This is a genomic window from Kitasatospora sp. NPDC048298, from assembly GCF_043201465.1.
In the GTDB taxonomy this organism is placed as follows: Bacteria; Actinomycetota; Actinomycetes; order Streptomycetales; family Streptomycetaceae; genus Kitasatospora.
Window position 1 is genome coordinate 1 of sequence record NZ_JBICYZ010000060.1, and the last position, 57472, is coordinate 57472.

Here is a 57472-nt window from a genome sequence, read left to right on the forward strand (position 1 = left end):
ACACCACCCCCCCCCCCCCCCCGGGGGGCCCCCCCTAAACCCCCCCCCGCGCCCGCGGGCCCAACCCCCCCCCCCCCCCCCCCCCCCCCCCGGGGGGGCCCCCCCCCGGCCGCGGGGGGGGGGCCCCTCCTCGTGCGCGCGGGGGCGTTACCTGGCGACCTTCATGGCGTCCCGGATCGCCCGGGTCCGCTCGGCGGCCTGGGTGACGGTGAGGGCCTGGGCGCCCCCGCCGGCGGAGACCTTGGTGAAGGTCACCCGGGCGTAGGTCGACTTGTCCGCCCAGATGCAGACCGTGGACTGGGTCTTGAGGGCCTGCAGCGTGTAGACGCCGCAGGAGAGCCGGCCGTTGGAGGCGTGGCCGTCCTGGGCCGGGAAGTCGGCCAGCGGAGTGCTCCAGGAGAGGCCCGACCCGCCCTTCTTGGAGTCCTCGATGATCTGGTCGGGGTCGTTGATCGTCCCGTACAGGCCGGCCACCGAGATGCCGTCCGTCGGGTCGCCGCCCTTGTTGTAGGTGGCGACCACGACGTTGAGGTTGCTGCCGTACTTGTCGGCGTCCTTCGCGTCGGGCTTGGACGGGTCGACGGCCTCCTCCTTGGCGGTCTTCTGGACGTAGCCCTCCGGGAGGTTCTGCGGGGTGGAGATCTTGTAGCTGCCGCCGGAGTCGCTGCCGCCGGAGCTACCGAGGAACTTCCAGGCGGCGAAGCCGCCGCCGCCCAGCACCAGCGCGCCGACCACCAGACCGATCACCAGGCCGCTCCTGCCCTTGGGCTGCTGGGGCGGCGGCGGGTAGCCCGGCTGGCCGTACGGCGCCTGCGGCGGCACACCGTACGGCTGCTGGGGCGCGCCGTAGGGCTGCTGCGGCGGCTGGCCGTACTGCGGCTGGCCGTACGGGGGCTGGGGTGCGCCGTAGGGCTGCTGGGGCGGCTGGCCGTACTGGGGCGGCTGCCCCCCGTACTGCGGCGGCTGGCCGCCGTAAGGCTGCGGCTGTCCCTGCGGGTACTGCTGTCCCTGGCCGTACATCTGCGTTCGTGCTCCCCCGCCGCACCCGCGGCCTGTCGTGGTTCCGGTCGTTCCGGTCCCGTCCGGTCCACCGGACGGGTTTTCGGGCACGCTACCGCACGGTGCCGGGCGGGGGCCGTCCGGCGGCGGCCCGCCCGGGCGCGCCGAAAGCCGTTTCGTCACCCTCCCCCCCGTTACGTAAACTGTGCGTCGTGACCGACACGACGAACCAGCGCCCCGTGAGCACCTTTGCCGGGGACGAAGCAGCAACCCTCCCGACGACCTACACCCCCGCGGACGTAGAGGGCGAGCTGTACGAGCGCTGGGTAGACCGTGGGTACTTCGCCGCGGACGCGAACAGCGACAAGCCCGCGTACACCATCGTCATCCCCCCGCCGAACGTCACCGGCGTCCTGCACCTGGGCCACGCCTTCCAGCACACGCTGATGGACGCGCTGACCCGCCGCAAGCGCATGCAGGGCTACGAGACGCTCTGGCTGCCGGGCATGGACCACGCCGGCATCGCCACCCAGAACAAGGTCGAGCAGCAGCTCGCCGAGGCCGGCCTGTCCCGGCACGACCTGGGCCGCGAGGCCTTCGTCGAGAAGGTCTGGGACTGGAAGAAGAGCTACGGCGGCCGCATCCTCGGCCAGATGCGCCGCCTCGGCGACGGCGTGGACTGGTCGCGCGAGCGCTTCACCATGGACGAGGGCCTGTCCCAGGCCGTCCAGACCATCTTCAAGCGGCTCTTCGACGACGGCCTGATCTACCGCGCCGAGCGCATCATCAACTGGTGCCCGCGCTGCCTCACCGCGCTGTCCGACATCGAGGTCGAGCACGAGGACGTGCCGGGCGAGCTGGTCTCGATCCGCTACGGCGAGGGCGACGACTCGATCATCGTCGCCACCACCCGGGCCGAGACGATGCTGGGCGACACCGCGGTGGCCGTCCACCCCGAGGACGAGCGCTACAAGCACCTGGTCGGCCGCACCATCAAGCTGCCGCTGACCGACCGTGAGATCCCGGTCGTCGCGGACGAGCACGTCGACCCGGAGTTCGGCACCGGCGCCGTCAAGGTGACGCCGGCCCACGACCCGAACGACTTCGCCATCGGCCAGCGCCACGACCTGCCCAACCTGTCCGTCATGGACGAGCGCGGTGCGATCACCGTGCACGGCCCCTTCCTCGGCATGGACCGGCTGGAGGCCCGCTCGGCCGTCGTCGGCGCGCTGCGCGAGCAGGGCCGGATCGTCGCCGAGAAGCGTCCGTACATGCACGCGGTCGGCCACTGCTCGCGCTGCCACACCGTGGTCGAGCCGCGGCTGTCGCTGCAGTGGTGGGTCAAGGTCGAGCCGCTGGCCAAGGCCGCCGGCGACGCCGTCCGCGACGGCAAGGTGGACATCCACCCGAAGGAGCTGGAGCGCCGCTACTTCGACTGGGTCGACAACATGTACGACTGGTGCATCTCGCGCCAGCTCTGGTGGGGCCACCGGATCCCGGTCTGGTACGGCCCCGAGGGTGAGGTCGTCTGCGTCGGTCCGGACGAGCAGCCGCCGACCGGCGAGGGCTGGGTCCAGGACCCGGACGTCCTGGACACCTGGTTCTCCTCCGGCCTGTGGCCGTTCTCCACGCTCGGCTGGCCGGAGAAGACCGCCGACCTGGAGAAGTTCTACCCGACCGACGTCCTGGTGACGGGCCACGACATCATCTTCTTCTGGGTCGCCCGGATGATGATGTTCGGCCTGTACGCGATGGACGGCGAGGCGCCGTTCAAGACCGTCGCCCTGACCGGTCTGGTGCGCGACGAGTTCGGCAAGAAGATGTCGAAGTCCTCCGGCACCGCGGTCGACCCGCTGGACTGGATGGACGCCTACGGGGCCGACGCCGTCCGCTTCACCCTGGCCGGCGGTGCCAACCCGGGCGCCGACGTGCCGATCGGCGAGGACTGGGTCAAGGGCTCGCGCAACTTCTGCAACAAGATCTGGAACGCGACCCGCTTCGCGCTGATGAACGGCGCCACCGTCGAGGGCCCGCTGCCCGCGCCGGAGGAGATGACCGCGGTCGACCGCTGGATCCTGTCGCGGCTGAACGCCACCGTCGCCAAGGTGGACGCGCTGTACGACGACTTCCAGTTCGCCAAGGCCACGGACGCGCTGTACCACTTCGCCTGGGACGAGGTCTTCGACTGGTACGTCGAGCTCTCCAAGACCACCCTGGGCAAGGGCGGCCCGCAGGCGGACGCCTCGCGCCGGGTCCTCGGCGAGGTCCTGGACGTCACGCTGCGGCTGCTGCACCCCATCGTCCCGTTCGTCACCGAGGCGCTGTGGACGGCGCTCACCGGCGCCGAGTCGCTGGTCGTGGCCGAGTGGCCGAAGGACAGCGGCTACCGTGACGCGGCCGCCGAGTCGGAGATCGCCACGCTCCAGCAGGTGGTCACCGAGGTCCGCCGGTTCCGTTCGGACCAGGGCCTCCAGCCCGCGCAGCGCGTCCCGGCCCGGCTGGAGCTGGCCGGCACCGTGCTGGCCGTCCACGAGGACGCGATCCGCTCGCTGCTGCGGCTGACCGTCCCCGAGGAGGGCTTCGCGGCCACCGCCTCGCTGCCGGTCGCCGGCGCCACCGTCGCGCTGGACCTCTCCGGCACGATCGACGTCGCGGCCGAGCGCAAGCGCCTGGCCAAGGACCTCGCGGCCGCCGAGAAGGAGAAGGCCCAGACCACCGCCAAGCTCGGCAACGAGGCGTTCCTCGCCAAGGCGCCGGACGAGGTGGTCGCCAAGATCCGGGGCCGTCAGGAGTCCGCCGAGGCCGACATCGCCCGGATCACCGCCCAGCTCGCGGCGCTGCCGCAGGGCTGAGCCGCCGGTTCCGCCGAAGGGGCCGTACTCCGCGACGCGCGGGGTGCGGCCCTCGGCGTTTTCCGGGGCCGTCTTCCGGGGCCGCCTTCTGGGTCGCTTTCACTACGCCTAATAGCCCAGCAACATTGCTCCCTTCCGGCGAATTATCATCCTGCGACCGGGTGAGGTCCTATTCCGAGCGAATTGATTCCGGTCTTGCCCGCGCGCGTTCGCGGAAGTTTGCAGGTCAGCTGTGTACCGTGTGCACGGAGTTTCCGAATGGGAGTTTCTGCTGAGCGTTCCTGCTGAGCGACGGACGGGAGGGCACGGCGTGGTGGTGACCGAGGAGTTGGCCGACGAACTGCCTGCCGAGGCGGTCGAGGAGGCCAAGGCCAGGGCGGCGACCCTGCTGCTCGCGTTCCGGCACGGCAACCAGATCGCGTTCGACCACGAGCTGGACCTGCTGTTCGCCGAGCACGCCGAGCGCGAGGTGGCCACCCTGCTCGCCTGGATCGCCGCCGAGGCCGTCCGCAAGGCGTACGCCCCCGAGGTCGGCGACAAGGTGCTGCGGGCGATGGCCCGGCGCGCCCCCGAGGACACCGGCGCGGTCGAGGTGGACGAGGAGACCGCGAACGCCGCCCAGTTGATCGAGGCGGTGGCGGCCGGCGAGGTGGCCGAGGTCCGCGGCCTGGTGGCGGCGACGCCCGACACCACCTTCCTGCTGGGCGGTCTGCTGCAGGGCGTCGCGATGATGCTGCCGCTGCTGCCCGACGGTGAACTGGCCGAGATCACGGCTGAGTTGCGGCGTCGGCACGGTGGCGCCGCGCACGTGCCGGAGGCCCGGGCCGGGGTCTGACCCCGGGCCTCCGGCAGGCCGGTCGCGCCGGTTACGGCATGGCGTGCAGGTGCGAACCGATGGTGTTCGCGACCGGGTTGCCCGCCTTGGCGTCCCAGTTGGTCGACCAGGTCATCGCGCCGCCTATGCCAGGCCAGGTGGCGTCCGGCTTGTAGCTGCCGCAGTTGGTACCGGAGGCGAGGCAGTCCAGCGCGCTGTTGACCGTGCCGGCGGCGAGGTACCCGCCGCCCGCGGCGCTGGTGGAGGCCGGCACCCCGAGGCCCACCTGGTCGGGCCGCAGCCCGCCCTTGAGCTGGATGCAGGCCAGCGCGGTGAGGAAGTTCTCGGTGCCCTGCGAGTAGACGTTCCCGTCGCAGCCGTTCATCGCACCGGAGTTGTAGTACTGCATGTTGACGATGGTGAGGATGTCCTTCACGTTCAGCGCCAGCTTGAAGTACTCCATGCCGGTCGACTGCATGTCGATCGTCTGCGGGGCCATGGTGAGGACGAACCCGCTTCCCGCCTTCGCCGCCAGGGCGTGCAGGGCCTGGCCCATGTAGGTGGAGCTGATGCCGTTCTCCAGGTCGATGTCGATCCCGTCGAAGCCGTAACTCTGCATCAGCGCCCAGGCGGTGCCGGTGAAGTTCGCGGCGGAGGCGGAATCGCCCACCCAGACCGTGCCGTTCTGCCCTCCGATGGAGAGCACCACGCGCTTCCCGGCCGCCCGCTTCGCCGCGATGTCGGCCTTGAACTGGGCGTCGGTGTAGCCGCCGAGGCGGGAGGAGAGGGTGGGGTCGAGGGTGAAGCTCAGGCCGCCGCGGGTGGCGGTGGCGTCCGCGAAGGAGACCGCGATGATGTCGTAGGCGGCCGGGACGTCGCTGATCCGCTGGACGGTGGCGCCGTTGTCGAAGTTCTGCCAGTAGCCGGTGAGGATGTGCTTGGGCAGGTTCGGCGGCCTGCCGGTGGACGTGGCGGTGGGGGAGGGGCTGCCGGTGCCCGTGGCGGTGGGCGTCGGGCTGGGTGAGGCCGTGGCGGTCGGGCTCGGCGACGGCTGCGGTCCGCCGGGCCCGAGCAGCGAGACGTCGTCGGCCGCGAAGGCCGGCTGCCCGTACCAGCCGTGCAGGTAGACGGTGACGCTGGTGGTGTTCGGGCCGGTGGTGAAGCTGGTGCTCAGCTGGGTCCAGCCGGTGCCGCCGGGGGTCCAGGTGCTCGGGTCGGTGCCGCCGGTGCCGCGGGCGCCCAGGTAGACGTACGAGCCCTGGACCCAGGAGCTCAGGGTGTACGAGGAGGAGGGCTTCACCGGGACGGTCTGGGTGCACTCGCCGGTGTCGCCGCCGCCCGGGGTGGACTGCAGGGCGTACGTGCCGGAGTGGGTGGTGGCGCTCTGGACCGTGCCGCTCGAACAGGTCCAGCCGGACAGGTTCCCGGTCTCGAAGCCGCCGTTGGTGATCAGGTCGGTGTCGGCGGCGTGGGCTCCGGTGCCGCCGGCGAGCACGAGCCCGCTCAGGCCGACGGCGACGGCGCTCGCACCGGCGAGCAGCGAGTGGACGGCGCGGGTGCGCCGGTGTCGGGCAGGTGGCATGACTCCATCTCCAGTGGGGGAGGCCCGGCGGCGCCTCGTGGGGGAGGAACGCCGTCCGGGGTGTCGATGGTGCGCTTGCGGGAGCTACCGACAACTCAAGTCCCGGTCGGGAACGGAGACTTGCCTCACAAGGTGGAGTAGACCAATTCTGCTGTCAAGGGGGCGTCAGGCGGCCGGTGGTACCGCCTCGGCTCGTTCGGTCGTGGCGATCGCCGCGGTCAGCGCGGCGATCCGGGCCGAGGCCAGGCCGTCGCCGTACGGGCTGGGGGTGGCCGCCAGCCGGGCGAGCCGCTCGGGTGAGTCGGAGAGCCAGGCGCGGGCCAGGGAGCCCAGCTCCTCGCCGGGCCGCACCAGAGCGGCGAAGCCGGCCGCGATCGCCTCCGGTCGCTCGGTGGAGCGGCGCACCACCAGCAGCGGGCGGCCGAGCACGGTGCACTCCTCCTGCACGCCTCCGGAGTCGGAGACCAGCAGTGCCGCGTGGCTCGCCAGGCCCAGGAAGTCGCCGTAGCCGACCGGGCCGGTGACGGCGAGGCGCTCCAGCAGGCCGTCCAGGCCGAAGCGCTCGACGGCGGCCCGGGTGCGCGGGTGCATCGGGAACAGCACCGGGGTGCCGGCCCGGGCGATCCGGTCCAGCTCGGCGAGCACCGCGCCGAGCGCCTCGGCGGTATCGGTGTTCTCCGGGCGGTGCACGGTGGCCAGCACGTACGCGTCCGGGCGCAGCCCGTGCGCGGCGAGCAGCGCGGCGCGGGCGGTCTCGTCCGGCAGCTGACGGCGGACCACCTCGACGACGGTGTTGCCGGTGAGCTCGATCCGCTCCTCGGCCAGCGACTCGGCGCGCAGGTTGGCGACGTTCTCCCCGGTGGCGGCGCAGAGCAGGTCGGAGACGTGGTCGACCATCACCCGGTTGTGCTCCTCGGGCATCGCCCGGTCGAAGCTGCGCAGCCCGGCCTCGACGTGGACCAGCGGGATCTCCCGGGCGTTGGCGGCCAGCGCCCCGGCCAGGGTGGCGTTGGTGTCGCCCTGGACGACCACGGCGGCGGGGCGGTCCTCGGCGAAGGCGGCGTCCAGCTGGCCCAGCGACCGGGCGATCTGGCCGGCCCGGGGGCGGCCGCCGACGCCGGTGAGCAGCTCGGGCTCGGGCAGGTCGAGGTCGCGCAGGAAGCGGCCGGACATCGCCTCGTCCCAGTGCTGGCCGGTGTGCACCAGCCGGGTGGCGTCGCCGAGTTCGTGGATCAGCGGGGCGAGTTTGACCAGCTCGGGGCGGGTGCCGAGGACGACGGCGACGCTGGACGGGGGCAGGCACGTGCTCATGCGGGACTCCGGTCGGGACGTGGTGCGCGGGGGAGGCGTGGGGGTGGCTCAGGACTCGAGCGCGGTGGGGGCGCCGAGGGCGACCTTCTCGGCGTTGCGGCGGGTCTTGGCCCAGCCGTTGCGGCCGAGCAGCATCCGGACCGCGGCCCGGGTGGCGACCACGAACAGGTGGTAGGCGTAGAGCCAGACCAGCAGGCCCCAGAGCAGCGCGGTCAGTCGGCCGCGGTCGGGGTGGGCGGTCCTGCGGTAGGCGAAGCCCCAGAACACCATCGGCAGCGTGGCGAGCACGAAGACGAGCAGCATCCACGGGCCGAACCTGAGCTGGAACTCGGCGGTCTCCTCGGGGAAGAGCACCACCCCGGCGCCGGTGATCCCGAGCGAGAGCGGGAAGAGCAGCACCAGCAGCACGCAGACCACCGGCTGGAGGAAGGTGTACAGCACCTCGGCCTTGCCGGAGAGGGTGTAGTGCGGCGAGCGCAGCACCCGGCCGGCGTAGCGCAGGCACTGCATGTTGCCCTGGGCCCAGCGGGTGCGCTGGGTGAGGAAGCGGCGCAGCGAGATCAGGCCCTCCTGGGAGACCTGGGCCTCGGTGACGTGGGTGAGCCGCCAGCCGGCCAGCCGCAGGTCGAGGCCGGACTCGTAGTCCTCCAGCAGGGCGCGCTCCGGCCAGGGGCGGCCGGCCCGGCCCTCCTCGGCGGTCAGCGAGTCGAGGGCGGTGAGGCGGACGAACTGGCCGTTGCCGCCGAGGCCGACGCTGCCGGTGCGGCGGCGCAGCAGCTGCATGCCGGTGTTGGTGGCCTGGAACTCGACGTCCTGCATCCGCACCAGGGCGCGGGCCAGGGCGTTGGCCGCCCGGCCGCGGCCGGGCAGCGGGAGCTCGTCGTCGGCGTTGCGCATCCGGACGCCGATCTGGACGGCGCCGGTGTCGGGCCGGCCGAGCGCCCTGGCGTTGCAGACCTGGGCGAGGGTGCCCGGGTCGAGCTGCCCGTCGGCGTCGACCACGCCGACCACCACCCGGGAGCGGTCGGCGTCCTCGGGCAGCCAGGCGGAGATCTCCCGGTAGGCGGCGTTGAGGGCGGCGCCCTTGCCGATCCGGGCGTGCGGGCGGCGGCGCTGGACCAGGTGGACCCGCGGGTCGCGGGCCGCGGCGGCGAGCACCAGCTCGCGGGTGGCGTCCTCGCTGTCGTCGTCGATCACCCAGAGGTGGGCCTCGGGCGCGGCGGCCCGCAGGCCGTCCAGGGTCTGGGTGACCACGGCCTCCTCGTCGCGGCAGGGGATGACCAGGTGCCAGCGGAAGGCGGTGGGGTCGCCGGGTTCGGCGGGGCGGTTGTGCCGGAAGGCGTGCCGGGAGCCCGCCCAGTACACGAGGAAGCGTCCGAAGACGAGGGCCATGTAGCCGACGAGGGCCAGCGAGATCAGTCCGGCGACCCAGACGACGGTGTCCTGGCGGAGCACGATCCAGTCGTGCAGGGCGTCAGGCATGGCGCGATGCTCCTCGTGATCAAAGGTCGAAGGCTCCTATCGGCTGCGAATCGATGCTTCATTGCGGGTCAAATCGCCAAATCAATAGTAAAGGGACGAAACTAGGTGATCATGGAAAAGAACGGGCAAAGTGGTCGTTCTCACCCCGTGAGGAGGACCCGTCGGCGCTCCGTAGACTGTGGTCGTGAGCGACAAGGCCGACCCGAACCCGTACACCATCCGCCCCGCCGACGGCGGCACCGGCGACGCCCTGCGCGACGTCGAGGTGGAGCTCTCCGAGCGCTGGCCGGAGAACAAGCTGGAGCCCTCGCTCGACCGGATCGAGGCGCTGATGGACATCCTGGGCCAGCCCCAGCGGTCCTTCCCCTCCATCCACATCACCGGCACCAACGGCAAGACCTCCACCGCCCGGATGATCGAGCAGCTGCTCAACACCTTCGAACTGCGCACCGGCCGCTACACCAGCCCGCACGTGGAGTCCGTCACCGAGCGGATCAGCCTGGACGGCGCCCCGATCACCCCCGAGCGCTTCGTCGAGGTCTACCGCGACATCGAGCCCTACGTGCAGATGGTCGACGCGGCCCAGCCGGTGCCGATGTCCTTCTTCGAGGTGCTGACCGGCATGGCCTACGCGGCCTTCGCCGACGCCCCGGTGGACGTCGCCGTGGTCGAGGTCGGCATGGGCGGCTCCTGGGACGCCACCAACGTCATCGACGCCGCCGTCGCGGTGATCACCCCGATCGGACTGGACCACACCGACAAGCTCGGCGAGACCACCGGCGAGATCGCGGGCGAGAAGTCCGGGATCATCAAGTCCGGCTCCGTCGCCGTCGTCGCCCAGCAGCAGCTGGACGCGGCCCAGACCATCCTGCGCCGCGCCGTCGAGGTGGACGCCACGGTCGCCCGCGAGGGCATGGAGTTCGGCGTGATCCGCCGCGAACTCGCCGTCGGCGGCCAGCTGGTGACGCTGCGCGGACTCGGCGGCGAGGAGTACGAGGACGTCTTCATCCCGCTGCACGGCGAGTACCAGGCGCAAAACGCGGCCCTCGCACTCGCCGCGGTCGAGGCCTTCTTCGGCGTCGGCGGCGCGCGCGGCGGGCAGCTGGACGTGGAGAAGATCCGTCAGGCCTTCTCCGGCGTCTCCTCGCCGGGCCGCCTGGAGGTCGTCCGCCGCAGCCCCACGATCATCCTGGACGCCGCCCACAACCCGCACGGAGCCCGCGCCACCGTGGCCGCGCTCACCGAGTCCTTCGGCTTCACCCGGCTCGTCGGCGTGATCGGCACCTCCGGGGACAAGGACGTGGCCGGCGTGCTGGAGGCCTTCGAGCCGATCCTGGCCGAGGTCGTCATCACCCAGAACTCCACCCACCGCGCGATGGACGTCGACGCGCTCGCCGCCCTGGCCGTCGAGGTCTTCGGCGAGGACCGCGTCCAGGTCGAGCCCCGGCTCGACGACGCCATCGCCGCCGCCGTCACCCTCGCCGAGGAGGAGGGCGACCTCGGTGGCGCCGGGGTGCTGGTCACCGGTTCGGTCATCACGGTGGGCGAGGCCCGCCTGCTGCTCGGGAGGAAGTGACATGAGGACGCTCTGCTCCTCGACGCTGATCGGCGAAGCGCTCCTGATCATGTTCGCGGCGCTGGTCGCGATGCGGCTCTCCGACGTCTCCACCGGGGAGATCTGGACGGTCAGCGGCATCGCGATGGCCCTGTGCATCGCGCTCTGCGGCATGATCAACCGCCCCGGCGCGGTGCAGATCGGCTGGGCGCTGCAGATCGGACTGATCGCCGGCGGCTTCATCCTGCCGACCATGTTCGGCCTCGGCGTGGTCTTCGCCGGCCTGTGGTGGTGCTCGGTGCACTACGGCCGCAAGGTGGACGACTTCAAGGCCGCCCGGGCCGCCGCCGAGGCCGCCGCCGTACACGCCTGAGGCCCGGACCGGCCGACCGACACGCCGTGTACGCAAGGTAACCTCTGCCCTGTCGGCACCGCTTGTCGACCCGACTGTCTGCCGAACCGAATCCCCAGGAGACGCACCGTGTCCCAGCGCACTCTCGTCCTGCTCAAGCCCGACGCCGTCCGCCGTGGCCTGGCCGGCGAGATCATCAGCCGCTTCGAGCGCAAGGCCGGCTGGCGCTTCGCCGCCATCGAGCTGCGCACCTTCGACCGGGCGACGCTGGAGCAGCACTACGCGGAGCACGTCGGCCGCCCGTTCTACGAGCCGCTGCTGGAGTTCATGACCTCCGGTCCGTCGATCGCGCTGATCGTCGAGGGCGAGGAGGTCGTCAAGGGCATCCGCATGCTGGCCGGCGCCACCAACCCGCTGGAGGCCGGGGCCGGCACCATCCGCGGCGACTACGCGACGATCACCCGCGAGAACCTGATCCACGCCTCCGACTCCCCGGAGTCCGCCGAGCGCGAGATCAAGATCTTCTTCCCCGCGCACGCCTGATCCGGCGAGCCGGAACCGGGCGACACGCCCGGGGGGACGTTAGTACCGCCCCGGTCGGGACCATTGGCCCGGCCGGGGCATTCTTATCGTGAAATAGGGAACTGGCGGCGCCGACACGGCGTCCCAATCCTCGGAGAAGCGATCACGCCCCGGACAATGGACGGTATGCCCCACGTCGACGTCCGTACCGCGCGGCGTGACTACGATGGACGCGACTCAAGGGCCCGGTAAGGCAGCTCAGCTGGTCTCCGCCCAAGCGTGGGCGCGCATTCGTCCACCCCCCATGAACTCCGAGCCCGGGAAGGCACCCACACCCCATGGCGAGCAACCTGTCGTTCATCGGCCGCGACTTGGCGATCGACCTCGGAACAGCCAACACGCTGGTGTACGTCAGGGGCAAGGGCATCGTCCTGAACGAGCCGTCCGTCGTCGCGGTGAACACCAACACCGGCGGGATCCTCGCCGTCGGTGCCGAGGCCAAGAAGATGATCGGCCGGACCCCGGGCAACATCGTCGCCATCCGCCCGCTCAAGGACGGCGTGATCGCCGACTTCGAGATCACCGAGCGGATGCTGCGGTACTTCATCCTCAAGATCCACCGCCGCCGCTACCTCGCCCGCCCCCGCGTCGTGGTCTGCGTGCCCTCCGGCATCACCGGCGTCGAGCGCCGCGCCGTCATCGAGGCCTCCTCCCAGGCCGGCGCCCGCCAGGTGCACATCATCGAGGAGCCGATGGCCGCCGCCATCGGCGCCGGCCTGCCCGTCCACGAGGCCACCGGCAACATGGTCGTCGATATCGGCGGCGGCACCACCGAGGTCGCCGTGATCTCCCTCGGCGGCATCGTCACCGCCCAGTCCATCCGGGTGGCCGGCGACGAACTGGACAACGCGATCGTCCAGCACATCAAGAAGGAGTACTCGCTGCTCCTCGGCGAGCGCAGCGCCGAACAGATCAAGATGAGCATCGGCAGCGCCTTCGGCCTCGAGGGCGAGAAGGACGAGCACGCCGAGATCCGCGGCCGCGACCTGGTCAGCGGCCTGCCCAAGACCGTCGTCATCTCCGCCGCCGAGGTCCGCGAGGCCATCGACGAGCCGGTCAACGCGATCATCGACGCGGTCAAGACCACCCTCGACCAGTGCCCGCCCGAGCTGGCCGGCGACGTCATGGACCGGGGCATCGTGCTCACCGGCGGCGGCGCCCTGCTGCGCGGACTGGACGAGCGGCTGCGCCGCGAGACCGGCATGCCGATCCACATCGCGGAGAACCCGCTCGACTCCGTCGCGCTCGGCTCCGGCAAGTGCGTCGAGGAGTTCGAGGCGCTCCAGCAGGTACTCGACGCCTCGCCGCGTCGTTGACAGGTCGCCGCACCACCGGTACCACGCGTCACATCCGACACTCGACTGAACGGGCCGCCGCCCGGGCCCCACAGCCCCGGGCGGCGGCCGGGTACGAAGGGGCAGTACCAGCACCGTGAGGGACACACGAGAGAGCCGGCTGCTGCTGATCCTGCTGGTGGCCGTCGCCTTCGCGCTGATCACCGTGGACATCAAGGGCGGTGAGGACTCCCCGCTCGGCCCGGCCCGGCACGCCGCCGCCAGCGTCCTCGGACCGGTCGAGCGCGGCGCCGCCACCGTCGTCGACCCGGTCGCCGACACCGTCCGCGCCTTCCGGGACGCGGCCACCGACAGCGGCCGCACCGACCAGCTCGCCCGCGAGAACACCGAACTGCGGCAGAAGCTCGCCTCCTCCGACATGGCCACCGGACGCACCAAGCAACTGGACGACCTGCTGCGCACCGCCGGCTCCGGCGGCTACACCGTCAAGGCCGCCCAGGTCATCGCGATCGGCCCGGCCCAGGGCTTCTCCTGGACCATCACCATCGACGCCGGCAGCGACGACGGCCTCACCCGCGACATGACGGTGATCAACGGCCAGGGCCTGGTCGGCCGGATCACCACCGTCGCCCCGACCACCGCCACCGTGCTGCTCGCCTCCGACCCCGGCTTCTCGGCCGGCACCCGGCTGGAGGGCACCGGCGAGATCGGCTTCGCCTCCGGCGGCGGCGACAGCCCGATGAAGGTCTCCCTGCTCAACGGCAAGGCCCAGGTCAAGGCCGGCGACCGGCTGGTCACCTTCGGCTCGCAGAGCGGCCGCCCGTTCGTGCCCGGCGTCCCGGTCGGCAAGGTCACCGAGGTCCAGGCCAACGCCGGCCAGCTGACCAAGACCGTCCTGGTCGAGCCCTTCGTCCAGTTCACCCGGCTGGACCTGGTCGGCGTGGTGGTCGTGCCGCCGCGCACCGACCCGCGCGACGCCGTCCTGCCGCCGGCGCCCGCCCCGGGCCAGCCGGCCGCCGCGCCGGGCCAGGTCCCGGCCGCGCTCCCCGGCCAGGCCCCGGCCCTCGTGCCCGCCGCCCCGCCCGCACAGCCCACTGGGGGGAACTGAGCCATGCGCCTCGCCCGCATCCCCGTCTCCGCCGGCCTCGTCCTGTTCGGCCTGATCCTCCAGGTCAGCGTCTTCGGCCGGCTCCAGCTCCCGGGAGCCACCCCGGACATACTGCTGCTCGTCGTGGTCGGCCTCGCCATGGTCTACGGGCCCACCGGCGGCTGCCTGGTCGGCTTCTTCGGGGGCCTGCTGGCCGACCTCGCGCCGCCCTCCGACCACGCGATCGGCCGCTACGCGCTGGTGCTCTGCCTGATGGGCTACGCCGCCGGACTGCTGCGCCCGGACCACGGCCGCCAGCGCTCGGTGACCGGCTCGCTGCTCGTGGTCGGCGTCGCGGCGGTCGCCTCCACCCTGCTCTACGCGATGGTCGGCGCCCTGGTCGGCGACACCGCGGCCCGGCACGTCGGCCTCGGCGGACTGGTGATCAGCGCCCTGCTCTACGACCTGCTGCTGGCGCCCTTCGTGGTGCCGCTGGTGATGTACCTCGGCCGCCGCTTCGGGCGCGACCCGGTGAGCGCCGCGGACGACGACGAGGGCGGCTCCGGCCTGGGCACGCTGTCCCGCTACCGGACCACCCGCGACTCCTCCTCCGGTCCGTCGTACAGGAAGCGGCGCGTGCCCGGCTTCGCCCGCCGCCCGTAACCGGCCCGGCCCCGACCACCCGACCTCCCCGCATCCTGGAGCGCACGAGACGTGAGCAACATCCCCGAGACCGGACGCACCCGACGGGTGACGATCCGTCTGGTGGTGCTGCAGATCCTGGTGCTGTCGCTGCTCGCCACCCTCGGCGGGCGGCTGTGGTACCTGCAGATCCGCAACGCCAAGGAGTACACCGCGAAGGCGACCGGCAACCACATCCGCGAGGTGGTCGAGCCGGCCGTCCGCGGCGAGATCCTGGACGCGTCCGGGCGGGTGCTGGCCGGCAACGAGACCCGGCTGGTGGTCTCCGTCAGCCGCACCTCGCTGCTGCAGCAGAAGGACGGCGGCAAGGCGGTGCTGTCCCGGCTGGCCGAGGTGCTGGGGATGCCCGCCAAGGACGTGCAGGAGAAGGTCCGGCTCTGCGACGCCAAGACCTCGCAGCCCTGCTGGAACGGTTCGCCGTACCAGCCGATCCCGGTCACCAAGGAGGCGACCACCCAGCAGGCGATGCAGATAATGGAGCGCCGCGAGGACTTCCCCGGGGTCACCGCGCAGCCCACCGCCGTGCGCCGCTACACCGGCGCCGAGGGCGCCAACATGGCCCAGGTGCTCGGCTACCTCTCGCCGGTCACCGACGAGGAGGTCAGCAAGACCTCCGGCAAGAGCGGCCTGGACCGCTACCTGCCGGCCGACCAGATCGGGCGGGCCGGCCTGGAGTCGGTGTACGACCGCGACCTGCGCGGCACCGCGGGCATCACCAAGCTGGAGGTGGACAACCTCGGCCGGGTGATCGGCAACGCCGGCACCGTCGCCCCGCAGACCGGCGACAACCTGGTCACCAGCATCGACGCCCGGGTGCAGAAGGTGGTCGAGGACAACCTGGCGCAGGCCATGAACGACGCCAGGAACACCTTCGACAAGGTCACCAACCGCAACTACGAGGCCGACTCCGGCGCCGCCGTGGTGATGGACGTCCACACCGGGCGGATCGTCGCGATGGCGAGCGCCCCGACCTACGACCCGAACCTCTGGGTGGGCGGCATCAGCGGCAAGGACTACCAGTCGCTGACCAGCAAGGAGTCCAACTTCCCGCTGCTGAACCGGGCCATACAGGGCCAGTCCGCCCCCGGCTCGACCTTCAAGGTCATCTCCACCACCGCCGCCGTGCAGGCCGGCTACTCGCTGGACGGCCACTACGACTGCCCGAAGAGCATGACCATCGGCGGCCGCGAGTTCAAGAACTTCGAGAGCGAGAACTTCGGCCAGATCTCCCTGGAGAAGGCGCTCGAGGTCTCCTGTGACACCGTCTTCTACGGCCTGGCGTACGACCAGTGGATGAAGGACGGCGGCATCAAGCCCAAGAAGGACCCGGGCGACTGGTTCTTCAAGACCGCCCACCAGTTCGGCCTCGGCGCCAAGACCGGCATCGACCTGCCGGCCGAGGTGCCCGGCCGGGTGCCGGACCGGCAGTGGAAGCAGTCCTTCTACGACAACAACAAGGACGCCTGGTGCGCCCAGGGGCAGAAGGGCGGCAACAGCTACTCCGACCAGATCGCCCGGGAGAACTGCGTCGACGGCTACCAGATGCGCGCCGGTGACGCCGTCAACTTCGCGATCGGCCAGGGCGACACCCTCGTCACCCCGGTCCAGATGGCCCGGATCTACTCGGCGCTCGCCAACGGCGGCACCTTCTACCGGCCGACCATCGCCAAGGCCGTGATAAGCCCGGGTGGGGACCTCGTCCGCGAGATCGCCCCGCAGGCGGACGCCCAGTTCCCCGGCGACCAGAAGCTGCTCAGCTACATCGACCAGGCCACCGAGAGCGTCATCAAGTCCGGTACCGCCGCCTGGAAGTTCAACGGCTGGCCGCAGGACAAGATCGCGCTGCACGCCAAGACCGGCACCGCCGAGGTCGAGGGCAAGCAGACCACCTCCTGGCTGACCACGTACAGCAAGGACTACGCCGTCGTCATGACGATCAGCCAGGGCGGCACCGGCTCCGGCGGTTCCGGTGACGCCATCCGCCGGATCTACCAGGCGCTGTACGGCGTGGACGACAAGGGCACCATCGACAACGGCAAGGCGCTGCTGCCCGCGCCGCAGACCGAGCTGCCGAAGTTCAACCCGGACGGCACCGCGATCATCAAGCCGGTCGCGTACGGCGCCGGCCAGGCGGCGGGCGTGCAGGGCCAGGGCCCGGCTCAGTTCCAGGGGGCGAGCGTCGTGCCGGCCGCCGCACTGCCCGACGCGGACGCGGCGCAGCCGGCCCCCGCGACGACCTTCCTCGACCGGACGCCGCCGACCGACCGTCCGGCGTCGTACACCGCGGCCGACGCCGCGCTCGAACCCTCGCGCGGACCGGGAAGGGGACGGGCATGACCTCCTACGGCTCGTACCGGCAGCTGCGGCTGGCCCCGCAGCGCAGCGGGGTCTCCAAGGCCCTGGCCAAGGACTCCCCGCTCTGGCGGCTGGACTGGATACTGCTGGTAGCCGCGCTGGCCCTGTCGGCCGGCAGCTCGCTGCTGGTCTGGTCGGCCACCCGCGGGCGCGACTCGCTGACCCACGGGGACCCGCAGTACTTCCTGTACCGGCACCTGACCAACTTCGTGGTCGGGCTGGTGCTGTGCTCCGTGGTGATAGCGATAGGGAGCCGGCGCTTCCGCACGATCGTGCCGTTCCTGTACGTCGGCGTGATCGTGATGCTGCTGGCGACGCTCAGCCCGCTCGGCTCGACCATCAACGGCGCGCACTCGTGGATCCAGCTCGGCGGCGGCTTCTCGATCCAGCCGGCCGAGTTCGCGAAGCTCGCGATCGTGCTGGCGATGGCGGTCGTGCTGTCGGACCAGGTGGACGCGGGGGAGCGGGAGTTCCCCTCGCACCGGGCCGTGTTCCGGGGCCTGCTCTGGGCCGGCCTGCCGATGGCCATAGTGATGCTGATGCCGGACGCCGGCTCGGTGATGGTGATGGCCGCGATCGTGCTGGGCATCCTGCTCGGCTCGGGCGCCGCGAACCGCTGGGTGCTCGGCCTGCTGATGGCGGGCACCGCCGGGTGCGTGGCGATCTGGAAGTTCGGGCTGCTGAGCCAGTACCAGATCGACCGCTTCGCCGCCTTCGCCAACCCGCAGCTGGACCCGAACGGCGTCGGCTACAACACCGCCCAGGCCCGGATCGCGATCGGCTCGGGCGGGCTGACCGGCAAGGGGCTGTTCCACGGCACCCAGACCGTCGGGCAATTCGTGCCGGAGCAGCAGACCGACTTCGTGTTCACCGTGGCCGGCGAGGAGCTGGGCTTCATCGGGGCGCTGGCGATCATCGCGCTGGTCGGCGTCATCCTCTGGCGGGCCTGCCGGATCGCCCGGCAGGCGACCGACCTGTACGGGACGATCGTGGCGGCCGGGGTCATCGCCTGGCTGTCCTTCCAGGCCTTCGAGAACATCGGGATGTGCCTGGGCATCATGCCGGTCGCGGGCATCCCGCTGCCGTTCGTCTCGTACGGCGGCTCGTCGATGTTCGCGAACTGGCTGGCCATCGGGCTGCTCCAGGCGGTGCGGAGCCAGCGGCCGATAGCGGCCTGAGCGCGCTCCGCGGCGGGGCCGGTCCGGGACTTCCCGGGCCGGCCCCGCCGTCGTGTCGCGGCCGGCGTGACCTGTCGGACGCGGTCCTGGATGCGGTCCTGGACGCAGCCCTAGCGGAGGCAGTCGGCGGTGGCGAGGACGGCGCGGGTCTGGTGCGCGAGTTGCTCCTGGACGGGGACCCAGCGGACGCCGAAACGGTGGCGCAGCCGGTCCAGGCTGTCGCCGACGACGGCGCGGGCGCGGTCCCGGGCGGCCTCGGCGGCGGGCCCGCGGGCGTCGGCGAGCAGCCGCAGCAGGATCGACGCGACCCGCAGCGGCACCCGGGCCGCGACCAGTCCGGCGGTGGTCACCCGGGAGACCGTGAGCGGCTCGGCGCCCCAGCGCTCCAGCCACTCCCCGGCCACCCGCGGGGCGACCGCCAGACTGGACACGGCGGTGCGCAGCAGCGCGCCGGACGCCTCGGCGCCGTACGCCCGCGCGCCGTGCGCGGGGACGGCCGGGAGCAGGGCGGTGAGCTGCCCGGCACGGAGGGTGAGGTCGCGGGCGGCCGCCGCGAGGGCCTGCGCCCCGGCCGGGTGGGGGCGGGCGTCGCCGACCGCGTCGACGGCCCACATCGGAACCTCCAGGACGGCGCTGACCGCGCCGTACCCCGCCGCGTACGACCAGGTGGACAGCTCGGGCTCGTCCGGCAGGGCCCGGGAGCCCCCGGCGCCCGGGGCCGGCATCAGATAGGTGCCGGGGTCCGGGCTGGCCCAGCCGATCGCGTCGTAGGAGTCCACGTCGAGCGGGACGCCGGCCCGCTCCGCGGAGCGGGCGAAGCGCCCGGCCAGGCCCCGGACCGGGCGGGTGAGCTGGACGAACGCGCCGCCGAAGTCCACCCCGTGCAGCGAACACTGGAGGAAGGGGCGCAGCTCGTCGATCAGGCCGGTCAGTGCCAGGCTCTCCGGCATCGGCGGGCGGCCGGAGCCGGGGGCGGGCAGCAGTTCGGGCTGCTCCTCGAAGGAGGGGCGGAAGAAGTGCTCGTAGTGGCGCCGCATGGTGAGCGGGCCGTCCAGCCAGCCGGCGTTGAGCGCGGCGCCGTCCGGGTCGAGGCAGAGCAGCAGGTGCCAGGAGAGCCCGGGGCGGGCGGGGCGGTCCAGCAGCACTTCGGCGAGCCGGACCGTTCCGGCGGTGCCGATCGGCTCGTTGGGGTGCGGGCCGCCGACCACCAGCACCGCGCGCGGCCCGCGGTCCACGGAGAGCAGCATCAGCGGGCGCCCGGCCCGGGAACGGCCCACCTCGCGCAGCCGGCAGCGGTCCGGGTGCCGCAGTGCGAGCCGCCGCACGGCGGACTCGGCCTGGGCCGGCGTGGGGTAGCGGGCCGGCCGGGTGTCGAGGGGCCGGAGCGGGCGGATCCGCCGACCGGTGTCGGTCATGGTTCTCCTAGCGCCGGTCGTACGGCCGCCGGGGCGCGGGCGTGCGGGTGCGCCGCCGGGCACGGCGTGCGGGCGGGGGACGGGGACGGACGGGGCGGCACCGCGGGGCCGGGAACGGCGGCCGAGCGGGGCGGGACGGGGCCTGGCAGGGCGGACAGGGCTGGGCTGCGGCGGCCCGTGGTGAGGGAAGAGGCGCGCCGGCCGGAAAACCGACGAGGGCCGAGCGTACGACTCAACTTCCGTGTCCGGAAGGGGTGCAGATCTCTTTGGCGGAGCCCTGTCAGTACCGCACGGCCCGTCCGGGCGTGTCAACGGCGGACGGCACGGGCCGGCGGGCGCCCACCGCACGTGCCGGGGCGGGCCGGGGTGGGCACCGGCGGTCGGCGGCGGTCGGCGGCGGTACCGGCGGGTGCGGGCGGGTGCGGGCGGACTCCGGCCGTCCGGGTCGCGCCGGAGCACGGAGGGTCCGTGAACCGGGGCAGACGGCCCGTTCCCCGGATTGGGCTACCCTTGAGGGTCACCCCTCCCGTGCCGGCTCTCGGCATCGAATCACGTCGTAAGGGTTCCTAGTACATGACTGTCGAATCGGTCTTCCCACGCCTGGAGGCCCTCCTCCCGCACGTCCAGAAGCCGATCCAGTACGTCGGCGGCGAGCTCAACTCGACCGTCAAGGACTGGGACGCCTGCGACGTCCGTTGGGCGCTGATGTACCCCGACGCCTACGAGGTCGGCCTGCCCAACCAGGGCGTCATGATCCTCTACGAGGTGCTGAACGAGCGCGAGGGCGTGCTCGCCGAGCGCACCTACAGCGTCTGGCCCGACCTCGAGGCACTGATGCGCGAGCACGGCGTCCCGCAGTTCACCGTCGACGCCCACCGCCCGGTGAAGGCCTTCGACGTGTTCGGCCTGTCGTTCTCCACCGAGCTCGGCTACACCAACATGCTGACCGCGCTCGACCTGGCCGGCATCCCGCTGGAGGCCAAGGACCGCACCGACGAGGACCCGATCGTCCTGGCCGGTGGCCACGCGGCCTTCAACCCGGAGCCGATCGCGGACTTCATCGACTGCGCCGTGGTCGGCGACGGCGAGCAGGCCGTCCTCGACATCACGGAGATCACCCGCGCCTGGAAGGCCGAGGGCCGGCCGGGCGGCCGGGACGAGCTGCTGCTGCGCCTGGCCCGTACCGGCGGGGTGTACGTCCCGAAGTTCTACGACGTGGAGTACCTGGCCGACGGCCGGATCGGCCGCGTCGTGCCGAACGCCCCGGGCGTGCCGTGGCGGGTGTCCAAGCACACCGTGATGGACCTCGACGAGTGGCCGTACCCGAAGCAGCCGCTCGTCCCGCTCGCGGAGACGGTGCACGAGCGGATGTCCGTGGAGATCTTCCGCGGCTGCACCCGCGGCTGCCGCTTCTGCCAGGCCGGCATGATCACGCGCCCCGTGCGGGAGCGAAGCATCACCGGCATCGGCGAGATGGTGGAGCGCGGGCTGAAGGCGACCGGCTTCGAGGAGGTCGGCCTGCTGTCGCTGTCCAGCGCCGACCACACCGAGATCGGCGACATCGCCAAGGGCCTCGCGGACCGGTACACCGAGGACAAGATCGGCCTGTCGCTGCCGTCCACCCGCGTCGACGCCTTCAACATCGACCTCGCCAACGAGCTGTCCCGCAACGGGCGCCGCTCGGGCCTCACCTTCGCCCCCGAGGGCGGAAGCGAGCGCATGCGCAAGGTGATCAACAAGATGGTGTCGGAGGAGGACCTGATCCGCACCGTCGCCACCGCGTACGGCAACGGCTGGCGCCAGGTGAAGCTGTACTTCATGTGCGGCCTGCCCACCGAAACCGACGAGGACGTGCTCCAGATCGGCGAGATGGCGAAGAACGTCATCCAGAAGGGCCGCGAGGTCACCGGCCAGAACGACATCCGCTGCACCGTCTCCATCGGCGGGTTCGTGCCCAAGCCGCACACCCCGTTCCAGTGGGCCCCGCAGCTGTCCGCCGAGGACACCGACGCCCGCCTGGCCAAGCTGCGCGACTCGATCCGCGGCGACCGCAAGTACGGCAAGAACATCGGCTACCGCTACCACGACGGCAAGCCCGGCATCGTCGAGGGCCTGCTCTCCCGCGGCGACCGCCGGGTCGGCGCGATCATCCGCGAGGTCTACGAGGACGGCGGCCGCTTCGACGGCTGGCGCGAGTACTTCTCGTACGACCGCTGGATGGCCTGCGCGGACAAGGGCCTGTCCGGCACCGGTGTCGACGTCGACTGGTACACCACCCGCGAGCGCAGCTACGAGGAGGTGCTGCCCTGGGACCACCTGGACAGCGGCCTCGACAAGGACTGGCTCTGGGAGGACTGGCAGGACGCCCTGGAGGAGGTCGAGGTCGACGACTGCCGCTGGACCCCGTGCTTCGACTGCGGCGTGTGCCCCCAGATGGACACGACCATACAAATCGGCCCGACGGGCAAGAAGCTGCTCCCGCTGACGGTCGTCGGCGGCGCTGACCAGCAGAAGTAGGCGGCGGCGTGGGTGACACGGTGAGCGAGCTGTGTGACTTACTTCACAGCCTCTCGGAGGGTGAGCGGGAGCTCGTCCCGGGCGCGCTCGGCATGACGCGCGCCCCGGGCGGGCCTGCACCCACCCTCGGGGAGGCCCGGCAAGGCAGCCGGAGGACCCCTCTGCCCGCCGCCCGTAGTGCCCCGGGCATCGAGTCCTCGATCGAGTGGGTCTGAGGCCTTGAGGCCACGCGTAGAGCCCTCCCCGAACCTCTCGGGGAGGGCTCTTGTGCGCGGTTGCGCGGTCGCGATGGTGGGCGAGACGTCGACAGCCGCAATGCCCTGGCTGAAGGGTCAGTCCGCGGAACAGCCCCAGTACGCGATCTCGACCGGTTCGTCATCTCGGTACAGCACCGTGCACCGGCCTTCCGCGGCTGACGGGCTCCAACAGTTGGCGTATCGAGGCCTCCCATTGTTCGCGCGTGGGCCTGCCGTCGGGAGCCCAGCTGCGGATCTCGCTCTTTGTCAACGGGCGCATCATGGCGAAGTCGTCGCCGGCTTCGGCGTCGATCAGTGCGTAGAAGTCGAGCACCGTGCAGGTCCCTCCGGTCAGGATGTACTCCCGCCAGGCCTCGTCCCTCCACAGCTCAGTGATGGTCCGTCCCGGAAAGCCGTGATCGTCCGTCGCCAACTCCTGGGCCTGAGCCTGGCGGAACGCCGCTTCAAGATTCTCCTGGTAGGGCCCGGTCGCTGCCCATTGACTGCCGCCCACGCAACACCTTTTCTTGATCGCCGTCCTTCGACTGTGCCGCACGCTAACGGCCACCGCTGACAGGTGAGCCAGCGTCTTGGCTGGCTCGCCCACCTTCGAGAGGTGATCGACAGCCGTCAGCTGCCTCCCATGAGTGACAGGTGGGCGTCGGCTGACTTGGACAGGCTGTCCAGGAGGGCCTTGCCCTTCTCGGCCGTTCCAAGCGAGGGGCGGCCGACGATGCCGTTCTGGGTGTAGCCGGCCATGCCCAGGGTGAGGAGGTAAGGGCGCTCGGGGGCGTCGTGGTCGTCGCGCTCGACTCCGTCCTGGATGAGGTGCGGGGCGCCGTGGAGGAGCAGGGAGACCTCCGGCTCGCCGCCGTGCATGTCCTCGGCGCTGCTGCTCTCCAGGGCGGCGGCTTCGCGGGCCCGGTGCCAGTCCTCGCGGACGGGGAAGAGCGCCATCCGCGGGCCGGTGGTGTTGGCCTCCTGGGCCACGTTTGAAAGGACGTAGTTCCCGCCGTGTCCGTTCACGATCAGCAGACCGGGGACGCCGGACGCCTGGAGGGGCTTCCGGATGTCGTTGATCACGGCGTAGAGCGGGGCGGCGCCGTGCTGACCGTGCCCGGCATGTGAGCGTGCTCGTGGGAGCAGGACAGCGTGATGGGCGGTAGGAGGAACAGGTCGTAGTCGGTGGCGATCCGCTGGGCGATCAGGCCGGCGACGACGGTGTCGGTGGTCAGGGGCAGGTGATCGCCACGCTGCTCGAAGCTGCCGACCGACAGTACGGCGATCTTGGCGCCGCGCCGGCGTTCGTGTCGTCTGTCGCATCTCGCGACAGCTGAGTATTCGTACTCTGGTACGACCATCCGGCTCTTGGTTCGATTGAGTTCGAATCGGAGCAATCGAACCCACACGTACCGGATGTGACGAGTGAGCGGCAAGAGCGGCGACGCGCTGAAGGTGGACACCAACGGCTTGACGAAGGTCGGAAAGCAGTGCCATGACATCGCGGAGCAGATGCCGGCCGAACTGGCTCGGGTGCACAAGCCCTCGGACGAGGCCGCGGCCGGTCTGAGCGGCTGGCTCTCCGGCGCCGCGATCACGGCGTGCACGGCGGCGTGGGAGAAGGGGCAGCGCCAACTCGCCAAGGACGTCGGCGACAACGGCAACAACATGATCACCGCTGCGAACAGCTACGACGGCGTGGACGAGGCCGTTCGCAAGAGCCTCGCCTACGGGGGCGAGTAGATGGACCTGTACCAGCTGGAAAACGCGCAGCCCTCGCGTCTGGCCGCTCTCGCCAACGCCTACGACTCCCTCGGGAAGGCCAACCACGCCCATTTCGAGGCAGTGAAGGAGACCTCCCGCTGGGTCGGCACCAACTGGTCAGGGACCGCAGGGAAGGCCGCGAGCAGCAAGCTGAAGCAGACGAACAACTCGCTGGACGGCTCGTACGTGGCGATGCAGGCGACGAGCGCGCTGCTGCGCCATGCCGCCGAGGCGTTCGAGCTCGCGCAGTCCAAGCTGACCGAGGCGCTGGCGGAGGCTCGGAAGGCGGAGTTCACGGTCGGCGCCGACGGGTCCGTCACGTACCCCAAGCCGAGTACGGCGGAGCAGCACGACCCCGACTACGACGCCCCGAAGCGGGCAAAGGCCCTGGCCGACCGGATCGGCAAGGCGATAGCCGAGGCGGACGCGGTCGACCAGAAGGTCGCGCTACGCCTCAACGCGATCGCCCAATTGGCGACCTTCGACGGGCTCAACCCCGAGGCTGCGCGAATTCAGCTCGACGCCGTCAACTCCCTTGACGAGGGGCTGAGGAACCTCGGGTGGCCGGGCAAGGACGCCACCACCGCCGAGGTCAACGCCTGGTGGAAGGGGCTGACTCCGGACGAGCAGCAGAAGATGCTGACCCTGCACCCCGACCTGCTCGGCGGTCGTAACGGCATACCCTCTGAGGCGCGGGACAAGGCCAACCGGGCGCAGCTGGACGGGATGATCAAGTACCTGGAGCAGAAGCCGAACGGGTCGGGTTACGACGACGGCAAGCTGGAGGGCTTGAAGGCGCTTCGGGACAAACTCGCCTCCAACGACGCCCATCTCAACGACACCGATCCAAAGACCAGGCAGCCTCCGATGTTCCTCCTCGGGGTCGGCATGGAGTCTCACGGTCGGGCGATCGTCTCCTACGGCAATCCGGACACCGCGGACAACGTGTCGGCGTACGTGCCGGGTCTGAACACCATGCTCAACGGGCACTTCGTCAACAACGACGTCCAGCGTGCGCGCAACATCTACGACGCGGCCACCCAGAACGACCCCACGAAGAAGAACGCGTCCATCGTCTGGCTTGGTTACGACGCGCCCCAGATCAACGGCAACGACCTCACCAACGACCTCGCCGTCACCGGCACCGGTAATGCGAAGGAGGGCGGCAAGGCGTACAGCGCGTTCATGCAGAGCCTGCGCGCCACGCACGAAGGCGCGGTACCCGCCCATGTCACGACGGTGGCGCACAGCTACGGGTCCCTGACCGCCGGCGAGGCGTCCAAGCAGCCGGGCGGCCTGCACTCTGACGACGTGGTGGTCATCGGGAGCCCGGGGATGGACGTTCACAAGGCCTCCGACCTCGGCGTTCAGGACGGGCACGTCTTCGCCGCTGCGGCCAAGAACGACAAGGTGGCGCAACTCCCCGACCTGACCACCGACCCCGACACGGTGTGGTTCGGCACGGATCCGGCCAGCGGCGAGTTCGGGGCGAAGCGGTTCGGTGCTCCGGACGGGCCGGACAAGGGATGGGCGGGAGCCGTGACGGGTGACATCCCGGCGCACTCCGTCTACTTCGACGCCCGCGAGGAGGAGGTCACGCATCAGGACGGCTCCAAGAGCTCGGAGGTCGTGCGCCATCCGGACGGGACGATCGAGCCGAACGAGTCCCTGCAGGCCATCGCCCAGGTCGTGAGCGGCCACGGCGACCGGGTCGTGACGGTGGCGCCCCGATGAGCGGGGAGGGCGGTGTGCGCCGTGGGTGCCTGCGGGTGCTGGGGGTCGGCGTGCTGGTGGTGGCGGGCTTCGTCGCCTGGCTCGCGTACGGCTGGTGGGACGTGCGGCAGCCCGCAGAGACGCCGATGCGCGAAGCGGTGCCGAGACTCGACCGGATGCTGGAGAGCACCATGGCGGGCATCGAACCGCCGGTCCGGGTGGCCTACGGGCTGATCCACTCCAAGCAGTACGACACCGGGCTCAACGACGAGGTGGACAAGTACCACATCAGCGAGACCGGCCAGATCGTGACCCGGATCTCGCCGGCCAGAGCCGCCGAGTTGTCGAACCGGGTCGAGGCCCGCTGGAAGCAGCTCGGCTATTCGACGACGCGTCCCGCAGGTTCGGCGTCGACCGTCAAGGCCACGACCGGAGACGGCAGCGAGCTTGAGCTGGACGTCTCGGCCGACGGACGGGCGACCGTCCGGGTCGACCTGGGCCAGTACGTCCGCAACTCGCCCTTCGCCCGGCCGAGCGGGGCCCCTGACGGATCGACCACCGAAGAGGTGACGCTGACCGAGGACCCGTACTGGTCGCGCTGACCCGGCAGGAGGCGGAGCTCCGGTCAGGTTCTGTCCGGCGGATCACGTGACCTTCATGACGACTCGGCCACTCAGCGCTGCATCAGGGCTAAGCGACTTGTAAACGTGGCTACTTCGGGTAGCGCTCTCCAGCGCTGGAGAGCCTTGCCTGCTGCGGACGGCTCGGACATGGTTCGGCCGCAGATGGACACCCAGATCCAGATCGGCCCGACCGGCAAGAAGATGCTGCCGCTGACGGTCGTCGTCGGCGCCGGCCAGCAGAAGTAGGCGGCTGCCCGAGCGACGGGTGGAGCCCTCCCCGAATCCTCCGGGGAGGGCTCCACTGGCTCGTGCGGGCGGGGTGGTGCCGGTCGCGGGCTACGGCTGGAGGGCCGGCGGGGCGGGCACGCAGCGGACGACGGTCCACTGTTCCTGCCGGGTCAGCGTCTCGGCCCGGGCGCACCTGCGCTGTTCGTCGCCACGAAGTACCGCCAGGTAGCTGGGAGCGGAATCCAGCGACGGCTCGTTGCCGAAGAAGTAGTAGTGCCGGTAGTTCCGCACCTGGAACACCCCGTCGACGGTTTTGACGTCGCTGTTCGCCTGGAAGTCCTGCGGATCCGCTTTCAGGAAGAACAGGGTTTCCATGTAGTTGAGCGGAAGGCGCTCCGAGACGTACACCGGTTCGTTCGGGTTCCGCGCCCCGTCGGCCGACTTCAGCGCGTCGTCGAATCCCTCCCCGAAGGCCCGGGCGATCTGCTTCGGGTGGCGGGTCGTGTAGTCGTGGAAGAACAGCGTGGCGTAGCCGACGGCGGTGGCCATGATGACGGCGACGACGGCCCGTCCGGTCTTGCGGTCGGTCATCGAGCGGTACAGCCCGCTGACGCCGATCGCGGTGAGGGCGATGAGCGGGATGAACAGGGCGTTGGCCCGGTTGCCGTTGGCCGGCACCACGAACAGCAGGATGACCGCGCCCACCAGCCAGAACGTGAACAGGTTCGTTTCGGGGGAGCGGGTGCGGGCCGCGAAGTGGACGCCGAGCGCGGCCAGCGGAATTCCGATCACGCCCAGTGCCAGGAAGCCGTTGGGGACGGTCCACAGGTAGCCGTCGTTGAAACCGCTGGTCACGAAATGGGTGTTGAGTTCGGCCAGGTCCTGGCCGTTGGTGATCTGGTCGAGCCGTGACGACGGGAATTTCGGCACGCTGAACGGCAGGCTGGATATGAAATCCGGCGAGCGGTGCAGGACGTTGTTGACCAGGATGAACAGCAGCAGCGGCCCGCCGACGACCAGGAATCCCAGCATGCTCAGCCCGACCGGGACCGGGTGCTTCAGCACCGTGCGGTACCGGGTGCACAGGTAGAGCCCCACGATCACCGGCACCACGAAGATCGCCACCCCGTAGGCGTACAGCGCGAGCGCCAGGAGCACCAGGGAGAAGGGGATCAGTGTCCGGGGGCGCGACGAGGTGTACGCGTAACCCAGGGTGGTCACTCCGGCGAGCAGGAAGAACGGCAGGATGTTCGACTCCAGTGCCCACCGTGACGCGGTGACGTGCCATGGGGTGACGGCGAGGAGTCCCGCCCCGACCAGGGCCGCGGGGAGGTCCGCGAAACGCCGCAGGGCGACGTACAGCAGCGGGACGGCGCCGATGCCCAGGAGGACCGGAACGAGCCGTACGGAGAGGACGCTCAGGCCGAACAGGCCGACGACCGGCACACTCAGGTAGGAGAGCAGCACGTTCTGTCCGGAGCCCCAGCTGGGAAAGTAGACCGGCCAGGGATTGCCCCAGCGGTCCGTACCGTGGGTCAGGAGCGAGAACGTCTCGTATCCGGCGCTGGCCTCATCCTGATTGAGGCCGCCGGGCAGGTCCGGAAAACGCCACAATCTGAGGATTGCCGCGATCACCGTGATCGCGGTGATCGCGATGGTGCTCTTCTGGAGGGTCACGGGACGTTTGGTCACGGCGTTATTCGCACAGTCGCAAGAGGAATGAGAGTGGGCATTGCGCATTCCATGTCGGGGTGATTCCCTTCCGTGCTGGTGGATCGCCGTGCATGGCCGATAGATAAACGGATGATATTGGTAGCACTGCTGTCGTTGGGTGGGATGCTGCCGAGCCCTGCGGTCGCGCGGGCCCGCCGGCCGGCTGCCCTTTCGGGCGCGGGCGGGGCGAAGGGGCCAGGACCGGCGGGGAAGGGGGGCGGGCGGGGCGCGTACCCTTACTGGTGACAGATGTCCGGTGCAGTGACCCGGACCGGGACAGAGTGACGAAGGACTGAGCAACCCTGGCACGCCGTACGCCCGACGGTCCGCCGCCCGCGCCGACGGTGCAGCGGATTCGCCTCCGCTACACCAAGCGCGGCCGGCTCCGTTTCACCAGCCACCGCGACTTCCAGCGCGCCTTCGAGCGCGCCCTGCGCCGGTCCGCCGTTCCGATGGCCTACTCGGCCGGCTTCACCCCGCACCCGAAGGTCTCCTACGCCAACGCGGCCCCGACCGGGGTGGCGAGCGAGGCGGAGTACCTGGAGATCGGCCTGGCCGCGGTCCGCGACCCCGAGCAGCTGCGGGCGCAGCTGGACGAGTCGCTGCCGACCGGCCTGGACGTGATCGACGCGGTCGAGGTGCGGACGCCGAACTTCGTGGAGCGCCTGGAGGCCTCCGAGTGGCTGGTCCGGCTGGACGGCGTCGAGCCCGACGTGGCCGCCGAGGCGGTCGCGCGTTTCCTCGCCGCCGAGCGGGTCGAGGTGGAGCGCCGCACCAAGAACGGCCTGCGGGTCTTCGACGCGCGGGGTGCGGTGGCGGCGCTGGAAGCCGTTCCGGCGCAGGTCGAGGTCGGTACGGATGCCGGGGCCGAAACCGGCCGCGATGTTCGGACCGGCCGTCCCTGTGCGATACTGCGCCTGGTAGTACGACACGCCACACCCGCCGTACGACCCGACGACGTATTGTCCGGTCTCCGTGCGACGGCCGACCTGGCGCCGCCGGTCCCCGCAGAGGTGACCAGGCTGGCGCAGGGGCCGCTCGACGAGGAGACCGGCACGGTGACCGACCCGCTGGCGCTCGACCGCGCCACGGCCCCGGTCGGCTCGGAGCCGGCCGCAGGGCCGCACGCTACCGCGTCCGCCTAGCGGGGGGAGGCCGGGCCCAGTGCCTCACTGGGCCCGACGGTCCTCCAGGGTTCCCGCGGCTCCCCAGGGGAGCGAGCGTCGTCGCAGCACAGGCCTGCCACCCCGGGGCCTGCCGACCACGAAGGTCGGCCGGTCCGGGACCCCGTCCGGGAGCCACCCGGGGTTGGGGGAAGGCGCAGCTTGGGAAAACCTCAGAAGACTGGTCAGACCAGAAGACTTTCGACACCCCGCCGAGCGCGGGGCGCCGAGCGAGACTACGAGCCCCTGTGCGGCCTCGCGTCCGCGCGGCGGCACCGTCAAAGGGTCCGGTCCCGGCATCGTCGCGATGCCGACCGCCCAGCGGTGCCGTGCCGTGCCCGGATGCGGAGCCCGGGGGCCTGACGGGAGATCCACCCGCATGCTCGATAACACCGATCCGCAGCAGACTGCGGCCACGGAACAGAACGAAACCGCCGCGACCGGTGGCGAGGGCGCGTCCGCCGCGCCGCCGCGCCGTCGTCGCCGGGCGGTGTCCCGCCCGGCGGGCGCCCCGCAGGGTGCGGCCACCGAGGCGGCCGAGACGGTCCTGCCGGCCGACGCGCCTGCGGCCGTCACCGCTGCGGCTCCGGCCGCTGAGGCGGCCGCCGAGCCGGTCGCCGAGAAGCCGGTCCGGGCCCGCCGGACCCGCAAGCGCGCCGAGGCCCCGGCCGGTGCGCCGGAGGCCACCGCGATCGTGGTGACCGCGCCGGAGGCCGTCGAGGCCCCTGTGGCCGAGGCCACCGCGAAGGCGCCGAAGGCCGCCAAGGCCACGAAGACCGAGAAGGCCGCCAAGAGCGACAAGGCCGAGAAGGCCGAGACGGCGGAGAAGGCCGAGACGGCCGAGAAGCCCGCCCGGGCCCGCCGCACCCGCAAGCGCGCCGAGGCGCCCGCCGGTGCCCCCGCTGCCGAGGCCGAGGCCCCCGCCGTCGAGGCGCCGGTCGTCGAGACCCCCGCCGTGGAGGCTCCGGCCGCCGAGCCGGCGGCCGAGGAGGCCCCCGCCGCTCCGGCCCGCCGCACGCGCCGCCGTCGCGTGGTCGAGGCCGCGCCGGTCGTCGAGGCCCCGGTGGAGGAGCCCGCCGCCGAGGAGCCGCAGGCCGAGGAGCCCGAGGAGGAGGCCGTCGAGGCCGCCACCGAGGCCCCTGCCGCCCAGCCCGCCGCTGCCGCCCCGGCCGCCGAGGCCGAGCCGCACCACCGGGTGCGCCGCCGCGCCGTCCGCCCGGCCACCGCGGTCTTCCAGGCCCCGGTGTTCCAGGAGCCGGCGACCTTCGTCGCGCCGTCCGCGCCGGAGCAGCCCGCCGTCGCCCCGGCTCCCGCCGCCGCCCAGGCTCCGGCCGAGGCCCCGGCCGTGGCCGGGCGCGAGGAGGAGGACGAGTTCGAGTACAGCGGCGTCGGCCGTCGCCGCCGGGTCCGTACCCGGGTCGAGCCGACCCGCCGCAAGCCGGCCGCCCAGGCCCCGGCGAAGGCCCCGGCGAAGGCTCAGGCCAAGGCGCCGGTCGCGGCGCCCGTCGTCGAGGCCCCGGTCGTCGAGGCGCCCGCCGTGGAGGCCCCCGCCGCCGGTCCGGAGACCGAGGACGAGTGGGAGGACGGCCGTCCGTCGCGCCGTCGCCGCCGGGGCGGTCGCCGCCGTCGCCGCGGCGAGGCCGAGGACTTCGAGGCCGCCGAGGCCGTCGAGACCGAGCAGCCCGCCGCCGAGGAGCCGGCCGAGGCCGTCGCCGAGGAGGAGGGCGAGGAGGACGACGACCTGGCCAACGGCCTGTCCTCGTCCCGCCGTCGCCGTCGCCGTCGCCGCCGCAGCGGTGAGGCCGGCGCCGTCGAGACCGCCGAGACCACCGAGGACGGCGTCCGCACGGTGGTGAAGGTGCGCGAGCCGCGCCGCCGCTCCACCGAGCCGTCCTTCGACCCGGACGAGGTGCAGTCCATCAAGGGCTCGACCCGTCTGGAGGCCAAGAAGCAGCGCCGCCGCGAGGGCCGCGAGCTGGGCCGCCGCCGGGTGCCGATCATCACCGAGGCCGAGTTCCTGGCCCGCCGTGAGTCGGTCGAGCGCGTCATGGTGGTGCGCCAGAGCGGCCAGCGGACCCAGATCGGCGTCCTCGAGGACGGCGTGCTGGTCGAGCACTACGTCAACAAGGAGCAGGCCACCTCGTACGTCGGCAACGTCTACCTGGGCAAGGTCCAGAACGTGCTGCCGTCGATGGAGGCCGCCTTCGTCGACATCGGCAAGGGCCGCAACGCGGTGCTGTACGCCGGCGAGGTCAACTTCGGCGCGCTGGGCGGCCACGGCGGCCCGCGCCGGATCGAGTCGGTGCTGAAGTCCGGCCAGTCCGTGCTGGTGCAGGTCTCCAAGGACCCGATCGGCCACAAGGGCGCCCGCCTGACCAGCCAGATCTCGCTGCCCGGCCGCTACCTGGTGTACGTGCCCGAGGGCTCGATGACCGGCATCTCGCGCAAGCTCCCCGAGAACGAGCGCGCCCGCCTGAAGCAGATCCTCAAGAAGATCGTCCCGGACGACGCGGGCGTCATCGTGCGCACCGCGGCCGAGGGCGCCTCCGAGGAGGAGCTGACCCGCGACGTCCAGCGCCTCCAGCAGCAGTGGGAGGACATCCAGAAGAAGGCCGCGACCGGCAACGCCCCGGCGCTGCTGTACGGCGAGCCGGACATGACCGTCCGGGTCGTGCGCGACATCTTCAACGAGGACTTCAGCAAGGTCATCGTCTCCGGCGACGAGGCGTGGAAGACCATCCACGAGTACGTCTCCAACGTGGCCCCGGACCTCGCCGAGCGGCTCCAGCGGTGGACCTCCGAGGTGGACGTGTTCGCCACCTACCGGATCGACGAGCAGCTGATGAAGGCGCTGGACCGCAAGGTCTGGCTGCCCAGCGGCGGTTCGCTGGTGATCGACCGCACCGAGGCGATGGTCGTCATCGACGTCAACACCGGGAAGTTCGTCGGCCAGGGCGGCAACCTGGAGGAGACGGTCACCCGGAACAACATCGAGGCGGCCGAGGAGATCGTGCGCCAGCTGCGGCTGCGCGACCTCGGTGGCATCATCGTGATCGACTTCATCGACATGGTGCTGGAGTCCAACCGCGACCTGGTGCTGCGCCGCCTGCTGGAGTGCCTGGGCCGGGACCGGACCAAGCACCAGGTGGCCGAGGTCACCTCGCTGGGCCTGGTCCAGATGACCCGCAAGCGGGTCGGTCAGGGCCTGCTGGAGTCCTTCTCCGAGCCGTGCGTGCACTGCAACGGCCGCGGCGTGATCGTCCACATGGAGCAGCCGAGTACCCACGTCCACGCCCCCGTGGCGGCGGGCGAGGCCGGCGGCGGCAAGCGCCGTCGCCGGGGCAAGGGCGGCGCGGGCCACGAGGAGCCGCAGGCCGTCGAGGCCGCGGTGGCCGTCGTGGCCGAGCCGGTGGCGGTGGAGGCCGTCGCCGAGTCGGCCGAGCCGGTGCGCGAGGAGATCGAGGGCCAGCTGGCCCTGGAGGTCCCGGGCGTCGAGGCCGCGGCCGAGGCGGCCGCGCAGGCCGTGCCGGCCCCGGTCGTCGAGGCTCCCGTGGCCGAGGCCCCGGCCGCCGCTCCGGCGGGCCGTCCGCGTCGTCGCGCCGTGCGCAAGGCGACCGCTCCGGCGGGTTCCCCGGACTCCGCCGAGATCGTGGTGCTCCAGGCCAAGGCCGAGGCGGCGCTGGAGGCGGCCCTGGAGGCCGCCGCCCCGGCGGTCGCGGAAGCCGCTGCCGAGGCCGCCGTCGAGGCGCCGGGCGAGCCGGTCGTGGTCGAGGAGGCCGCGGTCGCCGCCGAGGCTCCGGAGGCCGCCGAGGCCGCTGCCGAGGCTCCGGCCGAGGAGGCGCCGGCGCCGAAGAAGCGGGCCGCCCGCAAGACCGCCGCGAAGAAGACCGCCGCCAAGAAGACCACCACGGCGGCCAAGAAGACCACCGCCCGCAAGACCGCGACCAAGCGGACGAGCGCGGCGGCCAAGAAGGCCGCGGCCGCCGAGGGTGATACGGCGGCCGAGTAGTGCCCACGCCCGGGGCGGGAGCGATCCCGCCCCGGGTCGTACGGGCCGGTTTGCCCCCTGGGCGGCCGGTCCGTATTCTTGACCATCGGCGTGTCTACGCCATGCTCCCGAGCACATCACCTTCCGAGGTCGCCGCGTTCGCGCGGAGGGCCGGGGAGAGGCTCCTGTGTCCGTACCCAGGTGGCTGGCGTCGGGGGTTCCGACCGAGCAAGGAAAGCAGGTACCGCATGTACGCGATCGTTCGCGCAGGCGGCCGCCAGCACAAGGTCGCCGTTGGCGACGTGCTGGAGATCGACCGTATCGAGGCCAAGCCGGGTGACTCGGTCGAGCTCTCGACCATCCTCGTCGTCGACGGTGACGCTGTCACCTCCGACCCGTGGGTCCTGGCCGGCGTGAAGGCTCACGCCGAGGTGGTCGACCAGACCAAGGGTGACAAGATCGTCATCCTGCGTTACAAGAACAAGACCGGCTACCGCCGCCGTCAGGGCCACCGCCAGCGGCACACCGCGGTGCGCATCACCAGCATCGACTCGGTCAGCAAGTAAGGGGATAGCGAAAAATGGCACACAAGAAGGGCGCAAGCTCTACTCGTAACGGCCGTGACTCGAACGCCCAGCGCCTCGGCGTCAAGCGCTTCGGTGGCCAGGTCGTCTCGGCCGGCGAGATCCTCGTCCGCCAGCGCGGCACCCACTTCCACCCGGGTGCCGGTGTCGGTCGCGGTGGCGACGACACGCTGTTCGCGCTGACCGCCGGTGCGGTGCAGTTCGGCAACCGTCGCGGCCGCAAGGTCGTCAACATCGTGGCCGTCGAGGCCTGAGTCCCCGCGGACTCCCGAGTCTGAGCGGACCCACCGGGTCCGGGCGGACTCACCGGGTCTGAGAAGACTCACAGTGAAGGGTGGGCCGGAATTCTCCGGTCCACCCTTCACGCTTTACGCAGGTAGCAAGCAGACTCTCGCGCACTGGAGGCACACCCATGACCACCTTCGTGGACCGCGTCGAACTTCACGTCGCCGCGGGTAACGGGGGCCACGGCTGCGCCTCCGTGCACCGCGAGAAGTTCAAGCCGCTCGGCGGGCCGGACGGCGGCAACGGCGGTGAGGGCGGCAGCGTCATCCTCACCGTGGACTCGCAGGTCACCACCCTGCTCGAGTACCACCACTCGCCCAAGCGCAAGGCCACCAACGGCAAGCCGGGCGCCGGCGGCCACCGCACCGGTGCGGACGGCGAGGACCTCGTCCTGCTGGTGCCGGACGGCACCGTGGTGCTGGACCGCAAGGGCAACGTGCTGGCCGACCTGGTCGGGCACGGCACCAGCTTCGTCGCCGCCCAGGGCGGCCGCGGCGGCCTCGGCAACGCCGCGCTGGCCTCGGCCCGCCGCAAGGCGCCCGGCTTCGCGCTGCTCGGCGAGCCCGGCGAGGCCCGTGACATCGTCATGGAGCTCAAGTCCGTCGCCGACGTGGCCCTGGTGGGCTACCCGAGCGCCGGCAAGTCCTCGCTGATCTCGGTGCTCTCCGCCGCCAAGCCGAAGATCGCCGACTACCCGTTCACCACCCTGATCCCCAACCTCGGCGTGGTCACCGCGGGCGACACCGTCTACACCATCGCCGACGTGCCCGGCCTGATCCCGGGCGCCAGCCAGGGCCGCGGCCTGGGCCTGGAGTTCCTGCGGCACGTGGAGCGCTGCTCGGTGCTGGTGCACGTGCTGGACTGCGCCACCCTGGAGCCCGGCCGTGACCCGCTGAGCGACCTGGAGACCATCGAGGCCGAGCTCGCCGAGTACGGCGGCCTGGAAGACCGGCCGCGTCTGGTCGCGCTCAACAAGGTCGACGTCCCGGACGGCCAGGACATCGCCGACCTGACCCGCGCCTCCCTGGAGGAGCGCGGCTACCGGGTGTTCGAGGTCTCCGCCGCCTCCCGCAAGGGCCTGCGCGAGCTGAGCTTCGCGCTGGGCGGGATCGTCGCCGAGGCGCGCGCCGCCAAGCCGGCCGAGGAGTCCACCCGGATCGTGCTGCGGCCCAAGGCCGTCGACGACGCGGGCTTCACCATCACCGAGGAGGACGGCGCCTACCGCATCCGCGGCGTCAAGCCGGAGCGCTGGGTCCGCCAGACCGACTTCTCCAACGACGAGGCCGTCGGCTACCTCGCCGACCGGCTGGCCCGCCTCGGCGTCGAGGACCGGCTCTGGAAGGTCGGGGCGCACGAGGGCGACACCGTCATCATCGGCCCGGACGAGAACGCCGTCGTCTTCGACTGGGAGCCGACCATGGCCGCCGGTGCCGAGATGCTCGGCCGCCGCGGTGAGGACCACCGAATGGAGACCCAGCGCCCGGCGGTCGACCGCCGCCGCGAGAAGCAGAAGGGCCGGGACGCGGCCGAGGCCGAGTTCCTCGCCTTCGAGGCGCTCTCCAGCGGCCGCCAGGCCGCCATCGAGGGCGACGACGACGAGGACCACTGAGCTTCGTAGCTCTTCGAGTCGAACGGCCCCCGCCACCTGTCGAGGTGGCGGGGGCCGTTTCGCGTGCTCAGCGGCGACGGAGCGTCACTTGGTCCAGGAGGCCTGGAGCTTCAGCAGGTCCGTCAGATCGGTGTAGCCGACCACGGCCGGGGTGTTCCCGAGGGTGGTGATGATGGTGCAGCCCTTGACCTCGGTGCCCTTGGCCACGCCCTGGAACTTCGCACTGGTGCACTTGGGCAGCGGGGTCGCGGCGGTCATGGCGTTGACGCCCTTCTTGCCGTTGGTGTCGAAGAGCACGAACTTCGAGTCCGGGGCGGTGAAGGAGAGGCTGGCGTCCCCGAGGTTCTTGATGGTGTAGCTGACGTACATCGGGGTGCGGCCTTCCAGGCCGACGAGGTTGATCTTGGCGGCGGTGAAGTCCTGCAGCGAACCGACCTCGACACCGGTGACGGTGATCTCCAGCTTGGTGGCGACCTTGGAGGTCTTGTCGGCGAAGTCCACGGTGGCGGGCTGGCCGATCTTCACGCTGCTCGCGGCCGCCGGGATCGCACCGGCACCGGCCCCGCCGGCCGCGGTACCGGCCGTACCGGCCCCGCCGGCCGTCGCGGCGCCGCCCGTCGCGGCGCCGCCGGTCGCCGCACCCGACGGGGCCGCGGTCGAACCGCCGGCCGCGCCCCCCGCGGCCGCGCCTCCGGCGGTGGCCCCCGGAGCCGCGCCGCTCTGGGCCGGGGCAGCGCCGGTGGCGCCGCCGGTACCGGCCGGAGTGTCCGCGTTGTCCGGTCCGCAGGCCGCGAGCGACAGGGCGGTGGCCGCCGCGAGCGCGGCGACGGTCAGCTTGGTGGTGTACGAACGCATGGTGCGCATTTCTCCTGGGCGCACGGCCGCGACCGTTGCCGGCCTTTGCCCAGTGCGGCGCCGCCCGTCGTGAACAGGAAGGGTCGATGACGACATGGGTCCAGCGGGCAAGAAGCCGTCCCCCGATCTGGCTTGTGGTCAGGGACCATACCAGGCCCCCGGATCGGCGGCCGGGCTGTGGCGAGCCCGTGACCTGCCCGGGTCCGGACGGTGAAACACCCCATGGGTGACCTGCGCCGATCGCGTAGATTTCGGGGGTGACGGCCGGGCCCGGGCCCAGCCGCACCACACCGGAAGGGCGTACAGCGAGATGAGTGAGGACTCTCTGCGGGAGGAGGTGCTGACCGCGCGGCGGATCGTCGTCAAGGTCGGCTCCTCCTCCCTGACCACGGCGACCGGCGGCCTGGACGCCGACCGCGTCGACGCCCTGGTGGACGCGCTCGCCAAGCTGCGCGGCCGCCCCGAGGCGCCGGAGGTCGTGCTCGTCTCCTCCGGCGCCATCGCCGCCGGGCTCGCCCCGCTCGGCCTGGACCGGCGGCCCAAGGACCTGGCCCGCCAGCAGGCCGCCGCCAGCGTCGGCCAGGGCCTGCTGGTCGCCCGCTACACCGCCTCCTTCGCCCGGTACGGCATCCGGGTCGGCCAGGTGCTGCTCACCGCCGAGGACGCCAGCCGGCGCGCCCACTACCGCAACGCCTACCGCACCCTGGACCAGCTGCTGGCGATGGGCGCGATGCCGATCGTCAACGAGAACGACACCGTCGCCACCGCCGAAATCAAGTTCGGCGACAACGACCGGCTCGCCGCGCTCGTCGCCCACCTGGTCCGGGCCGACCTGCTGGTGCTGCTCTCCGACGTGGACGGCCTGTACGACGGCGACCCGTCCCGCCCCGGCAGCAGCCGGATCGCCGAGGTGCGCGGCCCGCGGGACCTCGACGGCATCGAGATCGGCAGCGCCGGCAAGGCCGGGGTCGGCACCGGCGGCATGGTCACCAAGGTCGAGGCGGCCCGGATCGCCACCGGCGCGGGCATCCCGGTGGTGCTCACCGCCGCCAGCCAGGCCGCCGACGCGCTGGCCGGCCGGCCCACCGGCACCCTCTTCCTGCGCACCGGCAGCCGCACCTCCGACCGGATGCTCTGGCTGGCCCACGCGAGCAGCCCGCGCGGGTCGCTGCACCTGGACGAGGGCGCCGTCCGGGCCGTCGTCTCCGGCGGCGCCTCGCTGCTGCCGGCCGGGGTCACCAGGGTCGACGGGGAGTTCGCCGCGGGTGATCCGGTGGACCTTCTTGCCGAAAACGGCCACATCGTGGCTCGCGGACTGGTCAACTTTGATGCGAGGGAGTTGCCCCGCCTGCTCGGCCGGTCCACCCGCGACCTGGCCCAGGAGTTCGGCGCCGCGTACGAGCGCGAGGTCGTCCACCGCGACGACCTGGTCGTTCTGCGCGACTGACCGGCCCGGCGGGCCGGCACCGGCCGATCGGCGCAGCGCGGACGGCGGGCCGCTCCGTACCGGGAGCGGCCCGGCCACGGGCGAGGAGGGGCGTAGCCGTCCCGGTCGGCCGAGGCCGACGGGGCCGGTGGGGACGACAGGACATCGCCGAACAGGAGGCCGCCGGTGGAACGCAGGCGCGAGGCAGCGCTGACCGCAGGGACGGCGGGCCGGCGGCTGACCAGCATCGACGGCGGACGCGGGGACGGCCCCGCCGAGCCGGCCGGTCCGCCGTCGCAGAGGCCCGGCGGGGTGCGCAGACTGCGGCCCGAACGCGACCGTGCGGCCCAGCCGCCGACCGTGCCCGAGCAGGCCCGGCTGTGGCACGTGGTGCTGAGCGTGGCCGGGCAGGTCACCCCGCTGCCCTCGCTGCGCGCTTCGCTGGAGCAGCTGGCGCACGACCACTCGTTCTTCCTGACCGCCCGTTACGCGGCCGACCACGCCGAGATCCGCTACTGGGAGCAGGCCCGGGACCTCCACGACGCGGCGGCCATCGCGCTGCGGCTGTGGGGCGAACACAAGGTCACCGCGAAGCTGCCGCCCTGGGAGATCGTCGGGCTGGAGGTGGTCGACCGGGCGACGTACCACAAACGGGTGGCGGAGGGCTTCGGTGATCCGCCGCCGCACCTGGGCGGGGTGCACCCGTACTGAGCCGCGCCGCCCGGTCGGGGCGGGGGTCGTCGGGCTGCGGGCCGTCGGGGCGGGGGCCGTCGGGGCGGCGTCTCATCGGGCGAAATGCCGCCCGGGCGGGGCCGGTGCAGTCGCTACCCTTGGCGGCATGACCAGCGATCTCGCCACCGCCGACAGTCCCGTCCTCGCCGTAGCGCGCCGAGCCCGGGAAGCCGCCGCCGCGCTCGCCCCGCTGCCGCGCGCCGCGAAGGACGCCGCGCTGCTGGCGATCGCGGACGCGCTGGTGGCCCGCAGCGCCGAGATCGTCGCGGCCAACGCCGAGGACGTGGAGCGGGCCCGGGCGGCCGGCACGGCCGAGTCGGTGGTCGACCGGCTGACCCTGACCGACGAACGGATCGCCGCGATCGCCTCCGACGTGCGCGACGTGGCCGGCCTGCCCGACCCGGTCGGCGAGGTGGTGCGCGGCTACACCCTGCCCAACGGCCTGGACGTGCGGCAGGTCCGGGTGCCGCTCGGCGTGGTCGGCATCATCTACGAGGCCCGCCCGAACGTCACCGCGGATGCCGCCGCGCTCTGCCTCAAGTCCGGCAACGCGGTGCTGCTGCGCGGCTCCGCCTCCGCCTACCGCTCCAACACCGCGCTGGTCGCCGTGGTGCGCGACGCCGTCGTCGCGGCCGGGCTGCCCGCCGACGCGGTCCAGCTGGTGCCGGGGGAGAGCCGGGACTCGGTGCAGGAGCTGATGCGCGCCCGCGGCTACGTGGACGTGCTGATCCCGCGCGGCGGCGCCTCGCTGATCCGCACCGTGGTCGAGGGCTCGACCGTCCCGGTGATCGAGACCGGCACCGGCAACTGCCACGTCTACGTGGACGCCGAGACCGACCTGGCGATGGCCGTCGGCATCCTGCTGAACTCCAAGGCGCAGCGGGTCAGCGTCTGCAACGCGGCCGAGACGCTGCTGGTCCACCAGGACGTCGCGGAGGCCTTCCTGCCGCTCGCGCTGGCGGCGCTCGCCGAGGCCGGGGTGACCGTGCACGGCGACGAGGCGGTGCGGAAGGCCGCCGAGGGCGGCCCGGCCACCGTGGTGCCGGCCACCGACGAGGACTGGGGCGCCGAGTACCTCTCGCTGGACCTCGCCGCCGCCGTGGTGCCCTCGCTGGACGCCGCCGTCGCGCACATCCGCCGCTGGTCCTCCGGCCACACCGAGGCGATCGTCACCACCTCGCAGGCCGCCGCCCGCCGCTTCACCCGGCTGGTGGACTCCACCACGGTGGCCGTCAACGCCTCCACCCGCTTCACCGACGGCGGCGAATTCGGCTTCGGCGCCGAGATCGGCATCTCCACCCAGAAGCTGCACGCCCGCGGCCCGATGGGCCTGCCCGAGCTGACCAGCACCAAGTACATCGTCACTGGTGACGGGCACGTCCGCGGCGAGAGCACGCAGACCGTCGGCGGCGCCGCGGACGACCGCTGAACGGCGCGTGAGGGGCGTCCGTCACACGTGCGACGGACCAACTGCCGGGAGCCACAGACAAATCGCCCGACCGGTAATACGCTGAATCCGTGGCTGAGGATGTGGGGGGCTTCCCGTACCCCGACGGCGCCGACCACGGTGGTGCGGACGACGAGTTCGCCACCGTGGTCCTCGATGAGGCCTTCGTCCGGTCCGCCGCCGTGCACGAGCCGACCGCCAAGGAGCGGCAACTCGCCGCCGCCGAGGCCCGGTTCGAGCCGGACACCGCGGGTCCGGGCTGGGGCCGTGACGTCCCGGCAGGGGACGGGTTGCCGCTGGAGCTGCGCCCGTACCCGAGCGGGCTCGACGCGGACCACCTCTACCCCGACCCGTGGTCGGGGCCGGACCGGGCGGGCGACCGCAGGGTCCGGCGGCGGTGGCGACGCGGCTACGACCCGGTGCGCGCCCGCGGGCGGTACGTCGCCCAGCAGCGCTGGCACCGGCCGGTGGCCTGGGTGCTCGCCGTGATCATGGGCGTGGGCCTGGTGGCGGTCGCGGTCGCGGCGGTCTACCAGGGCGTGGGCGGCTCCGCGGGCACACCCAGACGCCCCGAGTCCGGCAGCAGCAGCGCCGGGGTCGGCCCGGGGCAGGCCCCGGCGGAACCCCCGTTGGTGGTCACGGCGCCGACCGGATAGCCCGGGCGGCGCGGTCGGCGGGTCGGCGCGGTCGGCCCGGGCGCGGGCGCACGCCCCGGGGCGGTGGTCACGGAGCGTTCCCGGGAATGTACGCCCGGACCCTCGTGGCGACGCTGGTGTCCGCCTACCCTGGTGGTGTGGGTGACCCGCGAGAGCCTCCTGAGGGTGCGCCCGAGGGCGGCTCCGGCAACGAGGACGAATTCCGGTCCGTCGTCTTCGACGAATCGTTCGTCCGGGCTGCCCGGATCCGGGAACTGTCCGCCCGGGAGCGGCTGTCGGGCTCCTTCGGCAAGGCCACCCGGCCGCGGGTGCGACTCGGCCCGCTGGGCACCGTGCCGCGCCAGGCGCTCGTGCTGCTGCTGCTCATCCTGCTGGCCTTCGGGGCCGCGGTGTACTTCGGGGTGACCTCGCCGAAAGGGACCGCGGCGCGGCCCGAGGGCAGTCAACTGACCGTCAGCCTGGTCGCGTTGGCCCCGGCCTCGGCCGTCCAGCCGGTCGCCGACGGGGCGGACCCGTTCGCGGCGCTGCCGGCCGGGTACGGGGACGGCGCGCTCGGGCTGAACACCCCGACCGGGGCCGCCACCGGGCACTTCAGCCGGGTCGAGGTGGCCAAGGCGCTCGACACCGTCCAGCGCTACCTGGTCGCCTCCTCGTTCTCCCCGGCCGTGCTGGTCCAGGGCTCCACCGCCGAGGTGCGGGACTTCGTCACGCCCGGTGAGCAGTCGGAGTTCGACGCGAGCGTGGCGCAGCCGGTGGACGACCGGCACCACGCGGTGACCGGCTGGATGGTCCGCTTCGACCCGGCGCAGGTCGCACTGGCCTCGAACACCGTGAAGGTGGCCGGTGCGATGCGGGTCGACGAGGCGGACAGCGGGACGCTGCAGATCACCACCGACCACACCTTCGTCTACGCGCTGAAGCCGGCCGGGGCCCCGGCCGGAGCGCCGGTCACCCTGGAGACCGTGCGGCGGCAGCTGACCTTCGAGTTCGACCGGGTGGACCTGGCCGCGGGCCAGCTGCGGCTGGTGGACTCGGTGGTGCAGGCCGGGCCGGAGCCCTGCGGCACCTCGACGGCGGGCTTCCTGCAGCCGGTGCTGGCCACCGCGCAGGGCACGGTGGTCGCGCCGCCGACGCCGGTCGACCCCGGCAACCACGCCCGGCCGGGCTGGCAGGTGTGCGGGGTGCTGGCGGCGGGCGGCTGAGGCGCGCCGGACCTGGCGGGGGCCGGGAACGGTACGGCGGCCGGGGCCCCGGGCGGGACACCGGCCGCCGTCGCGTTCGCGGTGGGGTCAGCTGCCGTCGCGGTCCGCGGAGCCGTTGCCCGAGGCACCGGTGCCGGACGAGCCGTTGCCCGAGGCGCCGGTGCCGGACGAGCCGTTGCCCGAGGAGCCGTTGCGGGCGCCGTTGCCGGTGAAGGTGTCGCGGAGCTTGCCGCCGACGGTCGCTGCGCCGCCGGCGACGTCCCGGAGCAGGCCCATCAGCGGGTCCTTGCTCTCCTTGACCGAGGTCGTGTAGTGCTCGGCGGCGGCCTTCCACTGGTCGGTGACCGAGGCGTCCGGGTCGTCCGAGCGGCGCGGGTAGGCGCCGGCCATGATCGAGCGGTAGTCGTCGCTCTCCGCCCACTTCTTCAGCTGGGCGACCCGGACCACCGCGAAGGGGTGGGTCTGCGGCAGCAGCTGGAGCACCTTGAGCACGCCGTCGCGCAGGTCGCCGGCCTTCTCGTACTCCTCGGCCTGCTCCAGGAAGGCGTCGACGTTCATCTCGGCCAGGTTGTGGCCGCCGGCCAGCTTCATCAGGGCCCGCATGGAGGCCTGGAGGTCCTGCCCGGCGAGCAGGCCGGCCCGGTCGCTGGACAGCTCCGCCTTGCGGAACCACTCCTTGAGCGCGGTGATGATCGCGGTGATCGCCAGGTTGCCCAGCGGCACCCAGGCGATCCGGGTGGCGATGTTGGTGAGGATCATCAGCATCGTCCGGTAGACGGCGTGGCCGGACATCGCGTGGCCGACCTCGTGGCCGATGACCGAGCGCAGCTCCTCCTCGTCCAGCAGCTCGACCAGGCCGCTGGTGATCACGATGATCGGGGTGTCGATGCCGATGCAGTACGCGTTGACCGTCGGGTCCTGGGAGACGTACAGGTCGGGGACCTGGTCCAGGTCGAGCACGTAGGCGGCGTCGCGCACCATGTCGTGGAGCTCCGGGAACTGGCGCTCGGAGGTCTTCACGGCGGTGGCCAGGAACATCAGCCGGATCGCCCGCTCGGAGACCAGGCCGGCCAGCTTCTTCAGGATGTCGTCGAAGCCGGTCAGCCTGCGCAGCGCGACCAGGGCCGAGCGGTCCGCCGGGTGCTCCCAGGCCCGGGTGGAGATCCCGGGGAAGCGCTCGCGGCGGCGGCTCGGGGTCTTCACGGTCGTGTCGGTCATGGTCTGAGTACCCTCCTGGTCGACGGCGGCCGCGGCCCGCTGGCCGGCCCCCCGCTGGTCTTCGCCTGCAACGACTGTCTGTGCAACGTGTGCGGTTGCGTACTCGTCCCCGAGGGGTCAGCGTACGCGCGGTCCGCCCGGCGGACGGCGGGGGCGGGGGCGTCACGGGGCGGGCGGGTGCCGGCCCGGCGGGCGCGTCACCGGGGCCGGTGGGCGGCGCCGGTGTGAGGCCGGTTTAACCTGAGGTTTGGACGACCGAGACCGGATCCGGCCGCGGTACCGAGCAGTTCGAGGAGCCCCCGCAGATGTCCACCGAGACGCTTGTCAGCCTGGCCGCACCCATCTCCGACGAGACCGGTCCGGGCCTGTTCCTGCGGATCATCGTGATCGCGTCCTTCGTGGGCATCGGCCTGCTGGTCTGGATCATGGCCCGCGCCTTCAAGAACAACTAGGCCGGCCGGTTGCCGGTCCTTCCCCGGCCCGTTCCCGGTTCCTTCCCCGGCCCGTTCCCGGCCCTCCCGCGGGTGCGCGCTCACGCCCGGTCAGCGGCGGTGGGCCGCCGAGCGGTTGCGGTGTAACCCCCCGTACGATGACGGGTGGGCCCTCACCGGCCCGGAACCACCCCCAGGTCCGTTCACCGAGCCGAGAAGGTCCCGCCGACCATGAGCACTGCTGCCGCACTCCCCGTTCTGAACCTGCTCGCCGAGGGCGAGGGGGGCAACCACGACAGTCTGAACCCGGCCCTGACCGGTGGCGCCGCGCTGGTCATCCTGCTGGTCCTGCTCTTCATCACCACCCGCTTCAACCGGGACCGCTGAGCCCGGTCCTGGGGCCGCTCGGGGAGCGTCCGGCCACCGGCCGGCCGCTCCCTCACGCATCTGCGGAGAACCCCCACCCGGCCGTTCCCGCACCGTAACGGGTGTCGCGTAAGGTGTGGCGGCATGGGAGAGCAGGCCGGGAATCCCGGCGGACCGGAACCGGTGAAGAAGCGCCTCGGCGTGATGGGCGGCACCTTCGACCCGATCCACCACGGCCACCTCGTCGCCGCCAGTGAGGTCGCGAGCGCGTTCCACCTGGACGAAGTGGTCTTCGTACCGACCGGACAGCCGTGGCAGAAGAGCGACCGGCACGTCACCCCGGCCGAGGACCGCTACCTGATGACGGTCATCGCCACCGCCGAGAACCCGCAGTTCTCGGTCAGCCGGATCGACATCGACCGCGACAGCCCGACGTACACCGTCGACACCCTGCGCGACCTGCACGCCCTGCACCCGGACGCCGACCTCTTCTTCATCACCGGCGCGGACGCGCTCGCCCAGATCCTGTCCTGGCGCGACTCCGACGAGCTCTTCTCGCTGGCCCACTTCATCGGCTGCACCCGCCCCGGGCACACTTTGTCGGACGCCGGGCTTCCGGTGGGCGGGGTCTCCCTGGTGGAGGTCCCGGCGCTGGCCATCTCCTCCACGGACTGCCGCAACCGGGTCGCCAAGGGCGAGCCGGTCTGGTACCTCGTCCCGGACGGCGTGGTCCGCTACATCGACAAGCGGGCGCTGTACGCGCCGCGCGGGGACTGATCCAGGAGCGGTGCATGACTGATCGCAACGACGGCCGGCGGCCGGAGGACTGGTCCACCGGGCAGTACCAGCAGCCGTACCAGGGATACCAGCAGCCGCAGGCGCAGCAGCCTCCGCAGCAGCAGCAGTTGCAACCGCAGTCGTACGAGCAGCAGCAGTACGACCAGTACGGGCAGCCGGTGTACGGGCAGGACCCGTACGGCTACCAGCAGCAGGGCTACCAGGGGTACGACGGGTACCAGCAGGGCGACCACACCGGGCAGTTCCCGCCGCAGCAGCCGCAGTCGTACGGGCAGCAGTACGAGCAGCAGCAGTACGACCAGTACGGGCAGCCGGTGTACGGGCAGGACCCGTACGGCTACCAGCAGCAGGGCTACCAGGGGTACCAGCAGCAGCCGTACCAGGCCGCCGCCCCGGCCACCGCCGAGCCGCAGGCCGAGGCCGCCGCGCCTCCCGCCGCCGTGCCCACCGCCCCCACCGCTGCCGCGGCGGCCACCGCCGCCGCCCCGCCGCGTCCGCGGGTGCCCCGGCCCGCCGCCGAGCCGGAGTCGGCGACGGCGCCGGCCAAGGCCGGGCCGCCGTCCGAGCAGGTCGCCGGGGCGCGGGCCGGGAAGGCCGGGAGCAAGGCGCCCAGGGACAGCTACCCGACGGGCGAGTTCACCTTCGTCGACGAGGAGGCGGAGGAGACCGAGGACGTCATCGACTGGCTGAAGTTCGCCGAGTCCCGCAGCGAGGTGCGCGCCGAGCGCCGCCGCAAGCTGCGCAACCGGCTGATCGGCCTCGGTGTGGTGGTGGCGCTCGTGGCCGGCGGCGTCGGCGGCTACCTCTTCCTCGCCGGCGACAAGCCGAGCGCGGCCACCGCCGCCGGCGGGCGCCAGGTCAACGTCGTCCACCTGCGCGACCTCCAGGGCAAGGTGTCCAGCGCGCTGCTGGTCAACGACGCCTCCGGGAAGAAGGGCACGGTGCTGCTGCTGCCCGACAACCTGCGGCTGCCCGGCCCGGGGGACCCGCCGGTCACCACGATCGGCCAGTCCATGGACGGCATCGGCGCCTCGGCGACCCGCGAGGGCCTGTCCACCGTGCTCGGCGCCCCGGTCGCCGGCACCTGGCGACTGGACACCCCGTACCTGGAGCTGCTGGTCTCCCAGCTCGGCGGCGTCCGGGTGGACACCAACGCCGAGACCCACGAGGGCGGCAAGCCGGACGGCAAGCTGCTGTCCGCGGCCGGGAAGAACACCATGCTCAGCGGGAAGGCGGCGGTCGCGTACGCCACCCTGCAGAACCCCGGCGAGAACCGGGACGCCCAGCTGGCCAGGTTCGGGCAGGTCATGGACGCCGTGGTGCGCACCATGCCGACCGAGTTCAAGGACGCCAAGGACGACGTGCACCGGATGAACGCGGTGCTCGACCCCTCGCTGCCCGAGGACGCCCTCGCCGGGGTGCTCGTCCAGCTCGCCCAACAGGCGAAGGACGGCCACTTCGGGACCACCGCGCTGACCGTCAAGCCGGACGGCACCCTGGACGAGGCGACGGCGGGCAAGCAGGTCAAGGACGTGCTGGGCGGCACCGTGAAGTCCGCGGCCGTCGGCGACGCCCCGGCCCGGGTCGCGCTCCAGGACGGCAGCGGCAACGACGCCGCGGCGGCCGCCGCGCAGGTCCAGATCGTCAACTCCGGCCTGACCTTCATCCCGGGCGGCGCCAAGGCCGCCCCGCAGGCCGCCAGTGAGATCCGCTACACCGACGACACCCGGCAGGGCGCGGCGAAGTCGCTGGCGACCAGCCTCGGGCTGCCGGACACGGCGGTGAAGAAGGTGACCGGCGACACCCAGAACGCGGACCTGCTGGTCGTGCTCGGCAAGGACTACCAGCCGCCGAAGAACCAGTAGGGCGGTGGCCCGGCTCCGACCCGGGTCCGGCTCAGGCTCCGACCGTCCCCGACCGGCCCTGACCGTCACCGGCCCCGGCCCGGTGACGGTCGGGGCCCGGGGCGCGTAAATCGGTTCCGGGCCCGCCCGGGCGGCGTGAGATCCTGGAAGGCGACCCCGGCCGTGCGCCGGGGCGCCCCAAGCCGCCGAGCCGGAAGAACACCGTGACCGTCACCGACCACAGCCAGCAGCTCATCACCGTCGCCGCGCAGGCGGCGGCCGACAAGCTTGCGCACAACATCATCGCCTTCGACGTCAGCGAGGTGCTGTCGATCACCGACGCCTTCCTGATCGCCTCCGCGAACAACGACCGCCAGGTCCGCTCGATCGCCGAGGAGATCGAGGACCAGCTGCGCGAGCAGCTGGACATCAAGCCGGTGCGCCGCGAGGGCGAGCGCGAGGGCCGCTGGATCCTGCTCGACTACCTGGACATCGTCGTGCACGTCCAGCACTCCGAGGAGCGCTCCTTCTACTCGCTGGACCGCCTCTGGAAGGACTGCCCCGAGCTGCCGCTTCCCGAGGACGCCGTGGCCTCCCGCAACCGCCCGGACGCGCACACCGACGAGGCCGGCAACGCCGTCGCCCCCGCCGACGACTTCGGCAAGCCCGAGGATCTGCACTGAGCCGGGGCACGCGGGGCCCGCGCATCGTCTTCTGGCGGCACGGCCAGACCTCCTGGAACCTCGAATCGCGATTCCAGGGCACCACGGACATCGAGCTGACCGGCCAGGGCGTCCTCCAGGCCCAGCGGGCGGCCCGGCTGCTCTCCGGGCTCCGTCCCGACCTGCTGATCTCCTCGGACCTCCAGCGGGCCCGGCGCACCGCCGCGGAGCTGGCCGAGGTCACCGGGCTCGACGTGCAGCACCACGAGGGCCTGCGGGAGACGTTCGCGGGCTCGTGGCAGGGCCTGACCAACGCCGAGATCCGTGAGCGCTACCCGGAGGAGTACGAGGCCTGGGCGGCCGGCGAGCCGGTGCGGCGCGGCGGTGACGGCGAGCTGGCCACCGAGGTCGCCGACCGCTCGGTGCCGGTGGTCCTGGAGGCCGTCGGCAAGCTCCCGGAGAACGGCACGCTGGTGGTGGTCAGCCACGGCGGGACGATCCGCACCATGCTCGGGCGGCTGCTCGACCTGGAGTCGGCCCAGTGGGAGCGGTTCGGCGGGCTGTCCAACTGCTGCTGGTCGGTGCTCGGCCACGGGGCGCGCGGCTGGCGCCTGCTGGAGCACAACGCGGGCACGCTCCCGCAGCCGGTGATCGGCGACGACACCTGACCGTTGCCGTACCGGCTCGGGCGGCAGCGGGTGCCGGGGGCCCTCAGGGGCCCTCGGCCGGGGTGCGGCGAGGGCGCGGAGGGCAGGCTCGGCGGGGGTCCGGAGGGGTGCTCGGCGGGGGTCCGGGAGGGCGGATTTCGCAGTTCCGGCCCTGACCAGCTAGAGTCTTCCTCGTTCGCAGGGAAGGAACGCGGCCCGGAAGGGAAGCGGGAGATCCGGTGAGTGCGGGGCTATAGCTCAGTTGGTAGAGCGCTTGCATGGCATGCAAGAGGTCTGGGGTTCAATTCCCCATAGCTCCACTCCGCATCGGCGGTCGTGGTCAGCCAGGGTCGCCCGTGTCGCGGGGCTATAGCTCAGTTGGTAGAGCGCTTGCATGGCATGCAAGAGGTCTGGGGTTCAATTCCCCATAGCTCCACAGGAGTTCGGAAGGCCGTCACCCAAGGGGTGCCGGCCTTCCGGCGTTTCGGGCGCTCGGTGTTCCCGCCTCGGCGGTCCGGCCTTCCGCTGGCGGCTGTCGATCCCTGGGGGGCGGTGACGGTGGTGGGGCGTGCACTGGTTGCCGCGCGCCCGGGGCGGGAGGCGTGCGCCCGGGGCGCGGGGGCAGGGCGTCGGGGCGCGGGAGGTGGGGCGCCCGGGGCGCGTGGTGCGGGCCTCGGGGAACGGATTTCAGGAGCACGCCCCGGACCGTGTAAAGTAGTCGATGTCGCCGAGGGAAACGGCCGGAAACAACCGGGAACCACGGTGACATCGCAGGTCAAGGGGCTATAGCTCAGTTGGTAGAGCGCTTGCATGGCATGCAAGAGGTCTGGGGTTCAATTCCCCATAGCTCCACAGCAGTCGAGAGCCGCCTCCCGGAATCGGGAGGCGGCTCTTCGCCGTTCTGCCCCCGCCACCGGTCGCAGAGCCCCGAATCCCGCTACCGTCGTGCCATGGCCGATCTGGAGCGAAGGCGGAACGAGGAACTGGCCCGGATACTCCACCAGCTCGGCTGGAGTCCGGAACGGCTCGCCCGTGAGGTGAGCCTCGCCCTGCCGCCGGGCCTCGCCATCAGCTCCACCGCCCCGTACAAGTGGCGCGACCGCGGCATGGTGCCGCGCAGCCCGCACGACCAGGCGGTCTGTGAGGTACTCAGCCGCACCCTCGGCATCGCCGTCACCTACGAGCAGCTCTGGGGACGGATGGGCGGCCACCGCGGCGCCAAGATCCTCTCGCCCCGGCTGCTCACCGACCCGTGGACCGCCGACACCGCCCAGACCGCGCTGCGCGAGGCCGCCACCGACGCCGGACCGGTCCGCCTCACCGACCTGTTCCGCAGCGCCGACCTCGACCAGGCCGCCGCCCGCCTCGACTCCCCGCCACCACCCGTCGGCGGCGGGGAGGGCGCACTGCGCGTCGAACCCGGGCTGGCCGGCGAGCTCGGACTGTCCTACCGCAGCAAGCAGAAGCTCGAACGGGCCTGCGGCGGCGGACTCGTCCTCGGCCCCGTCCGTGCCGAACTCGCCATGCTGGCCAAGCTGTTGGAACTCGGCGCGTACGACGAACGGCTCGGCCGCGAGCTCTACGGCACGGCCAGCAGACTCGCCCGGCTGGCCGGCTGGGCCGCGTACGACCTCGGCCACGACGCGGCCGCCCAGCGCGCCTTCGTCGCCGCGCTGCGCGCCGCCCACGTCAGCGGCGACCCCCGGCTCGGGGTCCCGGTGCTCGGCGCGCTGGTCGTGCTCGCCACCCAGGGCACCGGCGGGCGCGGGCTGGACGCCGTCTCCGCGCTCGCGACCGCCCTGGACACCCACGGCGCCGCGCTCGGTCCCACCGCCCGGGCCCGTCAGTACGGCCGGCTCGCCCGCGCGTACGGCCGCCGGGGCGAGGCCGAGCAGGCCGAGGCCGCCGCCGCCCGGGCCTTCGCCGAACTGGACGGCCTGCCCGGCGCCGAGGAGGCCCGGGCCGCCCTCGCCGGGATGGTGGGGGAGGGGCGGCTGGCGCTCGGCCAGCACCGGCTGGCCAAGGTACTGCTCGCCGAGGCCGTGGCCGGGCTCGGGCCGGGGCGGGCCCGCTCCAAGGCGCTGCTGATGGTGAGCCTCGCCGAGGCCCACCGCAGGCTCGGCGACCAGCGGGAGGCGGCCCGCACGGCTTCGCTGGCGCGCTCGGCCGCGGCGGGGATGCAGTCCGAGCGGCTGGCGAAGGCGCTGCGGGACTTCGACGCGGCGGGGCGGGCGGTGGCGCGGTAGGGCGGGGCCGTGTTGCCGGGGCCCGCAGGGGCCCGCGCGCCCTCCGTGCGGGCCCCTGCGGGCCTCCGTACCGGCCCTTGCAGGCGTCCGTACGGCCCGTGGGCCTGCGTGCGGCCGCCCCAGCGGTGTACCCCGCAGCCCGTCGAGCGGCTTGCGGTACCCTGAGCCCATGCGAACCGTGCGCCTGCTCCTTAGCCGGCCGCGCTGACCAGGACCGGCTGCGCCCTCGGGCGGTGCCGGAGTCGGCGTGGCGTCCCCTCCTGCGAGGGGATTTTTTGTTTTCCGCCCCCGACCCCGTCCCGGGCCGGGTTTCGGGCCGGCCGCCTGTGCGGTTCGCCAACTGACATCGATGGAGCTTGAAGGACCATGAGCGAGACGACCCCTGCGTCCGGCGCGGCCGAGACCGCGACCGAGCCGTTCCGGTACAGCGCCGCGCTGGCGGCGGAGATCGAGTCCCGCTGGCAGGACATCTGGGAGAAGGAGGGCACGTTCCACGCCCCCAACCCCACCGGTGCGCTGGCCGACCCGGCGGCCGGCGACGTCGCCGCGAAGCCGCACAGCTTCATCATGGACATGTTCCCGTACCCCTCGGGCGCGGGCCTGCACGTCGGCCACCCGCTGGGCTACATCGCCACCGACGTCTTCGCCCGCTACCAGCGGATGACCGGCCACAACGTGCTGCACACGCTGGGCTACGACGCCTTCGGCCTGCCCGCCGAGCAGTACGCGGTGCAGACCGGCACTCACCCGCGGGTCTCCACCGAGGCCAACATCGCGAACATGCGCCGGCAGCTGCGCCGGCTGGGCCTGGGCCACGACCCGCGCCGCTCGATCTCCACGATCGACCCGGAGTACTACCGCTGGACCCAGTGGATCTTCCTGCAGATCTTCAACTCCTGGTACGACGAGGACGCCCGCAAGGCCCGCCCGATCACCGAGCTGGTCGCCGACTTCGAGTCCGGCGCGCGTGAGGTCCCGGGTGGCCGCGCCTGGGCCGAGCTGTCCGGCGCCGAGCGCGACGAGGTGCTGGGCGAGTACCGGCTGGCCTACGCCAAGGAGGTGCCGGTCAACTGGTGCCCCGGCCTGGGCACCGTGCTGGCCAACGAGGAGGTCACCGCGGACGGCCGCTCCGAGCGCGGCAACTTCCCGGTGTTCAAGTCCAACCTGCGCCAGTGGATGATGCGCATCACCGCGTACTCGGACCGGCTGATCGAGGACCTGGACCTGCTGGACTGGCCCGAGGCCATCAAGCTGCAGCAGCGCAACTGGATCGGGCGCTCCGAGGGCGCCCGGGTCGACTTCTCCGTCGACGGCGGGAAGATCACCGTCTTCACCACCCGGCCCGACACCCTGTTCGGCGCCACCTACATGGTGCTGGCCCCCGAGCACGACCTGGTCGACTCCGTCGTCCCCGCCGCCTGGCCCGAGGGCGTGCCCGCCGAGTGGACCGGCGGCGCCGCGACCCCCGCCGAGGCCGTCGCCGCCTACCGCGCCACGGCCGCCGCCAAGTCGGACGTCGAGCGACAGGTCGAGGCCAAGGTCAAGACCGGTGTCTTCACCGGCGCCTACGCCGTCAACCCGGTCAGCGGCGAGTCCGTGCCGGTCTTCATCGCCGACTACGTGCTGATGGGCTACGGCACCGGCGCCATCATGGCCGTCCCCGCCCACGACCACCGCGACTTCGCGTTCGCCCGCGCCTTCGCGCTGCCGATGCGCTGCGTCGTCGAACCGACGGACGGGCGCGGCTCCGACCCGGCCGAGTGGGACGACGCGTTCGACACCTACGACTCCGTCATCGTCAACTCGGCCCGCTCCGAAGGCGATCTGTCGCTGTCCCTGGACGGGCTGAGCGTCGTCGAGGCCAAGGCCCACGTCACCGCCTGGCTGGCCGAGCGCGGTATCGGCGAGGGCACCGTCAACTACCGCCTGCGCGACTGGCTGTTCAGCCGCCAGCGGTACTGGGGCGAGCCCTTCCCGATCGTCTACGACGAGGACGGCGTCATGCACGCGCTGCCCGAGTCGATGCTGCCGGTCGAGGTCCCCGAGGTCGACGACTACTCGCCGCGCACCTACGACGCGTACGACGCCTCCTCCTCGCCGGAGACCCCGCTGTCGCGCAACGAGGCCTGGGTCAACGTCGAACTGGACCTGGGCGACGGCGTCAGGAAGTACCGCCGCGAGACCAACACCATGCCCAACTGGGCCGGTTCCTGCTGGTACGAGCTGCGCTACGTCGACCCGTCGAACTCCGCGGCGGTCGTCGACCCGGCCAACGAGCGGTACTGGCTGGGCCCGACGGAGACCAAGCCGGCCGGTGGCGCCGACCTGTACGTCGGCGGCGCCGAGCACGCCGTGCTGCACCTGCTGTACGCGCGCTTCTGGCACAAGGTGCTGCACGACCTGGGCCACGTCTCGTCCGTCGAGCCGTTCCACAAGCTGTTCAACCAGGGCATGATCACCGCCGACGTCTACCGCGACGAGCGCGGCTTCCCGGTGCCCGCCGCCGAGGTCGAGGAGCGCGACGGCCAGTACTTCTGGCAGGGCGAGCCGGTCAAGCGCGAGGCCGGGAAGATGGGCAAGTCCCTGAAGAACGCCGTCGCGCCGGACGACATCGCCGACGAGTACGGCGCCGACACCCTGCGCCTGTACGAGATGTCGATGGGCCCGCTGGACGTCTCCCGCCCCTGGGACACCCGCGCCGTCGTCGGCTCGTACCGCTTCCTGCAGCGCCTGTGGCGCAACGTCGTCTCGGAGACCACCGGCGAGCTGGTCGTCACCGAGGAGGAGGCGGACGAGGCGACGCTGCGCGCCCTGCACAAGGCGATCGACGGCATCCGCGGCGACATGTCCGGGCTGCGCTTCAACACGGCCGTCGCCAAGGCCATCGAGCTGAACAACTACCTGGTCAAGCGCGGTTCCACGCCGCGGACGGTGGCCGAGCAGCTGGTGCTGATGGTCGCGCCGCTGGCCCCGCACATCGCGGAGGAGCTGTGGCGCCGCCTGGGCCACGGCGACTCGCTGGCGCACACCGACTACCCGGTCGCCGACCCGGCGTACGTGGTCGACGAGACGGTGACCTGCGTGGTCCAGATCAAGGGCAAGGTCAAGGCGCGGCTGGAGGTCTCGCCGGGCATCTCGGACGCCGAGCTGGAGGCGCTGGCGCTGGCGGAGCCGGTGGTCGTCGCGGCGATCGGCGGGGCCGAGGTGCGGAAGGTGATCGCGCGGGCGCCGAAGCTGGTGAACATCGTCACCGGCTGAGTGCGGTCGTTGCCGCGGGGCTCTCGCGGGGGTTCCCGTGGGAGCTCCCCGCAGGGGTCGTGCGGGGGCTGCCGCGGGGGCTCCTGAGGGGGGCTCTTGCGGGAGTCCTGCGGAGTTCTCGCCGGGCTTGATCGGGCGGGTGTCCTTCGGGGTGCCCGCCCGTCCGGCGTTTCACGGGGGCGTTCCACGGGGGCGTGAGGGGTGCTCGCGGGGGCGTTCGCCGTGGTCGGGGCCCTCGGGGAGATCCCGGATCTGACCCTGATCTCCGTCCGCGGGGGCCGCTCGGGCTGCCCTCGGGCGGCTTCCGGAGGCTACCGTGGAACCCTCGGCGATGCGGCCCGCGTTGGGCCCGGTGGGGGCCGGAACGACGGCGGAAGGTGGCGCGCGATGGACGTGTTCGGCGTGATGATCGGCCTGGTCCTGCTCATCGGGGTCGCGGTGATGGCGCTGGCCGTGGTCGGCACCGTCAAGGCCGCCAAGGCCGTCGGCGCGAAGATCGAGAAGCACGAGGCCAACGCCCGTCGGGCCGTGCAGACCGCCACCCTCAAGGCGAAGAAGTACACCACGGTCGGCCCGGCCGCGCAGATCGCCTCCGTCCGGCTCGGCCTGCGGACCTCGCTCGACGGCACCCGGCAGGTGCTGGAGAGCGGCCTCGCACAGGACGGCCAGCTCGGCGAGTCGCTGGCCCTGCTGAAGCGGCTCGACGAGCACGCCGACGAGCTCGACGGCGAGCTGCGGATGCTGGAGCGCGAGCCCGACACCGCGCGGATCGCCGTCAAGCTGCCCCAACTGCGCGAGCGGGCCGAGCGGATCACGCACTCGGCGGAGACCATGCGCTGGGCGGCGCAGGACCGGATGCACCGGTTCGCGGAGGACGAGCTGCGCCGGCTGAGCCAGGAGTGCGAGAGCGAGGCGGGGGCGCTGCGGCACTGGGTCGCGGGGGGCGGTTCCTCCGGGGGCGCTTCGGGTGGCTCGGGTGCTGGGCGTACTTCGGGGGCTGCGCGCTCTTCGGGGGCCGCGGGTGCGGCGGGCACGGCAGGGTCCGCGGGGGGTGCGGCTCGGGCCGGTCTGACCGACGGAAAGGGGCGCCCGAGCGCGGAGGAGCTGCTCGGGCTCGCCGATCCGCTGGCCAAGCTGGCGCAGCGGCTGCGCAAGCCCTCGGCCGGGCCTTCGACGGGGCCCTCGGCGGGCTGAGCCGGCGGCGCGCCGCGAGGCCTTCGACCGACGTTCGACCGACGTTCGACCGAGGCCTTCGACCGAGGCTTTCGACCGAGGCTTTCGACTTTCGACCGGTGCCCGGGCCCGGCATCGCCGTCCCGGACCAGGCGCTGTCCTCCCGGACCGGCGGGGAGTAACCTCCGGCTCATGCCCTCCGACCTCGCGCTTGTCACCGATTCCACGGCCTATCTGCCGCAGGAGGCCCTCGACCGGCACGGGATCACGGTGGTCCCGCTGAGCGTCGCTGTCGGTGACTCCGTCCTGAGCGAGGGCGTCGAGATCTCCCCGAAGGACGTCGCCGAGGCGCTGCGCGGCAAGCAGCGGGTGACCACCTCCCGGCCGAACCCGGAGACCTTCGCCGCCACCTACCGGGCCGCCGCCGAGGCCGGGGCGAAGGGGATCGTCTCGGTGCACATCTCCGGCGAGCTGTCCGGCACCGTCGAGGCCGCCCGGCTGGCCGCCGCCGAGGCGCCCGTACCGGTGCGGGTGGTGGACAGCCGACTGGTCGGGATGGCGCTCGGGTACGGGGTGCTGTCGGCGGCCGAGGCCATCGCGGCCGGACAAGGCCTGGCGGAGGCGGCCGAGGCGGCCGTACGGCGGGCGGCCGGGACCAGCGGGTTCTTCTACGTCGACACCCTGGAACACCTGCGCCGGGGCGGTCGGATCGGGGCGGCGCGGGCGCTGCTCGGCTCGGCCCTGGCGGTCAAGCCGCTGCTGCATCTGGACGGCGGGCGGATCGAACCGCTGGAGAAGGTGCGGACGGCGTCGCGGGCGATCGCGCGGCTGGAGGAGATCGCGGTCGAGCGGTCGGGGGAGCGGGAGGTCGACATCACCGTGCACCACCTGGCGGCGGAGGACCGGGCCGAACCGCTCGCGGAACGGCTGCGTGCCCGGGTGCCGGGGCTGCGGGAGCTGTACGTGGGCGAGGTGGGGGCGGTGATCGGCGCGCACGTCGGGCCGGGGCTGCTGGCGGTGGTGGTCGCGCCGCGTTGAGGCGGGCGGTGCTGGTGGTGGGGGTCTGTCAGTGGGGCCCGTTGGCCGCTCAGTCAACTTCGAACGGTCCTGTCCACTCTTGTGAGTGACGCTTTTTGTCCACAACCCCCGGGTTGTCCACAGGGTTTCGTCAATTTCCGCGCGCTCGTCCGAGGACTCCTACCGTCCTCGGCATGACGACCATGAGCCTGGGCGCGGCGAAGCGCCACGCGATCAACGAGACGGTGCGGCTGCGGATGGCCGCGCTGCTGCCAGTGGAGGACGAACCGGAGGGCAGCTCGGCCGGCGGTTCGCCCGGGGCGGCCTCGCCGCCGACGGGGGCGCGGGCTGCGGCCGCCACCGGGCCGCCGCCGTCGATGTCACCGTCGATGTCGCCATCGATGTCGCCATCGGCGGTGCCGTTGGCGTCAGCGGTACCGGCCGAAATGCCGGTTTCGTCGGATGGGGGCGACCTGCCGGACCCGGGCGAAGCCGTGCAGCCAGCGGAGGCCGGGGCACATCCGCGGCCCCGTTCGTTCCCCTCGTTCGCCTCCGCGCTGGCGCTCGACCGGCGTGCGGTGGCCGGGCTGGCCATCCTGCTGCTGTTCGCGGTCGGCTACGCCGTGCAGCACTTCTGGCTGGCCCGCCCGCAGGCGATCGCGGTGCCCGCGCTGGCGGCGGTCGCGGCACCGGCGGGGTCCGATTCGTCAATCCCCGCCGGTGCCTCCGCCGCCGATTCCAGGGCCGGGCCCGCGCCCGGAGCCTCGGCCGTCCCCGGTGCCGGGGCGGCGGCCGTCGTTGTGGACGTCGGCGGGCGGGTCCACCTCCCCGGCCTCCACACCCTGCCCGGCGGCTCCCGGGTGGCCGACGCGCTGCGGGCGGCAGGCGGTCCACTGCCGGACACGGACACCCGAAGCCTCAACCTGGCCCGTGTCCTGACGGACGGCGAGCAGATCCTGGTCGGAGAACAGCAGCCCGCTCCCGCCCCGGCCGCCGTGAGCGGCAGCGGACCTCCTGGGCCCGCCGCGCCCCGACCATCCGTCAGCCTCAACCGCGCCACGCTCGAACAGCTCGACTCCCTGCCCGGCGTCGGCCCCACTCTCGCCCAGCGCATCCTCGCCTACCGCACCTCGCACGGTTCCTTCCGCTCCCTCGACCAACTCCGGCAGGTCAGCGGCATCGGCGCCCGCACGTACGCGGAACTCCGCCCGCTGCTGACCCTCTGACGCTTCCACTGCTGTCGCCCCCCGCACGCTTCCCCAGCCCGTTCCCCCAGCCATCGAAGGGAGGTACCGCCGTGTCCGTCGCCACCATGCCGGTCGGTCCGGCCGCCGCGCCCCGCTCTCCGGGAGCCGACTTCCGGCTGCTGCTGCCCGCCGTCTCGGCCTGGGCGGTCACGGCGGCGCTCCTACGGCTGGAACCGGGGTACGAGTCCCTCGTCCTCACCGCGGCCGGAGCTGCCGCGCTCGCGGCCGTCCTGCTGCTCACCCGGCCGGGGGCCCTGCGCCGG

46 protein-coding genes, 3 tRNA genes and 1 pseudogene (1 of these 50 cut by a window edge) are annotated in these 57472 nt (G+C 72.5%); 40 read left to right on the top strand and 10 right to left on the bottom strand.

Features of this window, described 5'->3' with window-relative positions:
* Positions 1–147: 147 nt before the first annotated feature.
* Entirely contained in the window at positions 148–1020 is an 873-nt protein-coding gene (locus ACGF0D_RS32975) for a hypothetical protein (protein ID WP_392922547.1), read from the bottom strand.
* 191 nt (positions 1021–1211) lie between these two features.
* Here ACGF0D_RS32975 and ACGF0D_RS32980 point away from each other — a divergent pair, with 191 nt between their 5' ends.
* Together ACGF0D_RS32980 and ACGF0D_RS32985 are read left to right on the top strand one after the other, a co-directional pair.
* A complete protein-coding gene (locus ACGF0D_RS32980) occupies positions 1212–3851 on the top strand; it encodes a valine--tRNA ligase (protein ID WP_392922550.1) in 2640 nt (879 codons plus the stop codon).
* A gap of 310 nt (positions 3852–4161) precedes the next feature.
* On the top strand, positions 4162–4686 hold the full coding sequence (locus ACGF0D_RS32985; protein WP_392870008.1) for a hypothetical protein: 525 nt from the start codon (positions 4162–4164) through the stop codon (positions 4684–4686).
* A gap of 31 nt (positions 4687–4717) precedes the next feature.
* On the opposite strand, the gene ACGF0D_RS32990 is transcribed toward ACGF0D_RS32985, so the two are convergent.
* The 3 genes from ACGF0D_RS32990 to ACGF0D_RS33000 all read right to left on the bottom strand — a co-directional run bounded on the left by ACGF0D_RS32990 (position 4718) and on the right by ACGF0D_RS33000 (position 9040).
* On the bottom strand, positions 4718–6247 hold the full coding sequence (locus ACGF0D_RS32990; protein WP_392922552.1) for a chitinase: 1530 nt from the start codon (positions 6245–6247) through the stop codon (positions 4718–4720).
* A gap of 165 nt (positions 6248–6412) precedes the next feature.
* The gene (wecB, locus tag ACGF0D_RS32995; protein WP_392922555.1) at positions 6413–7558 is read right to left on the bottom strand and encodes a non-hydrolyzing UDP-N-acetylglucosamine 2-epimerase; all 1146 of its coding nucleotides are present in this window, start codon (positions 7556–7558) and stop codon (positions 6413–6415) included.
* 48 nt (positions 7559–7606) lie between these two features.
* A complete protein-coding gene (locus tag ACGF0D_RS33000; RefSeq protein WP_392922558.1) occupies positions 7607–9040 on the bottom strand; it encodes a glycosyltransferase family 2 protein in 1434 nt (477 codons plus the stop codon).
* Between the two features lie 184 nt (positions 9041–9224).
* Between ACGF0D_RS33000 and ACGF0D_RS33005 the strand changes: the two genes are divergently transcribed.
* The 8 genes from ACGF0D_RS33005 to rodA all read left to right on the top strand — a co-directional run bounded on the left by ACGF0D_RS33005 (position 9225) and on the right by rodA (position 18146).
* Positions 9225–10616, top strand: coding sequence for a bifunctional folylpolyglutamate synthase/dihydrofolate synthase (locus tag ACGF0D_RS33005; protein WP_392922561.1), 1392 nt, complete (start codon positions 9225–9227; stop codon positions 10614–10616).
* Between the two features lies 1 nt (position 10617).
* A complete protein-coding gene (locus tag ACGF0D_RS33010) occupies positions 10618–10968 on the top strand; it encodes a DUF4233 domain-containing protein (RefSeq protein ID WP_392869995.1) in 351 nt (116 codons plus the stop codon).
* 108 nt (positions 10969–11076) lie between these two features.
* A complete protein-coding gene (gene ndk, locus ACGF0D_RS33015; RefSeq protein ID WP_188301144.1) occupies positions 11077–11490 on the top strand; it encodes a nucleoside-diphosphate kinase in 414 nt (137 codons plus the stop codon).
* 329 nt (positions 11491–11819) lie between these two features.
* Complete coding sequence (locus ACGF0D_RS33020; RefSeq protein ID WP_049648984.1) at positions 11820–12845, top strand: rod shape-determining protein; 1026 nt, start codon at positions 11820–11822, stop codon at positions 12843–12845.
* 115 nt (positions 12846–12960) lie between these two features.
* Positions 12961–13932: a rod shape-determining protein MreC gene (gene mreC, locus ACGF0D_RS33025; RefSeq protein ID WP_392922563.1), complete on the top strand. Its 972-nt coding sequence runs from the start codon at positions 12961–12963 to the stop codon at positions 13930–13932.
* A gap of 3 nt (positions 13933–13935) precedes the next feature.
* Positions 13936–14574 (top strand): rod shape-determining protein MreD, encoded by a 639-nt coding sequence (gene mreD / locus ACGF0D_RS33030; RefSeq protein WP_392869990.1) that lies wholly within the window; start codon positions 13936–13938, stop codon positions 14572–14574.
* 51 nt (positions 14575–14625) lie between these two features.
* Positions 14626–16950, top strand: a complete 2325-nt coding sequence (gene mrdA / locus ACGF0D_RS33035) for a penicillin-binding protein 2 (protein WP_392922566.1) — start codon at positions 14626–14628, stop codon at positions 16948–16950.
* Positions 16947–18146: a rod shape-determining protein RodA gene (rodA, locus tag ACGF0D_RS33040; protein WP_392869983.1), complete on the top strand. Its 1200-nt coding sequence runs from the start codon at positions 16947–16949 to the stop codon at positions 18144–18146. The genes mrdA and rodA overlap by 4 nt, the downstream gene beginning before the upstream one ends.
* 110 nt (positions 18147–18256) lie before the next feature.
* Here the strand turns inward: rodA and ACGF0D_RS33045 are convergent, their stop codons facing one another.
* Entirely contained in the window at positions 18257–19561 is a 1305-nt protein-coding gene (locus ACGF0D_RS33045; protein ID WP_392922569.1) for a M14 family zinc carboxypeptidase, read from the bottom strand.
* Between the two features lie 573 nt (positions 19562–20134).
* Between ACGF0D_RS33045 and ACGF0D_RS33050 the strand changes: the two genes are divergently transcribed.
* Entirely contained in the window at positions 20135–22078 is a 1944-nt protein-coding gene (locus ACGF0D_RS33050; protein ID WP_392922572.1) for a TIGR03960 family B12-binding radical SAM protein, read from the top strand.
* Between the two features lie 375 nt (positions 22079–22453).
* On the opposite strand, the gene ACGF0D_RS33055 is transcribed toward ACGF0D_RS33050, so the two are convergent.
* Together ACGF0D_RS33055 and ACGF0D_RS33060 are read right to left on the bottom strand one after the other, a co-directional pair.
* A complete protein-coding gene (locus ACGF0D_RS33055) occupies positions 22454–22921 on the bottom strand; it encodes a hypothetical protein (RefSeq protein WP_392922575.1) in 468 nt (155 codons plus the stop codon).
* Between the two features lie 23 nt (positions 22922–22944).
* Positions 22945–23816 (bottom strand): annotated as a pseudogene (locus tag ACGF0D_RS33060) (creatininase family protein).
* Between ACGF0D_RS33060 and ACGF0D_RS33065 the strand changes: the two are divergent.
* The 4 genes from ACGF0D_RS33065 to ACGF0D_RS33080 all read left to right on the top strand — a co-directional run bounded on the left by ACGF0D_RS33065 (position 23740) and on the right by ACGF0D_RS33080 (position 26660).
* The gene (locus ACGF0D_RS33065) at positions 23740–24057 is read left to right on the top strand and encodes a hypothetical protein (protein WP_392922609.1); all 318 of its coding nucleotides are present in this window, start codon (positions 23740–23742) and stop codon (positions 24055–24057) included. The pseudogene ACGF0D_RS33060 and the gene ACGF0D_RS33065 sit on opposite strands and share 77 nt — an antisense overlap.
* Positions 24058–25812: an alpha/beta hydrolase gene (locus ACGF0D_RS33070; RefSeq protein WP_392922578.1), complete on the top strand. Its 1755-nt coding sequence runs from the start codon at positions 24058–24060 to the stop codon at positions 25810–25812.
* Between the two features lie 14 nt (positions 25813–25826).
* Positions 25827–26393 carry a hypothetical protein gene (locus tag ACGF0D_RS33075; protein WP_392922581.1) on the top strand — a complete coding sequence of 189 codons (567 nt, stop codon included), beginning with the start codon at positions 25827–25829 and terminating at the stop codon, positions 26391–26393.
* Positions 26394–26537: 144 nt separating this feature from the next.
* The gene (locus ACGF0D_RS33080; RefSeq protein WP_392922611.1) at positions 26538–26660 is read left to right on the top strand and encodes a hypothetical protein; all 123 of its coding nucleotides are present in this window, start codon (positions 26538–26540) and stop codon (positions 26658–26660) included.
* 90 nt (positions 26661–26750) lie between these two features.
* Here ACGF0D_RS33080 and ACGF0D_RS33085 read toward each other — a convergent pair whose 3' ends face one another.
* Complete coding sequence (locus ACGF0D_RS33085) at positions 26751–28334, bottom strand: glycosyltransferase family 39 protein (protein ID WP_392922583.1); 1584 nt, start codon at positions 28332–28334, stop codon at positions 26751–26753.
* A 365-nt stretch (positions 28335–28699) separates the two neighbouring features.
* On the opposite strand from ACGF0D_RS33085, the gene ACGF0D_RS33090 reads away from it, so the two are divergent.
* From ACGF0D_RS33090 to obgE, 5 genes are all read left to right on the top strand, one after another.
* On the top strand, positions 28700–29500 hold the full coding sequence (locus ACGF0D_RS33090; RefSeq protein WP_392869925.1) for a TIGR03936 family radical SAM-associated protein: 801 nt from the start codon (positions 28700–28702) through the stop codon (positions 29498–29500).
* A 397-nt stretch (positions 29501–29897) separates the two neighbouring features.
* The gene (locus tag ACGF0D_RS33095) at positions 29898–33527 is read left to right on the top strand and encodes a ribonuclease E/G (RefSeq protein ID WP_392922585.1); all 3630 of its coding nucleotides are present in this window, start codon (positions 29898–29900) and stop codon (positions 33525–33527) included.
* 227 nt (positions 33528–33754) lie between these two features.
* Positions 33755–34072: a 50S ribosomal protein L21 gene (gene rplU, locus ACGF0D_RS33100; RefSeq protein ID WP_376162381.1), complete on the top strand. Its 318-nt coding sequence runs from the start codon at positions 33755–33757 to the stop codon at positions 34070–34072.
* A gap of 14 nt (positions 34073–34086) precedes the next feature.
* A complete protein-coding gene (rpmA, locus tag ACGF0D_RS33105; RefSeq protein ID WP_030058248.1) occupies positions 34087–34344 on the top strand; it encodes a 50S ribosomal protein L27 in 258 nt (85 codons plus the stop codon).
* 158 nt (positions 34345–34502) lie between these two features.
* Complete coding sequence (gene obgE / locus ACGF0D_RS33110; RefSeq protein WP_392869920.1) at positions 34503–35984, top strand: GTPase ObgE; 1482 nt, start codon at positions 34503–34505, stop codon at positions 35982–35984.
* 84 nt (positions 35985–36068) lie between these two features.
* Here the strand turns inward: obgE and ACGF0D_RS33115 are convergent, their stop codons facing one another.
* Positions 36069–36848 carry a hypothetical protein gene (locus ACGF0D_RS33115; protein ID WP_392922588.1) on the bottom strand — a complete coding sequence of 260 codons (780 nt, stop codon included), beginning with the start codon at positions 36846–36848 and terminating at the stop codon, positions 36069–36071.
* A gap of 301 nt (positions 36849–37149) precedes the next feature.
* On the opposite strand from ACGF0D_RS33115, the gene proB reads away from it, so the two are divergent.
* The 5 genes from proB (at position 37150) to ACGF0D_RS33140 (ending at position 42302) form a co-directional block, all read left to right on the top strand.
* Positions 37150–38286, top strand: coding sequence for a glutamate 5-kinase (gene proB, locus ACGF0D_RS33120; protein WP_392869916.1), 1137 nt, complete (start codon positions 37150–37152; stop codon positions 38284–38286).
* Positions 38287–38451: 165 nt separating this feature from the next.
* Positions 38452–38976 carry a hypothetical protein gene (locus ACGF0D_RS33125; RefSeq protein ID WP_392869914.1) on the top strand — a complete coding sequence of 175 codons (525 nt, stop codon included), beginning with the start codon at positions 38452–38454 and terminating at the stop codon, positions 38974–38976.
* Positions 38977–39103: 127 nt separating this feature from the next.
* Entirely contained in the window at positions 39104–40426 is a 1323-nt protein-coding gene (locus ACGF0D_RS33130; RefSeq protein ID WP_392869912.1) for a glutamate-5-semialdehyde dehydrogenase, read from the top strand.
* A gap of 89 nt (positions 40427–40515) precedes the next feature.
* The gene (locus ACGF0D_RS33135; protein ID WP_392869910.1) at positions 40516–41100 is read left to right on the top strand and encodes a hypothetical protein; all 585 of its coding nucleotides are present in this window, start codon (positions 40516–40518) and stop codon (positions 41098–41100) included.
* Positions 41101–41237: 137 nt separating this feature from the next.
* Positions 41238–42302, top strand: coding sequence for a hypothetical protein (locus ACGF0D_RS33140; protein WP_392869908.1), 1065 nt, complete (start codon positions 41238–41240; stop codon positions 42300–42302).
* 87 nt (positions 42303–42389) lie between these two features.
* On the opposite strand, the gene ACGF0D_RS33145 is transcribed toward ACGF0D_RS33140, so the two are convergent.
* Positions 42390–43520 (bottom strand): M48 family metallopeptidase, encoded by a 1131-nt coding sequence (locus ACGF0D_RS33145; protein WP_392922591.1) that lies wholly within the window; start codon positions 43518–43520, stop codon positions 42390–42392.
* A 305-nt stretch (positions 43521–43825) separates the two neighbouring features.
* On the opposite strand from ACGF0D_RS33145, the gene ACGF0D_RS33150 reads away from it, so the two are divergent.
* The 15 genes from ACGF0D_RS33150 to ACGF0D_RS33220 all read left to right on the top strand — a co-directional run.
* Positions 43826–43972 (top strand): hypothetical protein, encoded by a 147-nt coding sequence (locus ACGF0D_RS33150; protein ID WP_392869904.1) that lies wholly within the window; start codon positions 43826–43828, stop codon positions 43970–43972.
* A gap of 210 nt (positions 43973–44182) precedes the next feature.
* A complete protein-coding gene (locus ACGF0D_RS33155; RefSeq protein WP_181970583.1) occupies positions 44183–44338 on the top strand; it encodes a hypothetical protein in 156 nt (51 codons plus the stop codon).
* 123 nt (positions 44339–44461) lie between these two features.
* Positions 44462–45094 (top strand): nicotinate-nucleotide adenylyltransferase, encoded by a 633-nt coding sequence (nadD, locus tag ACGF0D_RS33160; protein ID WP_392869903.1) that lies wholly within the window; start codon positions 44462–44464, stop codon positions 45092–45094.
* Between the two features lie 14 nt (positions 45095–45108).
* Positions 45109–46980, top strand: coding sequence for an LCP family protein (locus tag ACGF0D_RS33165; RefSeq protein WP_392922594.1), 1872 nt, complete (start codon positions 45109–45111; stop codon positions 46978–46980).
* Positions 46981–47183: 203 nt separating this feature from the next.
* A complete protein-coding gene (gene rsfS / locus ACGF0D_RS33170; RefSeq protein ID WP_359910971.1) occupies positions 47184–47642 on the top strand; it encodes a ribosome silencing factor in 459 nt (152 codons plus the stop codon).
* Positions 47639–48289, top strand: a complete 651-nt coding sequence (locus ACGF0D_RS33175) for a histidine phosphatase family protein (protein WP_392870127.1) — start codon at positions 47639–47641, stop codon at positions 48287–48289. Before rsfS ends, ACGF0D_RS33175 begins: the two co-directional genes overlap by 4 nt.
* Positions 48290–48515: 226 nt before the next feature.
* Positions 48516–48588 (top strand) — tRNA-Ala (locus ACGF0D_RS33180).
* A gap of 43 nt (positions 48589–48631) precedes the next feature.
* Positions 48632–48704, top strand: a tRNA-Ala gene (locus ACGF0D_RS33185).
* Positions 48705–49047: 343 nt separating this feature from the next.
* A tRNA-Ala gene (locus ACGF0D_RS33190) sits at positions 49048–49120 on the top strand.
* A gap of 98 nt (positions 49121–49218) precedes the next feature.
* Positions 49219–50514: a hypothetical protein gene (locus ACGF0D_RS33195; protein WP_392869899.1), complete on the top strand. Its 1296-nt coding sequence runs from the start codon at positions 49219–49221 to the stop codon at positions 50512–50514.
* Between the two features lie 366 nt (positions 50515–50880).
* Positions 50881–53772 (top strand): leucine--tRNA ligase, encoded by a 2892-nt coding sequence (gene leuS, locus ACGF0D_RS33200; protein WP_392922597.1) that lies wholly within the window; start codon positions 50881–50883, stop codon positions 53770–53772.
* 387 nt (positions 53773–54159) lie between these two features.
* On the top strand, positions 54160–54966 hold the full coding sequence (locus tag ACGF0D_RS33205; RefSeq protein ID WP_392869895.1) for a hypothetical protein: 807 nt from the start codon (positions 54160–54162) through the stop codon (positions 54964–54966).
* A gap of 171 nt (positions 54967–55137) precedes the next feature.
* Complete coding sequence (locus tag ACGF0D_RS33210; protein ID WP_392922600.1) at positions 55138–55983, top strand: DegV family protein; 846 nt, start codon at positions 55138–55140, stop codon at positions 55981–55983.
* A gap of 173 nt (positions 55984–56156) precedes the next feature.
* Positions 56157–57188 carry a helix-hairpin-helix domain-containing protein gene (locus ACGF0D_RS33215; protein ID WP_392922603.1) on the top strand — a complete coding sequence of 344 codons (1032 nt, stop codon included), beginning with the start codon at positions 56157–56159 and terminating at the stop codon, positions 57186–57188.
* Positions 57189–57259: 71 nt separating this feature from the next.
* On the top strand, positions 57260–57472 hold the start of the coding sequence (locus tag ACGF0D_RS33220) for a ComEC/Rec2 family competence protein (protein WP_392922606.1). Its footprint extends 2469 nt past the window's final position; only the first 213 of its 2682 coding nucleotides appear in the window; its start codon is at positions 57260–57262; the stop codon falls past the right edge of the window.

What these genes read in the sequence shown, in the direction of transcription:
- ACGF0D_RS32975 (WP_392922547.1), bottom strand. Translation starts at nt 1,020, where the DNA reads ATGTACGGCCAGGGACAGCAGTACCCGCAGGGACAGCCGCAGCCTTAC.
- ACGF0D_RS32990 (WP_392922552.1), bottom strand. Translation starts at nt 6,247, where the DNA reads ATGCCACCTGCCCGACACCGGCGCACCCGCGCCGTCCACTCGCTGCTC.
- wecB (WP_392922555.1), bottom strand. Translation starts at nt 7,558, where the DNA reads ATGAGCACGTGCCTGCCCCCGTCCAGCGTCGCCGTCGTCCTCGGCACC.
- ACGF0D_RS33000 (WP_392922558.1), bottom strand. Translation starts at nt 9,040, where the DNA reads ATGCCTGACGCCCTGCACGACTGGATCGTGCTCCGCCAGGACACCGTC.
- ACGF0D_RS33010 (WP_392869995.1), top strand. Translation starts at nt 10,618, where the DNA reads ATGAGGACGCTCTGCTCCTCGACGCTGATCGGCGAAGCGCTCCTGATC.
- mreD (WP_392869990.1), top strand. Translation starts at nt 13,936, where the DNA reads ATGCGCCTCGCCCGCATCCCCGTCTCCGCCGGCCTCGTCCTGTTCGGC.
- rodA (WP_392869983.1), top strand. Translation starts at nt 16,947, where the DNA reads ATGACCTCCTACGGCTCGTACCGGCAGCTGCGGCTGGCCCCGCAGCGC.
- ACGF0D_RS33045 (WP_392922569.1), bottom strand. Translation starts at nt 19,561, where the DNA reads ATGACCGACACCGGTCGGCGGATCCGCCCGCTCCGGCCCCTCGACACC.
- ACGF0D_RS33050 (WP_392922572.1), top strand. Translation starts at nt 20,135, where the DNA reads ATGACTGTCGAATCGGTCTTCCCACGCCTGGAGGCCCTCCTCCCGCAC.
- ACGF0D_RS33070 (WP_392922578.1), top strand. Translation starts at nt 24,058, where the DNA reads ATGGACCTGTACCAGCTGGAAAACGCGCAGCCCTCGCGTCTGGCCGCT.
- ACGF0D_RS33095 (WP_392922585.1), top strand. Translation starts at nt 29,898, where the DNA reads ATGCTCGATAACACCGATCCGCAGCAGACTGCGGCCACGGAACAGAAC.
- rplU (WP_376162381.1), top strand. Translation starts at nt 33,755, where the DNA reads ATGTACGCGATCGTTCGCGCAGGCGGCCGCCAGCACAAGGTCGCCGTT.
- rpmA (WP_030058248.1), top strand. Translation starts at nt 34,087, where the DNA reads ATGGCACACAAGAAGGGCGCAAGCTCTACTCGTAACGGCCGTGACTCG.
- obgE (WP_392869920.1), top strand. Translation starts at nt 34,503, where the DNA reads ATGACCACCTTCGTGGACCGCGTCGAACTTCACGTCGCCGCGGGTAAC.
- ACGF0D_RS33115 (WP_392922588.1), bottom strand. Translation starts at nt 36,848, where the DNA reads ATGCGCACCATGCGTTCGTACACCACCAAGCTGACCGTCGCCGCGCTC.
- proB (WP_392869916.1), top strand. Translation starts at nt 37,150, where the DNA reads ATGAGTGAGGACTCTCTGCGGGAGGAGGTGCTGACCGCGCGGCGGATC.
- ACGF0D_RS33130 (WP_392869912.1), top strand. Translation starts at nt 39,104, where the DNA reads ATGACCAGCGATCTCGCCACCGCCGACAGTCCCGTCCTCGCCGTAGCG.
- ACGF0D_RS33145 (WP_392922591.1), bottom strand. Translation starts at nt 43,520, where the DNA reads ATGACCGACACGACCGTGAAGACCCCGAGCCGCCGCCGCGAGCGCTTC.
- ACGF0D_RS33150 (WP_392869904.1), top strand. Translation starts at nt 43,826, where the DNA reads ATGTCCACCGAGACGCTTGTCAGCCTGGCCGCACCCATCTCCGACGAG.
- ACGF0D_RS33155 (WP_181970583.1), top strand. Translation starts at nt 44,183, where the DNA reads ATGAGCACTGCTGCCGCACTCCCCGTTCTGAACCTGCTCGCCGAGGGC.
- nadD (WP_392869903.1), top strand. Translation starts at nt 44,462, where the DNA reads ATGGGAGAGCAGGCCGGGAATCCCGGCGGACCGGAACCGGTGAAGAAG.
- ACGF0D_RS33165 (WP_392922594.1), top strand. Translation starts at nt 45,109, where the DNA reads ATGACTGATCGCAACGACGGCCGGCGGCCGGAGGACTGGTCCACCGGG.
- ACGF0D_RS33195 (WP_392869899.1), top strand. Translation starts at nt 49,219, where the DNA reads ATGGCCGATCTGGAGCGAAGGCGGAACGAGGAACTGGCCCGGATACTC.
- leuS (WP_392922597.1), top strand. Translation starts at nt 50,881, where the DNA reads ATGAGCGAGACGACCCCTGCGTCCGGCGCGGCCGAGACCGCGACCGAG.
- ACGF0D_RS33205 (WP_392869895.1), top strand. Translation starts at nt 54,160, where the DNA reads ATGGACGTGTTCGGCGTGATGATCGGCCTGGTCCTGCTCATCGGGGTC.
- ACGF0D_RS33210 (WP_392922600.1), top strand. Translation starts at nt 55,138, where the DNA reads ATGCCCTCCGACCTCGCGCTTGTCACCGATTCCACGGCCTATCTGCCG.
- ACGF0D_RS33215 (WP_392922603.1), top strand. Translation starts at nt 56,157, where the DNA reads ATGACGACCATGAGCCTGGGCGCGGCGAAGCGCCACGCGATCAACGAG.